This is a genomic window from Streptomyces sp. NPDC052107 (assembly GCF_040680215.1).
Classification (GTDB): Bacteria; Actinomycetota; Actinomycetes; order Streptomycetales; family Streptomycetaceae; genus Streptomyces.
Map to the genome: position 1 here is coordinate 1 of NZ_JBFAWG010000016.1, position 57,671 is coordinate 57,671.

General features: G+C 70.9%; 45 protein-coding genes, 2 tRNA genes, 1 pseudogene and 1 riboswitch (1 of these 49 running past the window's edge). Of the genes and pseudogenes, 29 read left to right on the forward strand and 19 right to left on the reverse strand.

The genetic code is table 11. The annotated features are described in order from the left end of the window. Nucleotides 1-91: 91 nt before the first annotated feature. The 8 genes from AB0M27_RS19530 to AB0M27_RS19565 form a co-directional block, all read right to left on the reverse strand. Entirely contained in the window at nt 92-781 is a 690-nt protein-coding gene (locus AB0M27_RS19530; RefSeq protein WP_365723104.1) for an LPXTG cell wall anchor domain-containing protein, read from the reverse strand. A gap of 126 nt (nt 782-907) precedes the next feature. Further along, entirely contained in the window at nt 908-1,423 is a 516-nt protein-coding gene (locus AB0M27_RS19535; RefSeq protein ID WP_365723105.1) for a hypothetical protein, read from the reverse strand. 93 nt (nt 1,424-1,516) lie between these two features. Further along, nucleotides 1,517-2,119: an aminoacyl-tRNA hydrolase gene (pth, locus tag AB0M27_RS19540; RefSeq protein ID WP_365723106.1), complete on the reverse strand. Its 603-nt coding sequence runs from the start codon at nt 2,117-2,119 to the stop codon at nt 1,517-1,519. 92 nt (nt 2,120-2,211) lie between these two features. Continuing rightward, complete coding sequence (locus tag AB0M27_RS19545) at nt 2,212-2,808, reverse strand: 50S ribosomal protein L25/general stress protein Ctc (RefSeq protein ID WP_365723107.1); 597 nt, start codon at nt 2,806-2,808, stop codon at nt 2,212-2,214. Nucleotides 2,809-3,018: 210 nt separating this feature from the next. Beyond that, the gene (locus tag AB0M27_RS19550; RefSeq protein ID WP_365723108.1) at nt 3,019-3,999 is read right to left on the reverse strand and encodes a ribose-phosphate diphosphokinase; all 981 of its coding nucleotides are present in this window, start codon (nt 3,997-3,999) and stop codon (nt 3,019-3,021) included. Nucleotides 4,000-4,152: 153 nt separating this feature from the next. Next, nucleotides 4,153-5,601 carry a bifunctional UDP-N-acetylglucosamine diphosphorylase/glucosamine-1-phosphate N-acetyltransferase GlmU gene (glmU, locus tag AB0M27_RS19555; protein ID WP_365723109.1) on the reverse strand — a complete coding sequence of 483 codons (1,449 nt, stop codon included), beginning with the start codon at nt 5,599-5,601 and terminating at the stop codon, nt 4,153-4,155. Nucleotides 5,602-5,732: 131 nt separating this feature from the next. Continuing rightward, nucleotides 5,733-5,808: transfer RNA gene (locus AB0M27_RS19560), tRNA-Gln, on the reverse strand. A gap of 15 nt (nt 5,809-5,823) precedes the next feature. Then, entirely contained in the window at nt 5,824-6,684 is an 861-nt protein-coding gene (locus AB0M27_RS19565; RefSeq protein WP_365723110.1) for a hypothetical protein, read from the reverse strand. A 166-nt stretch (nt 6,685-6,850) separates the two neighbouring features. Between AB0M27_RS19565 and AB0M27_RS19570 the strand changes: the two genes are divergently transcribed. Beyond that, complete coding sequence (locus tag AB0M27_RS19570; protein WP_365723111.1) at nt 6,851-8,164, forward strand: histidine kinase; 1,314 nt, start codon at nt 6,851-6,853, stop codon at nt 8,162-8,164. A 121-nt stretch (nt 8,165-8,285) separates the two neighbouring features. Here the strand turns inward: AB0M27_RS19570 and AB0M27_RS19575 are convergent, their stop codons facing one another. Together AB0M27_RS19575 and AB0M27_RS19580 are read right to left on the reverse strand one after the other, a co-directional pair. Continuing rightward, nucleotides 8,286-8,819, reverse strand: a complete 534-nt coding sequence (locus AB0M27_RS19575; protein ID WP_365723112.1) for an SUKH-3 domain-containing protein — start codon at nt 8,817-8,819, stop codon at nt 8,286-8,288. Nucleotides 8,820-8,898: 79 nt separating this feature from the next. Continuing rightward, entirely contained in the window at nt 8,899-9,414 is a 516-nt protein-coding gene (locus AB0M27_RS19580; RefSeq protein WP_351807343.1) for a YwqJ-related putative deaminase, read from the reverse strand. Nucleotides 9,415-9,679: 265 nt separating this feature from the next. Here AB0M27_RS19580 and AB0M27_RS19585 point away from each other — a divergent pair, with 265 nt between their 5' ends. From AB0M27_RS19585 to AB0M27_RS19610, 6 genes are all read left to right on the forward strand, one after another. After that, a complete protein-coding gene (locus AB0M27_RS19585) occupies nt 9,680-10,699 on the forward strand; it encodes an SMI1/KNR4 family protein (RefSeq protein WP_365723113.1) in 1,020 nt (339 codons plus the stop codon). 10 nt (nt 10,700-10,709) lie between these two features. Next, entirely contained in the window at nt 10,710-13,637 is a 2,928-nt protein-coding gene (locus tag AB0M27_RS19590) for an SUKH-4 family immunity protein (protein ID WP_365723114.1), read from the forward strand. 63 nt (nt 13,638-13,700) lie between these two features. Then, nucleotides 13,701-14,624 (forward strand): RNA polymerase subunit sigma-70, encoded by a 924-nt coding sequence (locus AB0M27_RS19595; RefSeq protein ID WP_365723115.1) that lies wholly within the window; start codon nt 13,701-13,703, stop codon nt 14,622-14,624. A gap of 116 nt (nt 14,625-14,740) precedes the next feature. Next, the gene (locus tag AB0M27_RS19600) at nt 14,741-15,298 is read left to right on the forward strand and encodes a dihydrofolate reductase family protein (RefSeq protein WP_365723116.1); all 558 of its coding nucleotides are present in this window, start codon (nt 14,741-14,743) and stop codon (nt 15,296-15,298) included. Further along, the gene (locus AB0M27_RS19605) at nt 15,295-15,612 is read left to right on the forward strand and encodes an EthD family reductase (protein WP_365723117.1); all 318 of its coding nucleotides are present in this window, start codon (nt 15,295-15,297) and stop codon (nt 15,610-15,612) included. The genes AB0M27_RS19600 and AB0M27_RS19605 overlap by 4 nt, the downstream gene beginning before the upstream one ends. Before the next feature lie 150 nt (nt 15,613-15,762). Further along, entirely contained in the window at nt 15,763-16,650 is an 888-nt protein-coding gene (locus tag AB0M27_RS19610; protein ID WP_365723118.1) for a cellulose-binding protein, read from the forward strand. 413 nt (nt 16,651-17,063) lie between these two features. Here AB0M27_RS19610 and AB0M27_RS19615 read toward each other — a convergent pair whose 3' ends face one another. The 3 genes from AB0M27_RS19615 to AB0M27_RS19625 form a co-directional block, all read right to left on the reverse strand. Then, entirely contained in the window at nt 17,064-18,710 is a 1,647-nt protein-coding gene (locus AB0M27_RS19615; protein WP_365723119.1) for a cation acetate symporter, read from the reverse strand. Continuing rightward, the gene (locus tag AB0M27_RS19620; RefSeq protein ID WP_365723120.1) at nt 18,707-19,186 is read right to left on the reverse strand and encodes a DUF485 domain-containing protein; all 480 of its coding nucleotides are present in this window, start codon (nt 19,184-19,186) and stop codon (nt 18,707-18,709) included. The genes AB0M27_RS19615 and AB0M27_RS19620 overlap by 4 nt, the downstream gene beginning before the upstream one ends. Before the next feature lie 193 nt (nt 19,187-19,379). Further along, entirely contained in the window at nt 19,380-20,894 is a 1,515-nt protein-coding gene (locus AB0M27_RS19625; protein WP_365723121.1) for an MFS transporter, read from the reverse strand. Between the two features lie 461 nt (nt 20,895-21,355). Between AB0M27_RS19625 and AB0M27_RS19630 the strand changes: the two genes are divergently transcribed. From AB0M27_RS19630 to AB0M27_RS19650, 5 genes are all read left to right on the forward strand, one after another. Beyond that, nucleotides 21,356-22,144 carry an ABC transporter ATP-binding protein gene (locus AB0M27_RS19630; protein ID WP_365723122.1) on the forward strand — a complete coding sequence of 263 codons (789 nt, stop codon included), beginning with the start codon at nt 21,356-21,358 and terminating at the stop codon, nt 22,142-22,144. Beyond that, complete coding sequence (locus tag AB0M27_RS19635) at nt 22,141-24,723, forward strand: FtsX-like permease family protein (RefSeq protein ID WP_365723123.1); 2,583 nt, start codon at nt 22,141-22,143, stop codon at nt 24,721-24,723. Before AB0M27_RS19630 ends, AB0M27_RS19635 begins: the two co-directional genes overlap by 4 nt. A 307-nt stretch (nt 24,724-25,030) precedes the next feature. Continuing rightward, on the forward strand, nt 25,031-28,564 hold the full coding sequence (mfd, locus tag AB0M27_RS19640) for a transcription-repair coupling factor (protein WP_365723124.1): 3,534 nt from the start codon (nt 25,031-25,033) through the stop codon (nt 28,562-28,564). A gap of 334 nt (nt 28,565-28,898) precedes the next feature. Then, nucleotides 28,899-29,612 (forward strand): HNH endonuclease family protein, encoded by a 714-nt coding sequence (locus tag AB0M27_RS19645; RefSeq protein WP_365723125.1) that lies wholly within the window; start codon nt 28,899-28,901, stop codon nt 29,610-29,612. Nucleotides 29,613-29,690: 78 nt separating this feature from the next. Then, the gene (locus tag AB0M27_RS19650) at nt 29,691-30,248 is read left to right on the forward strand and encodes a hypothetical protein (RefSeq protein ID WP_365723126.1); all 558 of its coding nucleotides are present in this window, start codon (nt 29,691-29,693) and stop codon (nt 30,246-30,248) included. Between the two features lie 25 nt (nt 30,249-30,273). On the opposite strand, the gene AB0M27_RS19655 is transcribed toward AB0M27_RS19650, so the two are convergent. Together AB0M27_RS19655 and AB0M27_RS19660 are read right to left on the reverse strand one after the other, a co-directional pair. Then, entirely contained in the window at nt 30,274-30,993 is a 720-nt protein-coding gene (locus AB0M27_RS19655; protein ID WP_365723127.1) for a hypothetical protein, read from the reverse strand. A 251-nt stretch (nt 30,994-31,244) separates the two neighbouring features. Then, on the reverse strand, nt 31,245-31,946 hold the full coding sequence (locus AB0M27_RS19660) for a hypothetical protein (protein WP_365723128.1): 702 nt from the start codon (nt 31,944-31,946) through the stop codon (nt 31,245-31,247). Between the two features lie 185 nt (nt 31,947-32,131). Here AB0M27_RS19660 and AB0M27_RS19665 point away from each other — a divergent pair, with 185 nt between their 5' ends. The 6 genes from AB0M27_RS19665 to AB0M27_RS19690 all read left to right on the forward strand — a co-directional run bounded on the left by AB0M27_RS19665 (nt 32,132) and on the right by AB0M27_RS19690 (nt 40,449). Next, nucleotides 32,132-34,516 (forward strand): N-6 DNA methylase, encoded by a 2,385-nt coding sequence (locus AB0M27_RS19665; protein ID WP_365723129.1) that lies wholly within the window; start codon nt 32,132-32,134, stop codon nt 34,514-34,516. A gap of 269 nt (nt 34,517-34,785) precedes the next feature. Then, nucleotides 34,786-35,442, forward strand: coding sequence for a hypothetical protein (locus AB0M27_RS19670; RefSeq protein WP_365723130.1), 657 nt, complete (start codon nt 34,786-34,788; stop codon nt 35,440-35,442). A 38-nt stretch (nt 35,443-35,480) separates the two neighbouring features. Further along, nucleotides 35,481-36,971, forward strand: coding sequence for a serine/threonine-protein kinase (locus AB0M27_RS19675; RefSeq protein ID WP_365723228.1), 1,491 nt, complete (start codon nt 35,481-35,483; stop codon nt 36,969-36,971). A 234-nt stretch (nt 36,972-37,205) separates the two neighbouring features. After that, a complete protein-coding gene (locus tag AB0M27_RS19680; protein WP_365723229.1) occupies nt 37,206-37,859 on the forward strand; it encodes a SurA N-terminal domain-containing protein in 654 nt (217 codons plus the stop codon). A 149-nt stretch (nt 37,860-38,008) separates the two neighbouring features. After that, nucleotides 38,009-39,142 carry a nucleoside triphosphate pyrophosphohydrolase gene (locus AB0M27_RS19685; protein WP_365723131.1) on the forward strand — a complete coding sequence of 378 codons (1,134 nt, stop codon included), beginning with the start codon at nt 38,009-38,011 and terminating at the stop codon, nt 39,140-39,142. After that, nucleotides 39,139-40,449, forward strand: a complete 1,311-nt coding sequence (locus AB0M27_RS19690) for a cytochrome P450 (protein ID WP_365723132.1) — start codon at nt 39,139-39,141, stop codon at nt 40,447-40,449. Before AB0M27_RS19685 ends, AB0M27_RS19690 begins: the two co-directional genes overlap by 4 nt. Here AB0M27_RS19690 and AB0M27_RS19695 read toward each other — a convergent pair. Next, on the reverse strand, nt 40,443-41,126 hold the full coding sequence (locus tag AB0M27_RS19695; RefSeq protein WP_365723133.1) for a DUF899 family protein: 684 nt from the start codon (nt 41,124-41,126) through the stop codon (nt 40,443-40,445). The two genes, AB0M27_RS19690 and AB0M27_RS19695, sit on opposite strands and share 7 nt — an antisense overlap. A 288-nt stretch (nt 41,127-41,414) precedes the next feature. Between AB0M27_RS19695 and AB0M27_RS19700 the strand changes: the two genes are divergently transcribed. From AB0M27_RS19700 to AB0M27_RS19730, 7 genes and pseudogenes are all read left to right on the forward strand, one after another. Further along, on the forward strand, nt 41,415-42,458 hold the full coding sequence (locus tag AB0M27_RS19700; protein ID WP_365723134.1) for a transglycosylase family protein: 1,044 nt from the start codon (nt 41,415-41,417) through the stop codon (nt 42,456-42,458). A gap of 182 nt (nt 42,459-42,640) precedes the next feature. Further along, nucleotides 42,641-42,814: riboswitch (cyclic di-AMP (ydaO/yuaA leader) on the forward strand. A gap of 4 nt (nt 42,815-42,818) precedes the next feature. Continuing rightward, nucleotides 42,819-43,505, forward strand: coding sequence for a transglycosylase family protein (locus AB0M27_RS19705; protein ID WP_365723135.1), 687 nt, complete (start codon nt 42,819-42,821; stop codon nt 43,503-43,505). 348 nt (nt 43,506-43,853) lie between these two features. Beyond that, nucleotides 43,854-45,161, forward strand: a complete 1,308-nt coding sequence (gene eno, locus AB0M27_RS19710; protein ID WP_356314036.1) for a phosphopyruvate hydratase — start codon at nt 43,854-43,856, stop codon at nt 45,159-45,161. 118 nt (nt 45,162-45,279) lie between these two features. Then, nucleotides 45,280-45,756, forward strand: a complete 477-nt coding sequence (locus AB0M27_RS19715) for a septum formation initiator family protein (protein ID WP_365723136.1) — start codon at nt 45,280-45,282, stop codon at nt 45,754-45,756. A gap of 30 nt (nt 45,757-45,786) precedes the next feature. Beyond that, a pseudogene (locus tag AB0M27_RS19720) lies at nt 45,787-46,236 on the forward strand (DUF501 domain-containing protein); the annotation flags it as partial. 156 nt (nt 46,237-46,392) lie between these two features. Further along, a complete protein-coding gene (locus AB0M27_RS19725; RefSeq protein WP_365723230.1) occupies nt 46,393-47,403 on the forward strand; it encodes a Ppx/GppA phosphatase family protein in 1,011 nt (336 codons plus the stop codon). Nucleotides 47,404-47,847: 444 nt separating this feature from the next. After that, nucleotides 47,848-49,227 carry an NAD(P)/FAD-dependent oxidoreductase gene (locus AB0M27_RS19730; RefSeq protein WP_365723137.1) on the forward strand — a complete coding sequence of 460 codons (1,380 nt, stop codon included), beginning with the start codon at nt 47,848-47,850 and terminating at the stop codon, nt 49,225-49,227. A 109-nt stretch (nt 49,228-49,336) separates the two neighbouring features. On the opposite strand, the gene AB0M27_RS19735 is transcribed toward AB0M27_RS19730, so the two are convergent. Continuing rightward, nucleotides 49,337-49,975, reverse strand: coding sequence for a hypothetical protein (locus tag AB0M27_RS19735; protein ID WP_365723138.1), 639 nt, complete (start codon nt 49,973-49,975; stop codon nt 49,337-49,339). Between the two features lie 265 nt (nt 49,976-50,240). Here AB0M27_RS19735 and AB0M27_RS19740 point away from each other — a divergent pair, with 265 nt between their 5' ends. Beyond that, nucleotides 50,241-51,542 (forward strand): class I SAM-dependent methyltransferase, encoded by a 1,302-nt coding sequence (locus AB0M27_RS19740; RefSeq protein WP_365723139.1) that lies wholly within the window; start codon nt 50,241-50,243, stop codon nt 51,540-51,542. 60 nt (nt 51,543-51,602) lie between these two features. Here AB0M27_RS19740 and AB0M27_RS19745 read toward each other — a convergent pair whose 3' ends face one another. Further along, on the reverse strand, nt 51,603-54,131 hold the full coding sequence (locus AB0M27_RS19745) for an FtsX-like permease family protein (RefSeq protein WP_365723140.1): 2,529 nt from the start codon (nt 54,129-54,131) through the stop codon (nt 51,603-51,605). Beyond that, entirely contained in the window at nt 54,131-54,901 is a 771-nt protein-coding gene (locus AB0M27_RS19750; RefSeq protein WP_365723141.1) for an ABC transporter ATP-binding protein, read from the reverse strand. Before AB0M27_RS19750 ends, AB0M27_RS19745 begins: the two co-directional genes overlap by 1 nt. A gap of 424 nt (nt 54,902-55,325) precedes the next feature. Here AB0M27_RS19750 and AB0M27_RS19755 point away from each other — a divergent pair. The 3 genes from AB0M27_RS19755 to AB0M27_RS19765 form a co-directional block, all read left to right on the forward strand. Beyond that, a tRNA-Leu gene (locus AB0M27_RS19755) sits at nt 55,326-55,412 on the forward strand. Between the two features lie 1,284 nt (nt 55,413-56,696). Next, entirely contained in the window at nt 56,697-57,548 is an 852-nt protein-coding gene (locus AB0M27_RS19760; RefSeq protein ID WP_365723142.1) for an alpha/beta fold hydrolase, read from the forward strand. 59 nt (nt 57,549-57,607) lie between these two features. Next, nucleotides 57,608-57,671: the 5' portion of an FUSC family protein gene (locus AB0M27_RS19765; protein WP_365723143.1), read on the forward strand. It continues 512 nt past the right edge of the window; the window shows 64 of its 576 coding nt (coding positions 1-64); its start codon is at nt 57,608-57,610; its stop codon lies beyond the right edge, outside the window.

Genomic DNA, 57,671 nt, shown 5'->3' on the forward strand with positions numbered 1-57,671 from the left:
GACGACGGCCATGACCGAGCCGATGCCGGCGTGGTTCTGCAGCCCCCGAGGTCGTACGACCCCGGGGGCACCCTTTTGTTTCGGCAGTGGGTCAGCCGCGCGCCTTCCGGCGCCGCACCACCAGGTAGCCGCCCGCACCGACCAGCACGGCCGCGGCACCCGACAGCGCCGCCACCGGAACGCCGTTACCCGTCTCGGCGAGACCACCGCCACCGCCCTGCACGGACGGCGAGGAGGACGGAGCGGGGGACGACGAGGACGCCGAACCGGAGGCCGACGAGGACGGCGCCGACGACGCGGACGCCGACGAGGACGGCGCCGGGGACGCGCTCGACGTCGCACCGGCCGACGGCGTACCGCCACCGCCGCCGGAGCCCTGGCAGTTCGTCCAGAACACCTTGTGCTTGGCCGCGCCCTTCTCGCCGTCGAAGTTCCAGAACAGCTTGTAGTGCCCGTCGGGCAGCGTCATGTCCGACGTGCGGCCGTGGCCGTCGGCGTCCAGGGACAGGGCACCCGACTTCACCGTCGTGCCCTTCGTCCCGCCGGTCGGGGCCCACACCTCGATGTGCCAGTCGACCTGCTGGCCGCCGTCGAAGTGGAAGGCATCCAGGTAGAACGAGCACACGTGCGGCTCATTGCGCTGGTCGTACTCGTCGGTCGTGGACTTGTGGATCTTCACATCGCCGTTGTCACCGGGCGGAGTGGCGTGCGCCGCGGGCGCGAGGAACAGCGCCGCCGACAGACCGGCGGACACCGCGCCGGCACGGATGAGGGTACGCATGGGACTAGTCCATCTTCGAGTGGCCTACGGGGAAGATGTGGAGGGGGCGACCCAGCTTCCAACTCCCGCTGACCCAGGGTCAATCACGAAGACACAACACCTGCACGGCACCACCGGCGCACGGAGTCACGAACCGGCGGACACCGCCAGGAAAGCCCCCGTCAGCAAAGCCACCCCACACCCCGCCAGCACCCACGCCACCCGCGTCAGCCGCATCCCGCCGGCCACCACCACCGACGCCAGCAGCAACGCCCCGCCCAACGGCACCCACGCATAGAGGATCCCCGCCGGACCCGAACGCACCGCGTCCCCCGTACCCGGCTTCAGCACGACGTCGTACGTCCGCCCCTTGCGCACCGCGACCGACTCCGCGATCTCCACACGCGCGCGTGCCCGCGCCCCCGCCGACGTCGGAGTGAAGGGACCACTGCAGGTGTCGTGCGCACACGCGGTCACCCGCACCGTGCCCTGCTCACGCCCCTTGGCCAGCATCACGTGCTGCGCGGTCCCCCAGGAACCCCACACCCCGGCGAACAGAATCAACGCGGCGAGGGCACCCATCGCCGCGACCCGCCCCAACCGCAACGCGGTCACGGAGGCCTGGCGAGCAGAGCTGGCTGTGGCAGGCATGGCCGGGATCATTGGCCATACCGCCGCGACCGGTCAACTCACCCAGGAACCAAAGCCGTACAAGTCACCAGTTGTACGGCGCTCCGCACACCCCCCCTCGCACGCTCACGAGTTGTACGCGCTCTGCGCCCGCTCCAGCCCCTCGATCACCAGACACTCCACCGCGTCCGCCGCACGGTCCACGAAGTAGTCCAGCTCCTTGCGCTCCGCCGACGAGAAGTCCTTCAGCACGAAGTCCGCCACCTGCATACGACCCGGAGGCCGGCCGATCCCGAACCGCACCCGGTGATAGTCCGAACCCATCGCCTTCGTCATCGACTTCAGACCGTTGTGGCCGTTGTCACCACCGCCCAGCTTCAGCCGCAGCGTGCCGTAGTCGATGTCCAGCTCGTCGTGCACGGCCACGATGTTCGCCACCGGCACCTTGTAGAAGTCCTTCAGCGCGTTCACCGGACCACCGGACAGATTCATGTACGACATCGGCTTCGCCAGGATCACCCGCCGGTTCGCCGGCCCCGCCGGACCGATCCGCCCCTCCAGCACCTGCGCCTGCGCCTTGCCCGCCCGCTTGAACTTCCCCCCGATCCGCTCCGCGAGCAGCTCCACCACCATGAAACCGACGTTGTGCCGGTTCATGGCGTACTCCGGCCCGGGATTCCCGAGCCCGACGATCAGCCAGGGGGCACCTGCGGGGGTGGTCACGTCCATGTCTCCTTGATGCGCGCCAGCCGCCGCTCCCCGCGAGGGAGAGCGGCGGCTGAACGAATGATGACGACGTCAGAGGACGACGCCGGAGAGGATCAGGCCTCGGCCTGCTCCTCGCCCTCCTCGGCGGCCTCGCCCTCGGTCTCCTCGGCCTGGGCCTGCAGCACCTGCAGAACGACAGCGTCCTCCTCGACGGCCAGGGTCACACCGCTCGGCAGGGTGATGTCCTTGGCGTGCACGGAGGCACCGGCCTCCAGACCCTCGACGGAGACGGTGACGGCCTCGGGGATGTGGGTCGCCTCGGCCTCGACCGGCAGCGCGGACAGGACGTGCTCCAGCAGGTTGCCACCCGGGGCCAGCTCGCCCTCGGCGTGCACCGGAACCTCGACCGTGACCTTCTCGCCACGCTTGACCAGCAGCAGGTCCACGTGCTCCAGGAAGCCCTTCACCGGGTCACGCTGCACGGACTTCGGGATCGCCAGCTCGTTGGTCTTGCCGTCGATGTCCAGGGAGATCAGGACGTTCGGCGTACGCAGGGCCAGCAGCAGGTCGTGACCCGGCAGGGTCAGGTGCACCGGCTCGGTGCCGTGGCCGTAGAGAACAACCGGAACCTTGCTGTCACGGCGGATGCGACGGGCCGCACCCTTGCCGAACTCGGTACGGGTCTCGGCGGCGAGCTTCACCTCGGACATGTTGATCACTCCTCGTAGGAACTCGGAACGGACGTGGTCACCCGGCCACGAACGGCCTGCTACGAAGAGCGCGTCGATAACGGACCGCCGTACCCCCGTCAGAAACGGAGTACGGCCTCCCTCGCCGAGCAACTGCAGCAGTTTACTCGGACCGGGAGGCCGCACCCAAATGGATCTTCGGCTACCTCACACAGTGGGGCCGCAGAAACCTCACTGCTCGTCGAACAGGCTCGTCACCGAACCGTCCTCGAACACCTCACGCACCGCACTCGCGATCGTCGGAGCGATCGACAGCACCGTGATCTTGTCCAGATCCCGGCCCAGCTCCGCCGGCGTCGGCAGCGTGTTCGTGAACACGAACTCACCCACCCGCGAGTTCTTCAGCCGGTCCGCGGCCGGACCCGACAGCACACCGTGCGTCGCGGTGACGATCACGTCCTCCGCACCGTGCGCGAACAACGCGTCGGCCGCGGCACAGATCGTCCCACCAGTGTCGATCATGTCGTCGACCAGGACACAGACACGCCCCTTGACCTCACCCACGACCTCGTGGACGGTCACCTGGTTCGCCACATCCTTGTCACGCCGCTTGTGCACGATGGCGAGAGGCGCACCCAGCCGGTCACACCAACGGTCCGCCACCCGCACACGCCCGGCGTCCGGCGACACGACCGTCAGCTTGTCCCGGTCCACCTTCTCGCCCACATAGTCGGCGAGCAGCGGCAGCGCGAACAGATGATCCACCGGCCCGTCGAAGAAACCCTGAATCTGATCCGTGTGCAGATCCACGGTCAGAATCCGGTCCGCCCCCGCCGTCTTCATCAGATCGGCGATCAGACGCGCCGAAATAGGTTCACGACCCCGGTGCTTCTTGTCCTGCCGTGCGTAACCGTAGAACGGCACGATCACCGTGATCGAGCGAGCCGACGCGCGCTTCAGCGCGTCGATCATGATCAGCTGTTCCATGATCCACTGGTTGATCGGAGCCGTGTGGCTCTGGATCACAAAGCAGTCCGCACCACGCGCCGACTCCTGATAACGGACGTAGATCTCACCGTTCGCGAAGTCGAAGGCCTTCGTCGGGACGACCCCGACACCCAGCTCGTGGGCGACCTCCTCGGCAAGCTCGGGGTGGGCGCGGCCGGAGAAGAACATCAACTTCTTCTCGCCGGTCGTCTTGAACCCGGTCACAGCACTGTCTCCTCAGAGGTTGTCTCAGCCAGCCGACTGCTCACACGACCCCCCGTCAGGGCGTGAAGGGCCGTATCCGCTGGTAAGGGTGCGGGTGCACGCGTGCGATGTGCACTTATCACGGTACGCCGTGTTTGACGTACCCGTTTCCGGTCAGGCCTCTTTCTCACCCCTCCGGGACGCCGCCTCGGCCGCCTTCGCGGCCGCGCTCCCCGGACGCTTCCGAGCCACCCAACCCTCGATATTCCGCTGCTGACCACGGGCCACGGCCAGCGAACCGGGCGGCACATCCTTCGTGATCACAGACCCCGCGGCGGTGTAAGCACCGTCCCCGACCGTGACAGGAGCCACAAACATGTTGTCCGACCCCGTCTTGCAATGCGATCCGACGGTCGTGTGGTGCTTGCTCTCACCGTCGTAGTTCACGAACACACTCGCCGCACCGATGTTCGTGTACTCACCGATCGTCGCGTCACCGACATAGGAGAGATGCGGCACCTTGGTGCCCTCACCGATCGAGGCGTTCTTCGTCTCGACGTAGGTCCCGATCTTGCCCTTGGTGCCGAGACGCGTCCCGGGCCGCAGATACGCGTACGGCCCCACACTCGCCTCCGCCCCCACAACCGCCCCGTCGGACACGGTGTTGTCCACCCGTGCCCCAGCACCCACCTGCGTGTCCTTCAGCCGGCTGTTCGGACCGACCTCGGCACCCTCACCGAGATGGGTGGAGCCGGTCAGCTGCGTGTTCGGATGAACGACGACATCCCGCTCGAAAGAGACGGTCACATCGACCCAGGTGGAGGCAGGGTCGACGACGGTGACGCCGTCGAGCATCGCGGCGGTCAGCAGCCGGTCGTTGAGGACCCGGCGCGCCTCGGCCAGCTGCACCCGGTTGTTGATCCCGGCGATCTCCCGGTGATCGCCGGCCATGGAAGCGCCGACACGGTGACCGGCCTCGCGCAGGATCCCGAGCACATCCGTGAGGTACTCCTCACCCTGGCTGTTGTCCGTCCGCACCTTCTTCAGCGCGTCCGCCAGCAACTGCCCGTCGAACGCGAACACCCCGCTGTTGATCTCCCGGATCGACCGCTGGGCGTCGGTCGCGTCCTTGTGCTCCACGATCGCGGTGACCGCACCCGTCACCTCGTCCCGCACGATCCGGCCGTACCCGGTCGCGTCCGGCACCTCGGCCGTCAGCACGGTCACGGCGTTGCCGTCGGTGGCGTGGGTCTCCGCGAGCTGCTTCAGGGTGCCGGCGGTGAGGAGCGGCGTGTCCCCGCAGACGACCACGACGGTCCCGTCCACGGCCCCGCCGAGCTCCTCCAGACCCATGCGCACGGCGTGCCCGGTGCCGTTCTGCTCCGCCTGTACGGCCGTCCTGGTGCCCGGGTCGATCTCCGTGAGGTGGGCGGCGACCTGCTCACGGGCGTGGCCCACGACCACGACCAGGTTCTCCGGATCCAATTCACGGGCGGCGGCCAGCACATGGCCCACGAGGGAACGGCCACAGATCTCGTGCAGGACCTTCGGTGTGGCCGACTTCATACGGGTGCCCTCACCCGCTGCGAGAACGACGACGGCTGCCGGGCGGATGGCGCTCACGGGATTGCCCTTCGGCTGTGGGTGAGTGGGGGTGACAGCCGCAGGATACCGGGGTGCTGCTTGGGGGAGGTGAGAGTGGGCCCTGACGGGGCTTTCGCCGGTCAGGGCCCGAACCTGGGTTTTGTGTGCTGTGGCTCCCCCGCAAGGATTCGAACCTTGTCCTGCTAGATCCAAAATCTAGTGTGCTGCCTGTTACACCACGGGGGAACAGCGCTTCAGACCTTACCCGAGACGTGCCTCGGCCTGGGCCACGATTCCGTTCCACCAGCCTTCGATGCGGTTGTACAAGTGGGCGCTCCTGGCCACGACGATGACCAGACAACCGTGGTAGTCGTCTCCCGTGTTCTTGCGGACCGTCTTCGGGTTGTGCTTCTTCAGCGTCGGCTTGGCGAAGATCGAGGTGTCGACGTCGGCCACGGCCGCCCAGAAGCGGTGAGCCGCCTCGACGTCTGCCGACTCGTGGATGAGCAGCCGGAAAGTCAGGCGCTCGCGGCCCACCTCGAGCAGGTCCAGCCAAGCCAGATAGGTCTTGATCACGCCGGGGTCGCTGTTGACGAAGACCGCGCGCTCGCGGCGGTCGTACGGTTTGCTCTTCGACCCTTCGGCCCAGTAGAGCGCGATACCCGCCACGAAAAGGTCGCGATCGGTGAGTTCTTCGATCTCTCGCAGCGCGGCTACCTTGGTCTCCTCGCGCTTCTCCCTCTCTGTGGCCCTGCGCCGTGCCAGGCCCTCTTGCATGAGCGCGCGTTGTTCTTCCGGTGTGTACCGGGGCTCAGGCCTCGGCAGATCCCGCACCCACAGCGATGCCGAACTCCGTGAGCATCCCAGTTCCGCCTCGATCTGGTCGTACGTCCAGCCCTGGAGCCGTAGCTCCCGAGCCTTGGCCCGCAGGTCGTCCTTCGCGTTCGGCCGCTTCGTCCACTCCGGCGGCGGTTCGCCCTTCACCAGCTGGTTGAGGATGTCGTTGTTGAAGATCTTCAGCTCGTCGCGGATCTGCCGGAGGCTGTAGCCGGCCCGCCGCAGCACGACCGCCCGCTCCCGCAAGCTCTCGAAGTCGGCGTACCTGCCAGGTGAATGTGCCATGGACACACCGTTCGGCCGGAATGATCGGTTCCGAGGTCGAACAGGAGGAGTTCACCAGTTCGAGTGATTCCGGCGGGTTCCGAGGTCGCTCGGTTACCGAGCGTGGTGTGTGGAGGTCGGTGAAAGTCACCGGAAAAGCCGCAGCCCTCGCCCGTAGGCTGGAGGCATGACCACGACGGGGGAAGAGCACACCACGGCCCTGACCGGGCCGTGGTGGTGGGCCAGGTGGCGCAGTGCGGTGCTCGACGGGAGTCTCGCGCTGGTGTCCGCCGTGGAGTGCGGCGCGGAGGGTGTTCCGTTCGCCCGGGATGCCGGCATTCCGCTGGCGGTGGGGATCGTTTTCGGGGTGATCGCAGGGTCCGTGTTGCTCGTACGGCGGAAGTGGCCGATCGCCGTCGTGCTCGTGGCCATCGCGATCACGCCCGCGCAGATGGGGTTCCTGCTCGGGATCGTCGGCCTGTACACGCTCGCCGCGTGTGAACTGCCGCGCCGGGTCATCGGGGCGCTGTCGGGGATGTCGCTGGTGGGGACGGCGGTCGTGACGTTCGTGCGGGTGCGGCAGGACATGGCGCGGGGCGATCTGACGCTGGGTGACTGGTTCGTGCCGTTCGCGGCGGTGACGACGGCGTTGGGGCTGACGGCTCCGCCGGTGCTGCTGGGTTTGTATGTGGGGGCGCGGCGGCGGTTGATGGAGAGCCTCAGGGAGCGGGCGGACAGTCTGGAGCGGGAGCTTCAGTTGCTGGCCGAGCGGGCGGAGGAGCGGGCCGAGTGGGCGCGCAACGAGGAGCGGACGCGGATCGCCCGGGAGATGCATGACGTGGTCGCGCATCGGGTGAGTCTGATGGTGGTGCATGCGGCCGCGCTTCAGGCGGTTGCGCGGAAGGACCCCGAGAAGGCGGTGCGGAACGCGGCGCTGGTGGGGGACATGGGTCGGCAGGCGTTGACCGAGTTGCGGCAGATGCTGGGGGTGCTGCGGGCGGGGGAGGATCCGGTGCGGCGTGCTCCGGGGGTGCCGTTGGCGGCGGTGGGGGAGGCGGCTGCGGCTGCGGCTTCCCGGGTGGCCGAGGCGGACGGTGCGGTGGAGGGGCCGTGTCTGTCGGAGCTGGAGGAGTTGGTCGGGCAGTCGGCGGCCGCGGGGATGGTCGTGAATCTGTCGGTGGAGGGGGAGGTGCGGTCGTATGCGGCTCGGATCGAGCAGACGGCGTACCGGGTGGTGCAGGAGGCGTTGACGAACGTCCACAAGCATGCGGCGGGTGCGAAGACGCATGTGCGGTTGGCGCATCGGGTGTCGGAGATCGCGATGCAGGTGGAGAACGAGCCGCCGCCGGAGCCGGGGTCGGCGTCGGCGGCGGGGCTGCCGTCGGGTGGGAACGGTCTGGTGGGGATGCGGGAGCGGGTCGTGGCGCTGGGTGGTGTGTTCGTGTCGGGGCCGACGGAAGCGGGGGGTTTCCGGGTGTCGGCGGTGATTCCGGCGGCGTGAGGCGCGCTTGTCCAGGGGTCCGCTTGTCCAGGGGTCCGCTTGTCCAGGGGCCCTGGTCGGCGGCGTAGGACCTCGTGCTCCCGGAGTCCCGGCTGGCGGGGGCCTGCCTGTTCGGGTGGTGTCAGCCCGTCGTGAGGCGTACCGGCTCGATGCCGGTGATGAGGGTGGTGAGGGCGTGGTCGATGTGGGGGCCGACGTACCAGTCGCCGGTGTGGTCGAGGGTGTAGACGCGGCCTTCGGTGTCGATGGCGAGGACGGCGGCGGTGTCGGTCTCTTCGCCGAGAGGGCAGAGTTCGGTGCCGAGGGCGCGGCCGAGGTCGCCGAGGGTGCGGGCGTGGTGGCGGCCGTGGAGGGGGTCGAGGTGGAGGGTGGCGGGGGCGATCTGGCGGCCGGGGCCGGTGGGGGTGATGGTCAGGGCGCCGAATTCGGCCCATGCTTCGACGGCGGCGGGGAAGACGGTGTGCCGGTGTCCGGCGGGTGAGGTGTGTTCGCGCAGGGCGTCGGCCCAGATTTCTGCCTGCTTTATGTCCCAGCGTCCCGGTTGCCAGCCGGCGGCGCGCAGGGCGGCGTCGACGAGTACGGGGAAGCGGGGTGGGTTGGCCCCGTGCTCGTGGCGGGTGGCCGGCTTGGGAGTGGTGGCGTTGTCGGGGTGCATCTGCCCTTCGTTCGTCGTGCCTGCGGGGTGGTGCTTCGGTCGTCGTGTCTGCGGGTCGTACTTCGGTTGACGGTGGTTTTCAGCCGTCGGTTGCCGTGGGGTCGACGATGCGGACGCCGAAGTGGGCGCTGAGGGCGGTGCAGGCGCGGCAGGGGGTGGCGAAGCTGCCGTGGAGGGGGTCGCCGTCCTCGCGTATGCGGCGGGCGGTGAGTTTGGCTTGTTTGAGGGCTTTGCGGGCTTCGCCGTTGGTCATGGGTTTGCGGGCGGCGCGTTTGCTGCGTGCGGCGTCGGCGGCGGTGAGGTGCCGGGAGATGAGGATGGTTTCGGCGCAGCGGCCGGTGAAGCGGTCGCGTTCGCCGCTGGTGAGGGTGTCGAGGAAGTCCTGGACGAGGGGGTGGAGGGCGGGGGGTTGGTCGCCTCGGGCGGCGGTGCCGGTGAGGGTGGCGCCGCGGACGGAGAGGGCGGCGGCGACGGTGGGCAGGATGCCGTCGCGGCGGTGGCGGAGGGTGGGGGCGGGGGGTGTGTCGGTGCCGCTCCAGCCGATGCGTGGGTCGCCGGACCGCACGTCCGTACCTCCGGTTCGCAAGGCGTTCATGATCGTTTTCCCCTCCCCGGGCATCCCCCCGAAGGACACAGGGTGCCAAATGCCGTGGGTGGTGGGGAAGCTGGGGCGGTGCGACACGCCCGGGTCGGGGCTGGTCGTCACGGTGGGGTGACGGCTGGTCACGGAAGCGGAGGGGTGGTTTCCCCGTGCGTGCGGTGGGCCGGTGACCGGGGTTCGCGTACCGCATAGGCTGTCGGCATCCGCGATCGACACCGCCGTTTTAAGGCCAGAGAGAACGCCGCAGGGGGCTACCGCCATGACGACAGGTCGGCTCGGGCAGCAAGCCGCGCCGCCGAACGCGGCCTACGCCGGGCAGGTCGTGCATTTTCCGGATCCGGTCCGGGCGGCGCGTCACCCGAGAGGGGTACGGGTCGATGAGCGTGGTTACCCGGATTTCTCTCCGTACGCGCGCGTGGCGGTGGAGATCGCCGAGCCGCCGGAGGGTTTCGGTGTCGACGAGTTGCGGCTGACGGACTATGTGTCGGCGAACGCGGCGTTGGCCGCGGAGCGGCACGAGTTGTGGGACACGGTGCCGGATGTGGCGACGCCGCACGGCTGGACGTGGCATCACGTGGCCGGGACGCGGCGGCTGGAGCTGATTCCGGTCGAGGTGAAGGCGTTGCTGCGGCATCACGGTGGGGTGGCGACGGCGGCGGTGGACCACGGCAAGCGGGGGACGCGGCCGTTGCAGGAGACGAGGCCGGCGCATTTCGGGCTGCCGAAGTCGGGTGTGGCGGTGACGGAGGCACAGGTTCAGGGTGTCGAGGAGGATCTCGGCTACCGGCTTCCGGGCGCGTATCGCTCGTTCCTGAAGGCGGCGGGCGGGTGTGCGCCGGTGGGTACGGCGTTGGACGCGGAGTTGGGTCTGCTGCTGGACCAGCCGTTCTTCACGGTGCGTGAGGAGGCGGCGGTCAATGACCTGGTGTATGTGAACAAGTGTCTGCGCGACCATCTGACGAAGGATTACCTCGGGGTGGTGTTCGTGCAGGGCGGGTTGCTCGCGGTGAAGGTGAGGGGCGAGCGGCCGGGTTCGGTGTGGTTCTGCGCGTACGACGATGTGCGTGATGCGGATCCGTCGTGGTCGCCGGCGGAGCGGGTGGAGCGTCTGCTGCTGCCGTGCGGTGATGATTTCGACGCCTTTCTGTCGCGGCTGGCGGGCAGTCCGCCGGAGTTGGAGACGGTGGCGAATCTGATGGTGGACGGCGGCTTCGCGCGTGTCGTCCCGGTGTCTTCCGGTTCTTCCGGTGCGGCGTCTTCCGGCTCGGTGGGGGAGTGAGCTTCAGGCGATGGTGACCTACGCGCAGGCGCAGGAGCGCGCCGAGGAGTGGATCAACGGTGACGTGCCCGCGTACCAGCATCGTGAGGTGCGGGTGCGGGAGTTCGAGCTGGGTTTCGTGGTGTGGGGCGAGGACCGGGCGGAGGGTCCGCGTTCGGACGCCGGTGCGCAGCGGCTCGTGATCGCCCGGGACAGCGGGGAGGCGACGCTGTGGCCGGGGCTGCCGGTGGGTGAGGTGATCCGCCGGTACGAGGAGGAGTACGGGCGTGCGGATGAGCCGCAGGACGCGGTTCCGGCGCCGGCTGCCGCGCGGATGGATCTGAATCAGACGTCGTTCCTGCTGACTCCTCCGGAGTGGTTGCAGGAGGCGGCGGACAAGCTGGGCATCGGGGACCGGCGGTCGGCGGGCGAGGACGCTTGGGGTGCCGGGGCTGGTGCTGGTGCGTCCGGTGCCGGTGCCGGTGCCGGTGTCGGTGCCGGGTCCGGTGTCGGTCGTGGGGCTTCGTCCGGTGGGACGGGGCCGGCGGAGACGCAGGCCGGGGTGCCGCAGGGTGTGCCCGGTGTTCCCGGGGCGCAGGCTCCTGTGAACGCGCCTTCCGCGGATGTGCCGGTGGGGGCGACGCCCTGGGCCGGTACGGACACGAATGCGGACTCCGGTGAGGACGACCGTTCGGTGCCGTTGCCCGCGACGGTGTTCGCGCCGCCGCTGGGCGATGCCGACGACGAGGCTCCGTGGCCGCCGGTGAGCGCGCCGGATGCGAAGACGGCGTTGGTGTCGGGGGGCAGCCAGCTGCCGCCGACGGCGGTCGCGCCGGCCCTCGACTCTTCGAACGCGCCGGGCGCGCAGGGCTTCCCGCCGGGCGCGCCGGGTGCCCCGTCCGCCCCTGGGGCGCCCGCTGCCCCTGGGGCGCCCGCTGCCCCTGGTGCGCCTGGCGTTCCGCAGGGCGGTACGCCCCCGCCCGGTACGCCTCCGTACGGCTATCCGCAGCCGCCGGCGGCTCCCGGCACGCCTCCGCCGGGCGTAACCGCGTACCCGCCGGCGCCCGGCACTCCGCTTGCGCCCCCCGCGGCTCCCGGTGCGCCGGGTGCTCCGCAGGGCAGCACGCCCCTGCCGCCCCCGGGCGCGCCGACCTACGGCTATCCGCAGGGCCCCGGCGCTCCGCAGGGTGCTCCCGGTTACGGCTATCCGCAGGCGCCGGCGCCGGGTGGTGCGGCGGGTGCGCCGCAGCCTCCGGCCGACACGGGTGCCTCGGCGCGGCGGCTCGCGCCGAACGCCGGGGACATCGCCGATGCCGCGACGAGCAAGGCCGCGCCGCCGCCGAAGAAGGCGCGCGGTGGTGTGGGTGCGCCGCCTCCGCCGCCGGGTGCCCCCGGTACGCCGGGCGCACGCCCGGGGAGCGCCCCGACGCCTCCCGCGCCGGGCGCGCCCGCCGGTGGGTACGTGCCGACACAGCTGGTGTCGGCGCTCGGGCCGGAGGGGCCCGAGGGTCCCGGTGGTGTGGGTGCTCCGAATGCTCCGGGCGCCCCCAATCCTCCTGCCGCGCCTCTGGGCAACGTGCACCACGCGGCCACGGTGCTGGCCGACCCCAGCCAGCTGGGCGGGGGCGCGCCGCAGCCTCCGGTCGCCCCGGGTGCGCCGAACCCGCCCGGTGCTCCGGGCGCTCCCGGCATGCCTCCCGCGCCCGGCGCCCCGCAGCCGCCGAGCGCCCCTGTCGGTCCCGGTACGCCCGGCGCCCCGGGCGGTGGCCGCGGCGCCGTGCACCACGCGGAGACCGTGCTGGCCGCACCCCCGGTGACCGGTCCGGGCGCGCCCCCGCCGCCGCCCGCCCCCGGCACGCTCGGTGTGCCGGGCGCCCCCGGTATGCCGCCGGGCGTTCCGGGTGCGCCGCAGCCGATGCCGCCGGGTGCGGTGCCGCCGGGCGCGCCCGGGCAGCCGCCGGCGTACGGGTATCCGCAGCAGGGGCAGCCGACGGTGGGTCCGGGCTATCAGGCCGTGCTGCGCTATCGCGCGCGGGACGGCTCGGAACAGCAGCTGATCCGGCGTTCGGCGCCGGGTACGCCGCATCCGGAGTGGCAGATCTTCCACGAGCTGCGGGCGATGAACGTGCCGCCGGACCAGGTGCTGGAGCTGCACACGGAGCTGGAGTCGTGCGAGCTGCCCGGCGCCTACTGTGCGCGGATGATCCGGGAGCAGTGGCCGCAGGCGCGGATCACGAGCATCGCGCCGTACGGCACGGACCATGCGAGCCGGCAGCAGGGCATGCAGCAGCTGCTGGCGCACCAGGGCGAGTTGCACCAGGTGGCGGACGGTCCGGCGCGGCCCGCGCCGGTGCGGGCGCCGTTGCCGCCGGTGCAGGTCGCGCCGCCCGTCCCGCCGGAGGGCATCGCGCAGGAGCTGGCGGCGGCGTTCGGGCCGGGGATCTTCCGGTTCGAGCAGCAGGCGGTGTCGCGGCAGGGTGTGCCGCCGATCGTGGCACACACGCTGGTCGTGGCCGGTCTGCCGGTGGACATGGGCCCGTTCTTCTGGGCGCAGGCCCAGCCGGGCAGGCCCGTGCCGACGCTGGCGGAGCTGGCGGCCGAGCGCGGGGTGCAGCCGGCCTCGGACGCCGGCTCGTACCTCGTCATGGGCACCGACTTCGGCAAGGCGATCTGTGTGCAGTACGGCACGGCGAACATCGTGGCCGTACCCGTCGAGGCAGGGCCGGGCGGGGCTCCGGTGCCGCCGCAGTTCGTGAACACCGGTCTGCCGGAGTTCGCGCGCTGCCTGGCGCTGCTGGGCCGGATGTGGCGCCTGCGGTTCGGGCTGAACCAGGAGCAGGCGGGCCGCTGGACCGTCGACTTCCAGGCGCAGCTGGCCTCCCTGGACCCGGCGGCGCTCGGTTCGCCGGAGAGCTGGTGGTCGGTGCTGCTGGAGCAGATGTGGGACGGCCTGCTGTAGGCGCGTCGTCCGGACGTTGGCGGATCATGCCCTTCACGCGCGCGTGAAGGGCATGATGGGCCGGTGGACTTCGAGCCGTACCGGGGTGAGCTGGTGGCGTACTGCTACCGCATGCTGGGCTCGTTCCACGAGGCCGAGGATCTGACGCAGGAGACGATGCTGCGGGCCTGGAAGGCGCGGGACCGCTACGACGCCACGCGCGCGTCCGTGCGGACCTGGCTGTACCGGATCGCGACCAACGCCTGTCTGAGCGCGCTGGAGAGCCGTTCGCGCCGCCCCCTGCCGTCCGGGCTGGGAGCGCCCTCGGACGATCCCGGTGCGCCGCTGACACCGGCGCCTCAGGTGCCGTGGCTGGAGCCGTTCCCCGAGGCGCGGTTCGACGTGGAGGCGCGCGCGGACCTGCGGCTGGCACTGGTGGCGGCGCTGCAGCTGCTGCCGGCGCGGCAGCGGGCCGTGCTGGTGCTGCTCGAGGTGCTGGAGTTCTCCGCCGCCGAGGTCGCCGAGCAGCTGGACACGTCGGTGGCCGCGGTCAACAGCGCGTTGCAGCGGGCGCGCGCCGCCCTCGCGCGCGGGGACGCGATCGGCGAGGTCGGCGAGCCGGAGGATCCTGAGGTGCGGGCGGTGGTGCGGCGCTACATGCGCGCCTTCGAGGCGGCCGACGTGCCGGCGCTGGTGCGGCTGCTCACCGAGGACGCGGTCCTGGAGATGCCGCCGGTGCCGCTGTGGTATCGGGGCAGGAGGGACTACGGCCTGTTCATGGAACGGGTGTTCGCGATGCGCGGCACCGCCTGGCGAGTGGAGCGCGTGGCGGCCAACGGGCAGCCGGCGCTTGCGGCGTACGCGCCGGAGCCCGGCGGCGGGCACGCCCTCCACACCGTGCAGGTCCTGACGGTCACCGGCGGCCGGGTCGCCCGCAACGTGGTGTTTGTGTTCGCCGACCCGCGCGTCCTGACCGCGTTCGCGCCCCCTGCGCCCGCCGCCCCCTGAGACGACACGGCACCCGACGGCAACCGTCACGCGATTTCTCCGGTGGAGCGATGAGTCCGGCCGGTGTCGCCGGTAGGTACCGGTGAGCAACCGAGCCGAGCGAAGGGACCGTCGTCGTGAGTGTCGTCGTCATCGAGTTCATCAGCCTGGACGGGATCGTGTCCGACCCGGACGGGTCCGCGGGCACGCCGTACGGCGGCTGGGCCTTCCGGCACGGCCCGGAGGCGGTCGCCGGGGACAAGTTCCGGCTCGGCCGTGTGCTGGACGAAGGGGTCCTGCTGCTGGGCCGTACCACCTGGGAGCTGTTCGCCCGGCTGTGGCCGGGGCGGGACGATCCGTTCGCCGCGCGGCTGACCGCCGTACCGAAACTGGTCGCCTCCCGCGGCACCCCGGACGTGTCCGCATGGAGCAACTCCCGCCTGCTGAAAGGGGATCTGGCGGACGCCGTACGCGCCGAGCGGCGGGACGTGGTCGTCACCGGCAGCCTCGGTGTCGTGGCCGCGTTGCGGGAGGAGGGCCTGGTCGACGAGTACCGGCTGCTCACCTTCCCGGTCGTGCTGGGGCAGGGCCGACGGCTGTTCCCGGCCGGGAGCGAGCCGGCCGAGCTGGAGTGCCTGTCGGCCGAACGGGTGGGCGCCGCCGTCCTCACACGCCACGGGAGGGCCGCACGATGACGGCCCGTTTCCTAGCCCTGTACGAGACGCCCGCCGACCCCGGGGCATTCGACCGGCACTACCGCGAGGTGCACATCCCGCTGGGCCGACGGCTGCCCGGTCTGCGCCGCTACACCGTCGGCCGGGAGACGGCGCCGGTGCGCGGGGGCGCGCCGTACTACCTGGTCGCGACGCTGGAGTGGGACTCGGTGGAAGAGCTGCGCGCGGCGTTCGCCTCGGCCGAGGGGCGCGCGACGGCGGCGGACGCGGCGAGGCTGGCGGAGCTGGCGCCCGTGCGCAGCATGATCGTCACGCTTGAGGAGGACGTGCTGTAGCCGGTCCCGCCCGCCACGCCGATCGCAAAGTGCGGGATTTCGGGTGTGACGTGACTGCGGAGTGTCGCGTTATGAACACTTACATCCGGTGCATCAAGATATGCGCAAAATCATCCTGTCGTGTACGTCCGGTGGAGAGGGGTCCCCAGGGTGAGCAGCGCATCGATGTCGCCGCACGGCTTCGTGACCGTCCGGGGGCGCGGCTACCGCCCCGAGCAGGTCGACGCCTACCTGGAGAAACTGTCGTACGACCGCGACGCCGCGTGGGAACGGGCCGCGCGGCTGACCGTGCTCGCCAAGGACATGGAGGCGGAGGCCGCGCGGCTGCGCGAGGCCGTCGCCCGGCTCGCACCGCACGCGTACGAGTCGCTCGGAGAGGGCGCACGGCGGGTGTTCCAGCTCGCGCAGGAGGAGGCGGCGGACCTGCGCGAGCGCACGCGCCGTGCAGCGGACCAACTGCTCGCGCAGGCCCAAGCGCACGCCGAGGGCGTACGACGGCAGGCGCGGGAAGCGGCGAACGCGCTCCGCGCGGAAGCCGACGAACGCGTCCGCCAGCTGCTCCTCGCCGCGCGCGCCGAGGCCGACGACATCCGCGTCGGCACGCGGCACGAAGTGAAGGAAGGGCGCTCGGAGGCGCTTTCCGCGTTGCGCGAGGTACGGCAGCGCACCACCGGCATGCTCGCCGAGCAGTCCCGGGAACACGCCGAGCGGTGGGCCGAGGCCGAGCGCGAGGAGGCCGAACACCTCACCGCGCTGGACGCCCGGCACGTCGAGCGGGTGAGCCGGGCCGAGACCGCGCTCTCCGACGCCAAGCGGGCCCTCGGGGAGGCCGAGGAGTACGCGCGCCGCAGCCAGGAGGAGGCACACGCGCGTGCCGCCGAGATCATCGCCGACGCGCGCGTGCACGAGGAACGCGTTGCCCTGGAGACGGAACAGGTGCTGCGCGAGCACGGCGAGACCTGGGACGTCGTACGGGAACACATGGACCACGTGCGCAGCAGCCTGATCTCCCTGACCGGCAGAGCGACCCTGGACTGACGCCCGGTCACCCCTGGCTCAGGTGCCCGACCCGGCCGGTCGGCGTCGAGTTTGCCGGCCGTGGGTCCGGGGGCTCGCGTCGAGATTGCCGGGTGCTGGGTCGGGGGCTCGCGTCGAGCCTCAGGCCGCTGTCCCTGGCTGCCTCAGATCGAGTTGGCCGGCAGTGGGCCCAGCTGTCTCGCGTCGAACTTGCCGACCGCTGGACCGGGCTGTCTCGCGTCGAACTTGCCGACCGCTGGACCGGGCTGTCCGCGTCGAGCCTGTCGGTTGCTGCGCCCGGCCCTCCCGCGCCGAGATGCCCCGGCCCCCGCACCCGGCCCCCGCCCGGCTGCCTCAGCCGCAGCCCCCCACACGCACCTACACGCCCCAGGCCCCCATGCCCCCATGCCCCCACGCGCGCCCACGGACCCCGCTCAACTCGACTTCCGCACCGCCCCCGCCAGAATCCACCCCTCCACCGCCTCGTACTGGTGCCGCTGTTGCTCCGCCTTGGCCCGGCCCGAGGTGATCGTGCCGAGCCAGCCGAAGAGGAAGCCGGCCGGGATGGAGACGATGCCGGTCGTGGTGAACGGGAACCAGTTGAAGTCGGCGTGCGGGAAGGCCGATATGGGTGAGCCGGAGACCAGGTTGGTGCCCGGCATGAGCAGAAGCACGGTCAGCGTGCCCCCGATCAGTGTCGCCAGCAGCCCGCTGCGGGTGTAGCGGCGCCAGAACAGCCCGTACACCAGGGCCGGCGCTATGGCCGAGGCGCCGAGGCAGAAGGAGAGCGTCACCAGGGGCTGCAGGCTGTGGTGCTGCACCAGCGTGGCGAGCAGGATCGTCGGCACGCCTATGGCGAACGCCGCGACGCGGGCGAGGGCCATCTCGCGCCGGGCCGGCATCTCCTGCACACGGGCCGCGAACACGTCGTGGGCAAGGGAGTTGGCGCAGGCGAGGATCATCCCGGCGACCGAGGCGAGCAGGGTCAGGAAGATCGCCGTCGTCACCATGGTGAACAGGAAGGTCTCCGCCGTGGACACGTCCGCGCCGAAGACCGCCCGCGAGCCCAGCAGATACGCGGTGTTGCCCTGCGGATCGGCCCGGGCGATCACGGCACGGCCGACCAGCGCCGTGGCGCCGAACCCGACCACCGTGACGACCAGCACGAACAGCGCGACGATCGACACCGCCCAGGACATCGAGCGGCGCACCTGGCGGGCGCTGGAGGCGGTGTACATGCGCATGGTGATGTGCGGCAGACAGGCGCCGCCGAGCACCACCGTCAGCTCCGAGGCGACCATGTCCAGGCGGGATTTGCCCGACGTGCCGAACTCCAGCCCTGAGCGTAGGAAGGCAGGCCCGGCGCCGCTCTGCCGCGAGGCCGCGGTGAACAGCGCGCCCGGATCCCAGTCGAAGCGGCGCAGGATCAGCACGGCGACCACGGCGCCCGAACCGACCAGCATCACGATCTTCAGGATCTGGATGAGCGCGGTGCCCTTCATGCCGCCGATCGCCGCGTAGGCGATCATCAGAGCGCCCAGCGCGACGACGCACGCGGTCTTCAGCGACTCGTCGGTGAAGCCCAGGATGAACGTCATAAGCTGCCCGGTTGCGGCGAGTTGGACCAGCATCAGCGGCAGCAGCGCGGCGATCGTCACCGCGCAGGCCGTGATGCGCACGCAGCGGCCCGGCAGCCGGCGGGCGAGCGCGTCGCCCATGGTGAACCGGCCCGCGTTGCGCAGCGGTTCGGCCAGCAGGAACATCAGCAGCATCAGCGACAGCGCGGTGCTCAGGGCGAGGACGACTCCGTCGTAGCCGCACAGGGCGATGATTCCGCCGGTGCCGAGGACGGTGGCCGCGGAGATGTAGTCCCCGGCGATGGCGAGGCCGTTGCGCAGCGGGGACAGGGAGCCGTAGCCGGTGTAGAACTCGTCGAGGTCGTCGCGGTCGGGGCCGGTTATCACGCACAGCAGCAGGGTCACCGTGGCGGCGGTGGAGAAAGCGACCAGGGACATGGACTCGGCCGAGCCGCTGAAACCGGCGAAGCCTCCTACCGCCGGAGTGCCGGCGGCGGCGGTCATCGGGCCGCTCCCCGGCGTGCGGCCAGTTCGGCCTGCTTGCGGATGCGGTCCGCGAGCGGATCGACGTGCCGGCGCGCCGTGTGCTCGTACAGGGCGATCGCGAGCCAGGTGACCGGGAGTTGGATCAGGGCGAGCAGCAGACCGGCGGGGATGCCGTCGGCGACCGTGCGCGTCATCACGCCGGGCGCGGTCGCGGACAGCACCAGGAACAGCGTGAAGTAGCCCAGCGCGGTGAGTGTGGCCGTACGCCGCTGCCAGCGGTAGGCGCTGCGCAGCACCCGCAGGTCGCTGTGGTGGCCCACGGGTTCACGGGGCGGCCGGCGGTCCGGGCCGGGCGGCGGCGGGGGAGCGGGCTGCCAGGGGTAGGTGAGGTGGGGCCGGTCGTACGGGGGGCGGGGCCGGTCGTACGACGGTGGGGAGGTGTCGTAGAACGGCCGGGGCGAGTGGTACGAGGGGTGTGGCGGGTCATAGGACATCCCGGGGCTCCTTGCGTGGCTCGGGTCCGTGGCGGCGGACCGCAGGGAGGTGGGGGGAGCGGAGCCACGCACGCTACTCGCGGAGTCCGGGGCGCGCGGCGTTTTCACCAAACTGGCCAGTCGGTATGCGCTTACTACGGGAAGAGGCGTGCCGACCTTGGGTGTTACCCGCGTTAACCGACCCCTCGCGCGCTCACTCGTCGCGCACCGGGAACCGCCGCGGAGCCACCAGCAGCAGCACCAGGAAGGCCAGGGCCGCCGCGGCCGCCGCGCCGAGGTACACCGCGTGCACCGCGTCGGCGATCGCGTGCCGGGTCGCCTCCGGGGCCGTACCGGCGTCCAACGCGCGCGTGACGGAGTCCAGATCGCCCTGCCCGCCCAGCCGCGCGGCGAGCACCCCGTTGGCGACGGCGCCGAACAGCGAGGCGCCCAGGGTCTGTCCGGTCTGCCGGCAGAACAGCACGGACGCGGTCGTGGTCCCCCGCTCCGACCAGCCCACCGTCGACTGCACCCCGACGATCAGCGGCAGCTGGAACAGCCCGAGCGCCGCGCCCAGCAGGAGCATCAGCAGCGTCGGCTGCCACCACGAGCCGGGGTAGGGCAGGAACGGGAAGGCGCACAGGGTCAGCGCGGCCAGTCCGATGCCGAGCAGCGCGGTGTCCCGGAAGCCGATGCGCCGGTAGACGTGCTGGCTGAGCGCCGCCGACACCGGCCAGCTGAGCGTCCACACCGACAGCACGAAACCGGCGGCCACGGGTGCGAGTCCGAGCACCGACTGCGCGTACGTCGGCAGGAACACGCTCGGCGCCACCATCAGCAGGCCCAGCGCGCCGAGCGCCAGATTGACCGCCGCGATCGTCCGGCGCCGCCACACCCACCCGGGGATGATCGGCTGCGCCGCCCGCCGCTCCACCACGACCACCACACCGGCCAGCGCCAGGCCGGTGCCGAAGAGCGTGAGCGAGGGCGCCGACAGCCACGGCCAGGCGACCCCGCCCTGCACCAGCGCGGTCAGCAGCACCCCGCCGCACGCGAACACCGCGAGCGCGCCGGCCCAGTCCACGCGCGCGTGGACTGCGTTCTCCGGGATCTCCGGCTTCTCCCGTTCGGGCTCGTGCAGATGACGGCCGATCAGCCACAGCGCGGCGGCGCCGATCGGCAGGTTGATCAGGAAGATCCAGCGCCAGTCGGCGTAGGCGGCGAGCACCCCGCCGAGCCCCGGCCCGGCCACCGCCGACACCGCCCACACCGTGGACAGCTTGGACTGGATCTTCGGGCGCTCCGCCAGCGGATACAGATCGGCGGCGAGCGTCTGCACGGTGCCCTGCAACGCCCCGCCGCCCAGCCCCTGCACGATCCGGAAGGCGATCAGCGCCGCCATGTTCCAGGCGCCCGCGCACAGCAGCGAGCCCAGCAGGAACACGGCCGCGCCCGTCACCAGCACCGGCTTGCGGCCGAAGGTGTCGGACAACTTGCCGTAGACGGGGAGCGTGACCGTCACGGCGAGCAGATAGCCGGAGAAGAGCCAGGAGAAGACGGAGAACCCGCCGAGGTCGCCGACGATCTGCGGTACGGCCGTGGAGACGATGGTGGCGTCGAGCGCGGCCAGCGCCATCGCCAGCATCAGCGCGGCGACGACGGCGCCTCGGCGCCGGGTGCCCTGCTCGTTGACGGCGCCGTCGCGTATCGCGGGTGTCGTACTTCCCACCGGACCCCTCCCGTGCTCCCACCGGGACACTCCCGTGCCCCTTGCAACCATCTCCGGTACGACAGCTTCCCACGCGCCGCACGCCTTGCCCCGGACGCGACGGCTTGACCCTGACGCGACGGCAGGGTGGAGGCTTTCCGCACCGAAGGGTGGAGACGGCACCGAGGAGAACTCCGCCCGCGGGTGGAGCACCCCTAGGGGTACCTCCTTACTTCGGCCCGGGAAGGGTTCGTCCCGGCGGAGGACGAGAGCGGCAGGGCCCGTTCCTTAACCTGGCTTTACGCCGCTGAGGGGCGGCTGACCGCACCGGCGGGGTGGGGTTTTCCCCCGGGAAAGAGGGGGCTTCGCACCAGCGCGCGAGGGCCCCGCCGGCCGCGAGACTCGACGACGTACCCAAGAACGAGGCCCTGGCGGGCCAGGGCACAACTCACCGACACGACGACCGACATAGGAGACATACCGTGACATCGGCTGTGACCATTCCCAGGCACGGGGGCACTGGAGGGCGTACGGCCGTTGCCGCGCGGGCGCGGCAGGTCGTGAAGGCGTACGGGTCCGGCGAGACCCGCGTCGTCGCCCTCGATCACGTCGACGTGGACATCGCGCGGGGCCAGTTCACCGCCATCATGGGCCCCTCGGGGTCCGGCAAGTCCACGCTCATGCACTGCCTCGCCGGGCTCGACACCGTCACCAGCGGCCAGATCTACCTGGACGAGACCGAGATCACCGGCCTGAAGGACAAGAAGCTCACCCAGCTGCGCCGGGACCGTATCGGCTTCATCTTCCAGGCGTTCAACCTGCTGCCGACCCTGAACGCCCTGGAGAACATCACCCTGCCCATGGACATCGCCGGGCGCAAGCCGGACAAGGCCTGGCTGGACCGCGTGGTGGAGACCGTCGGGCTCGCCGGACGGCTCAAGCACCGGCCGACCCAGCTCTCCGGCGGCCAGCAGCAGCGCGTCGCCGTGGCCCGCGCCCTCGCCGCCCGCCCGGAGATCATCTTCGGGGACGAGCCGACCGGAAACCTCGACTCGCGCGCGGGTGCCGAAGTCCTCGGCTTCCTGCGGCGGTCGGTGGACGAGCTGGGCCAGACCATCGTGATGGTCACCCACGACCCCGTCGCCGCCTCCTACGCCGACCGCGTGCTCTACCTCGCCGACGGCCGGATCGTCGACGAGATGTACAACCCGACGGCCGATCAGGTCCTGGACCGCATGAAGGACTTCGACGCCCGGGGGCGTACGTCATGACCGTCCTGAAGACCTCACTGCGCAACTTCTTCGCGCACAAGGGCCGCATGGCGCTCTCCGCGATCGCGGTCCTGCTGTCGGTGGCGTTCGTGTGCGGCACCCTGGTGTTCACCGACACGATGAACACCACCTTCGACAAGCTGTTCCAGGCCACGTCCTCGGACGTGACGGTCAGCGCGAAGGGCTCCTCCGACACCGGTGAGACCACCTCCCGCACCGGAAAGCCGCCGGTCATGCCGGCCTCCGTGGTCGGCAGGGTCCGAGGCGCCCAGGGCGTCGAGAAGGCCGAGGGCACGGTGGGCTCCACCTCGGTGACCGTCATCGACGCCCACCGCGACAAGCTGTCGCCGAGCAGCGGCGCGCCGACCATCGTCGGCAGCTGGAACAGCAACGACGCCCGCACCATGAAGATCACCAAGGGTGCGGCGCCCAAGGGCCCGGACCAGGTCATGGTCGACGAGGACACCGCTTCCAAGCACCACCTGAAGCTCGGTGACGACATCGGCATGATCTCGGTCGTGGGCACGCACCACGCGCGCGTGTCCGGCATCGCCGCCTTCCAGGTCACCAACCCCGGCGCGGCGATCTTCTACCTGGACACGAAGACCGCCCAGCAGACCCTGGTCGGCAAGACCGGCGTCTACACCAACGTCAACGTCACCGCCGCCCATGGCGTGACGAACGACCAGCTGAAGAAGAACGTCACCGCCGCCCTCGGCAACGGCTACAAGGTGCAGACGGCCAAGGAGGTCGCCGACGCCAACCAGAAGAGCGTCGAGAGCTTCCTGAACGTCATGAAATACGCGATGCTCGGCTTCGCCGGGATCGCCTTCCTCGTCGGCATCTTCCTGATCATCAACACCTTCTCCATGCTGGTCGCCCAGCGCACCCGCGAGATCGGCCTGATGCGCGCCATCGGCTCCTCCCGCAGGCAGGTCAACCGGTCGGTGCTGATCGAGGCGCTGCTGCTCGGCGTGATCGGCTCGGTGCTCGGCGTCGGCGCGGGCGTCGGCATCGCGGTCGGCCTGATGAAGCTCATGGGCCAGATGGGCATGCACCTGTCGACCGACGATCTGACCGTCGCCTGGACGACCCCCGCCGTCGGCCTGCTCCTCGGTGTCGTGGTCACCGTCCTGGCCGCCTATCTGCCCGCCCGGCGCGCCGGCAAGGTCTCCCCGATGGCCGCCCTGCGCGACGCCGGCGCCCCGGCCGACGCCAAGGCGGGCGCCATCCGGGCCGTGATCGGCCTGCTCCTCACCGCCGCCGGCGGCTGGAGCCTGTACGTCGCCGCGACCGCCGACAAGGCCAAGGCCGGCTCGGGCTGGCTGGGCCTGGGCGTGGTGACCACGCTGATCGGCTTCGTCGTCATCGGCCCGCTGCTGGCCGCCGGACTGGTCCGCGTCCTCGGCGCGATCATCCTGCGGATCTTCGGCCCCGTCGGCCGGATGGCCGAGCGCAACGCGCTGCGCAACCCGCGCCGCACCGGTGCCACCGGCGCGGCCCTGATGATCGGCCTGGCCCTGGTGGCCTGTCTGTCGGTGGTCGGCTCCTCCATGGTGGCCTCGGCCACCGACCAGCTCGACAAGACCGTCGGCACCGACTTCATCATCCAGGGCGACCAGGAGTACACGATGGTCAACCCGCAGATGGTGCAGAAGATCAAGGCCACGCCCGGCCTGGAGCGGGTCACCGAGTACAAGCTCCTGGACGCGGACCTGGCCACGCCGGACGGCCGCGTCTCCAAGAAGGAGACCATCAACGCGGCCGACCCGACCTACGCACAGGACCTGCGCACCAAGACGGTCGCCGGCAACCTCGCCGACGCCTACAAGCCCGACTCGATGTCCGTCTTCGAGGGCTTCGCCAAGAAGCACGGCATCAAGCTCGGCTCCACCGTCTCGGTCGGCTTCAAGGACGGTACGACGGCCAAGCTGACGGTCCGCGCGATCACCAGCGACGACGTCGTGGTCGACAAGGGCGCGATGTACGCCTCCATCGCCACCGCCGCGAAGTACGTGCCGGCCGACCGGATGCCGCTGGACCAGCTGGTCTTCGCCACCGCCAAGGACGGGCAGGAGGCGGCCGCCTACAAGGCGCTGAAGTCGACGCTGCGCGACGACCCGGCTCTGACCGTGCGCGACCAGACCGACTACAAGAAGGCGCTGAAGGACCAGATCGGCCAGCTGCTGAACATGATCTACGGCCTGCTGGCCCTCGCGATCATCGTCGCGGTCCTGGGTGTGGTGAACACCCTGGCCCTGTCGGTGGTCGAGCGGACCCGGGAGATCGGCCTCATGCGGGCCATCGGACTCTCCCGCCGCCAGCTGCGCCGCATGATCCGCCTGGAGTCCGTGGTGATCGCCGTCTTCGGCGCCCTGCTCGGCCTCGGCCTGGGCATGGGCTGGGGCGCGACCGCCCAGCAGCTCCTCGCGCTGGAGGGCCTGAAGGTCCTGGACATCCCCTGGCCGACGATCATCACGGTCTTCATCGCCTCGGCCTTCGTGGGCCTGTTCGCCGCGCTCATCCCGGCGTTCCGGGCGGGCCGGATGAACGTGCTGAACGCGATCGCGACGGACTAGCCGCGCAGGCTGGGCCGAGGTTACGACCACCGCATACGGGGGTTGCGGGGGAAGACCCGGTGCCGGAGAGTCCTGGGGGACTCTCCGGCACCGGGTCCTTTGTACGGCAGACCGAGCTGGGACTCGGCCGGGCCACTTCTCAGCCGACCGGGACGGGCGGGCGCGCCGGCCGCGGCACCGGGCACGAGGAAGCCGGAGTCATCCACAGCCTCCGACGCCACCGCCGACGGAGTCGTACGCTGGACACCCCCGGCTGCCACCCGCGCCGGGCTACTTGCGTTGCCCACCCCTGGACGGAAAAAGCCCCATGAGCCTGCACGGTCTGCTCGACGCCGTCGTCAAGGACCCCGCCCTCGCGGAAGCGATCACGGCGGCCGCGGACGGCAACCGCATGCACATCGACCTCGTCGGTCCCCCGGCGGCCCGCCCCTTCACGGTCGCCGCGCTCGCCCGTGAGGCCGGCCGCCCGGTGCTCGCGGTCACGGCGACGGGCCGCGAGGCCGAGGACCTGGCGGCGGCCCTGCGGTCCCTGCTGCCCGCCGAGGGCGTCGTGGAGTACCCCTCCTGGGAGACCCTCCCGCACGAGCGCCTCAGTCCGCGCAGCGACACCGTCGGCCGGCGCCTCGCCGTCCTGCGCCGCCTGGCCCACCCCAGCCCGGACGACCCCGAGACCGGCCCCGTCTCCGTCGTCGTCGCACCCGTGCGTTCCGTGCTCCAGCCGCAGGTCAAGGGCCTCGGCGACCTGGAGCCGGTGTCCTTGAGGACCGGCCAGACCGCCGATCTGAACGACATCGTGGAAGCCCTCGCGGCCGCCGCCTACGCGCGCGTGGAGCTCGTCGAGAAGCGCGGCGAGTTCGCCGTGCGCGGCGGCATCCTGGACGTGTTCCCGCCCACCGAGGAACACCCCCTGCGCGTCGAGTTCTGGGGCGACGACGTCGAGGAGATCCGCTACTTCAAGGTCGCCGACCAGCGCTCCCTCGAAGTCGCCGAGCACGGCCTGTGGGCACCGCCGTGCCGCGAGCTGCTGCTCACCGACGACGTCCGCGCACGCGCGCGTGCCCTCGCCGAAGAGCACCCGGAGCTGGGCGATCTCCTGAACAGGATCGCCGAGGGCATCGCCGTCGAGGGCATGGAATCCCTCGCCCCCGTCCTTGTCGACGACATGGAACTGCTCCTCGACGTCCTCCCCAAGGGCGCGATGGCCGTGGTCTGCGACCCGGAGCGGGTCCGCACGCGTGCCGCCGACCTCGTGGCCACCTCCCAGGAGTTCCTGCAGGCCTCCTGGGCGGCCACCGCCGGCGGCGGCGAGGCCCCGATCGACGTCGGCGCCGCCTCCCTGTGGTCCATCGCCGACGTCCGCGACCACGCGCGCGAGCTGGACATGATGTGGTGGTCCGTCTCCCCGTTCGCCGCCGACGAAGAACTGGACACGGACACCCTCAAGCTCGGCATGCACGCGCCCGAGACCTACCGCGGCGACACCGCGCGGGCCCTCGCCGACACCAAGGGCTGGCTCGCCGACGGCTGGCGCGCGGTCTTCGTCACCGAGGGCCACGGCCCGGCCGCCCGCACCGCGGAGGTGCTCGGCAACGAGGGCATCGCCGCCCGCCTGGACGCCGACCTCGGCGAACTGAGCCCGTCGGTGGTGCACGTCTCCTGCGGATCGATCGAGTACGGCTTCGTGGACCCGGCCCTGAAGCTCGCCGTGCTCACCGAGACCGACCTGTCCGGCCAGCGCGCGACCGGCCGCGAGGGCGCCCGGATGCCGACCCGCCGCCGCAAGACCATCGACCCGCTCACCCTGGAGTCGGGCGACTACATCGTCCACGAACAGCACGGCGTCGGCCGCTACATCGAGATGGTGCAGCGCACGGTGCAGGGCGCCACCCGCGAGTACCTGGTCGTGGAGTACGCACCCGCCAAGCGCGGCCAGCCCGGCGACCGCCTCTACATCCCGACCGACCAGCTGGAGCAGATCACCAAGTACGTCGGCGGCGAGGCCCCCACCCTGCACCGGCTCGGCGGCGCCGACTGGACGAAGACCAAGGCACGCGCGAAGAAGGCCGTCAAGGAGATCGCCGCCGACCTGATCAAGCTCTACAGCGCGCGCATGGCCGCCCCCGGCCACTCCTTCGGCACCGACACGCCCTGGCAGCGCGAGCTGGAGGACGCCTTCCCCTACGCCGAGACCCCCGACCAGCTCACCACCATCGCCGAGGTCAAGGAGGACATGGAGAAGTCCGTCCCCATGGACCGCCTGATCTGCGGCGACGTCGGCTACGGCAAGACCGAGATCGCGGTGCGGGCCGCCTTCAAGGCCGTACAGGACGGAAAGCAGGTCGCGGTCCTCGTACCGACGACCCTGCTCGTGCAGCAGCACTTCGGGACGTTCTCCGACCGGTACGCGCAGTTCCCGGTGAGCGTGAAGGCGCTGTCCCGGTTCCAGACCGACACCGAGGCCAAGTCCGTCCTGGAGGGACTGAAGGACGGCGCCGTGGACGTCGTCATCGGCACCCACCGCCTGTTCTCCTCCGAGACGAAGTTCAAGGACCTGGGCCTGGTCATCGTCGACGAGGAGCAGCGCTTCGGCGTCGAGCACAAGGAGCAGCTGAAGAAGCTCCGCGCCAACGTCGACGTGCTGACCATGTCCGCCACCCCGATCCCGCGCACCCTGGAGATGGCGGTCACCGGCATCCGCGAGATGTCCACCATCACCACGCCCCCGGAGGAGCGCCACCCGGTGCTCACCTTCGTCGGGCCGTACGAGGAGAAGCAGATCGGCGCCGCCATCCGCCGCGAGCTGCTGCGCGAGGGCCAGGTCTTCTACATCCACAACCGCGTCGAGTCCATCGACCGCGCGGCGGCGAGGCTCCGCGAGATCGTCCCCGAGGCACGCATCGCCACCGCCCACGGCCAGATGTCGGAGTCGGCGCTGGAGCAGGTCGTCGTCGACTTCTGGGAGAAGAGGTTCGACGTCCTCGTCTCGACCACGATCGTCGAGTCCGGCATCGACATCTCCAACGCCAACACCCTCATCGTGGAGCGCGGCGACACCTTCGGCCTGTCCCAGCTGCACCAGCTGCGCGGCCGCGTCGGCCGCGGCAGGGAGCGCGGCTACGCGTACTTCCTGTACCCGCCGGAGAAGCCGCTGACGGAGACCGCGCACGAGCGCCTGGCCACCATCGCCCAGCACACCGAGATGGGCGCGGGCATGTACGTGGCGATGAAGGACCTGGAGATCCGCGGCGCCGGCAACCTGCTCGGCGGCGAGCAGTCCGGGCACATCGCGGGCGTCGGCTTCGACCTGTACGTCCGCATGGTCGGCGAGGCCGTCGCCGACTACCGGCGGCAGCTGGAGACCGGCGAGATCGAGGAGGAGCCGCCGCTCGAGGTCAAGATCGAGCTGCCCGTCGACGCGCACGTCCCGCACGACTACGCGCCCGGCGAGCGCCTGCGCCTCCAGGCCTACCGTGCCATCGCCTCCGCCAACTCGGAGGAGGACATCAAGGCCGTCCGCGAGGAACTCACCGACCGCTACGGCAAGCTGCCCGAACCGGTGGAGAACCTGCTGCTGGTGGCCGGGCTGCGCATGCTCGCGCGCGCGTGCGGTGTCGGCGAGATCGTGCTCCAGGGCACCAACATCCGCTTCGCGCCGGCGGAGTTGCGCGAGTCGCAGGAACTGCGGGTCAAGCGTCTCTACCCGGGCACGGTCATCAAGCCGTCCGTTCAGCAGGTGCTGGTCCCACGCCCGAAGACCGCGAAGGTCGGCGGCAAGCCGCTGGTCGGCCGCGAACTGCTGGGCTGGGTCGGCGAGTTCCTGGCCTCGATCCTGGGGTCGTAGGAGTCGTAGGGGCCGCGGGCGTCGTAGGAGCTGGGTGGCCGTCGGAGTCTTGGTCAGGGGTGCCGCACGGCGGCCGACGGCCACGACCCGGGCACGGCCCCCTCGGCGGCGAATGCCCCGGCGGCTTGTTGTGAGCGGGCTCACGCGCGTGCCGGCCGTGCTCCCCCAGTACGGCACCGTCATGCCCCAACTCGACGGCCGTCTGCCTGCCGTCTGCCCGAAAGTACCGTTTTGGTCCCCATCTGAAGTGGGCCTCGCGGCGGTTACCGTAAGGGACGGAACGATTCCGCCTGTGTCCGACGGGCGGACCCGGGCGAGTGAGGGGGGACGCACCGTGGCGCGTCTGAGGGGTGGGGCGGTCACCGCCGTGGTCGTGCTGGTCGCGGTGACCGGCTGCAAGTCCGGGCAGAGCAAGGGGTCCCCCGGGCCCCAGGGCGGCGGCAGCGGCGCGGTCCTGGCCGCCGTCGACTCACTGACCGTCAAGGGCCGGGCGCCGAAGACCGGTTACTCGCGGGCCCGGTTCGGCACCGCCTGGGCGGACACCGACTCCAACTCCTGCGACACCCGCGACGACATACTCAAGCGCGACCTGAAGGACGTGAAGTTCAGCGGCGGTTCCTGCAAGGTCTCCTACGGCCTGCTGGAGCCCGACCCCTACTCCGGCAAGGACATCACCTACCGGCGCGGCCGCAGCCAGGTCGACATCGACCACGTCGTCCCCCTCTCCGACGCCTGGCAGAAGGGCGCCAAGTACTGGGCCGCCAGCAAGCGCATAGCCCTGGCCAACGACCCCCTCAACCTCATCGCGGTCGACGCGAGCACCAACCGCGGCAAGGGCGACGGCGACGCGGCCACCTGGCTGCCGCCCAACACGAGGTACCGCTGCACCTATGTGGCAGCCCAGGTCGCGGTGAAGAAGAAGTACGGCCTGTGGGTCACCGCCGCCGAGAAGGCCGCCATGAAGAAGGTCCTCAACGGCTGCCCCGGCCAGAAGCTCCCCACGGGCGGCAACCCCACCAAGGCGCCGGACCGTTTCCGCGCCCGCTGACCCGGGGCCGCTGAGCCGTACCGAGGGGGCCTACGAAACCCGGATGCGCCGGTGCGGGCCGGCGGGCAGCATGCCGGGATGCGGGATCTGCGGTGGGAGGACGTCTCCGGCTGGTTCGACTGCGAGGAGATGGGCGCGCTGCCCGACCTGCGCGTGCCCGGCACCTCGGCCGAGGACTGGCAGGCCCTCCTCGGCCTGGTCGTGGCGAATGGCCGGCGGCACGAGTACCTGGAGGGTGCCGCCGTACGCCCCCTGCCGCGCGCCGCGCACGTGCTAGGCCGGCCCCTCGGCGCCGAGTGCCCGCAACTGCGGGTGTGGCCGGTGCCCGGGATGCTGGCCGTCTCCCGTTTCCTCGGGGCGGAGGAAGTCGACTTCGACGTCGACCTGCGGGAAATACAGGGCCAGGAGCGGCTGGACCTGTTCTGCGGATTCCTGCGGTCCGTCGGCCGGCACCTGCGCAGACCGGTGCTCATGGACCCCGAGGGTGCCTCGCTGGGGGAGTGGCGCCGCTGGACCGGGCTGCCGTTCGGCACCGCAGCCGACGCGCCCGGCGCACTGGTCCCGGTCCGCTGCGAACCGGAGCGCGGATACGCCGTCTACGTCGAGCCCGACGTGTGGATGCGGCACCCGCTGTGAGCGGGTGCCGCATCCACACCCCCGGTCAGGCGGTCTTCAGGGCCTTCAGGTTGCCCAGGATCTGCGTCGTCACCTTCTTCGCGGTGGCCGCTCCGTCGTCGGCGCCCGCCGTGGACAGCACGGTGATCACGGAGTTGCCCGAACGAGCCGCGATGAGCGTGGAGCCGTTCTCCCAGGCGCCGCTCGTCAGCGTCATCGTGTAGGCCTCGTCCCCGAGCCCGGCCGTGGAACTGCCCGTGAGCTTCACCTTGGCGTGCGCGTCGGTGTCCGTGAAGGTGGCGCACTCGGCGGCGACGGTCTGCAGCTGCTTCAGCACCGCGCTCGCGGTGGTGCCCTGGAACGCGTCGATCTCCTGGGCCACTTCCTCGGTCTTGTCGTGGTTCACGTAGTCGTTCTGCGCGAACGACACGCCCCCCTTGAACCCGGTCACCTGGATCCAGGACGTGCTCTCCAGCCTGGTGCAGTTCGGCTTCGCGGTGCTCCGGGCGGACGGGGAGAGGAACTGGCCGCCGCTGTCCGAGGCGCCGTCGGCCTCGGAGGTGAACCCGCCCGGGAAGGCCGACGCGGGCGCCAGCGCCTTCTTCAACTGCGTACCGGTGGCGAGACCGGCGTTCAGGTCCTTGGCCCTGGCCGGCTTGGAGCTACCCCCGCCGGTGTCGGAGGGCGAACCGGCGGAGCATGCGGTGAGGGCCAGCGGGAGCGCCGCGACGGCGAGCAGCGTGGCGACAGGGAGGGTGAGGCGCATGACAGTCCTTCAGAGCTGGGTGTTACGGGGAGGTGGGTACGGCATGCCGTACGGGGTCCGGAACCGGTCCGGCCGACCCGGGGCCGGGCCCGGGCAGGCGGAGCCGGTGGGACTGGTTCGGTGAGCGGTGTGCGGTGCGTGATTGTCGTACGCGGTGCCTTGTGCTTGCTACGCGGTGCGCGGTTGGCGAGCGGCGCGCGGTGCGTAGGTTGGTGCGCGGTGTTCGGTGAGCGGCGGTGGGAAGGGCCGGCTCAGGCCGCCTTCTTCCAGTCGCCGCAGCCGGTGGTCTTGAAGTAGGCGTCGCTCGGGCTGATGGTGACGACGGCCGTGCCGGTCACGTTGTTGTTGGCGATGATCGAGTTCAGCCCGTGCTCGGCGTCCTTGGTGCGCTCCCAGTAGCAGGAGTCGTCGGCGTTGCCGGTCGACTTGTAGGTGCCCGGCGCGATGTCCGTGCCGACCTTGAACATGCCGCCGTCGCCGTCCATCGAGGAGGAGGGCGTGCCCTTCGCCTTGGGGTCGACGGCCTCCCAGTCCTTGCAGCCGCTGGACTTGAAGATCTTGTCGGTGGGCTTGATGGTCACGTAACTCGTGCCGCTGACGTTGTCGTTGGCCAGCAACGAGTCCATCTCGCCCTTGGCGTCCTTGGCGCGCTCCCAGTAGCACATGCCGTCGGAGTTGCCGGTCGTGCGGTACGTGCCCGGCTTCACGTCCGAGCCGACCTGGTACTCGCCGTCTCCGGCGATGGCGGCCTTCTTCTTTTCGGCTGCCTGTCCGGCCCCCGAGCCCTTCTTGTCCTTGGTGCCGCCGGGGGTGTGCTTGGCGGAGGCGGAAGAGCCCTTGTCGCTGCCGCCGGAGCCGCCGTCCTTGCCGTTGCTGCCGGCGTTCGCCGACACGGCGGCGATGACGACGACGCCCACGACGGCGCCCAGCGAGACCTTGGCCTTCATGCCCATGGCGAATCCCTCCCAAAGCGGCGGCCTCCCCCTCCGGTGGCCGCTCGTTCGCTGGGTCAATAAGACCAGGGACTGTGAACCGAGTCAACACGGTTCACGAGATTTAATGAGTACACGGCGTGAATGCACGGATCATGTGTACGCCGGTATGCTCGGCGCACACACGGACGAGGGGAGCGGAGCCGGTGCAGGACAACGCGACAGAGGTGACCGCGGCCGGTATCGCCCGGCTCGCCGGAGTGGGCCGGGCTGCCGTCAGCAACTGGCGCCGTCGGCACGCCGATTTCCCCAAACCGGTCGGCGGCACCGAGACCAGCCCGTCCTTCGCGCTCGCCGAGGTCGAGGCCTGGCTGCGCAAGCAGGGCAAACTCGCCGAGGTCCCGCTTCGGGAACGCGTCTGGCAGCAGCTCGCCGGACACCCCGAGGGCCCGCTGACCGCCCTGGTCCACGCGGGCTGCGCCCTGCTGCTGATCCACGAGCGCCCCACCGTCTGGCTCGACGCCAGTGCCGGCTCCGACGCGCGCCTCGCCGCGATCCTGCCTGGCGCGCTGGAGCAGGTACTGACGGCGCGTTTCGGCAGCGTGCCGGGGCGTGCTGGGCGCGGCGGGCGCGGTGTCGGGGCGGGGGCGGGTGTGAACACGTCCGGCGGCGCGGAGGGTGTGAACGGTGCCTCTGCCGGACCTGGTGTGAACGTCGGTGGCAGGGCGCCTGGTGTGAACGCAAGCCCCGGCCCGTCCGGTGTGAACGCCGGCCCCGGCGCATCTGGTGTGAACTCGGATTCGGTGGCACCCGGTGTGAACCCTGACCGGATGGCGCCGGATGTGAACCCAGCGCTCCCAACACCCGCTGTGAACTCCTCATTGACGGGCCAGCCTGTGAACACCCTACCAGCTGTTCACAACACCCCCGCCATTCACGGCACCCCCACCTCCACCCCGGCCACCCCCACCCCCCGCACCCCCACCGGCCCCCAACTCCTCCCCTCCGCCCCCCTCCTGCGCGGTGCCGCCGAGCTGGCCGCCGAGATCGGGGCGCGGCAGGCCTTCGAGTTCCTGCTGGGCCGGCACCTGGACGCCAACCCCCGCCAGTACACGCTCACCCCGGCCGAACTCGCCGGTCTCATGGCCGACCTCGCGGGCCCCGCCCGTACCGTCCTGGACCCCGCCTGCGGCACCGGCGCCCTGCTGCGGGCCGTCGACACCCGCCCCGGCCAGGAGCTGTACGCCCAGGACAGCGCGCCCGACCTGGCCGCGCTCACCGCGCTGCGGCTGGCGCTGCACTCCCGGGCCGGCGTGCGCGGCGCGGCCGGCGACACCCTGCGCGCCGACGCCTACCCGGAGCTGCGCGCCGACGCGGTGCTGTGCCATCCGCCGTTCAACGAGCGCAACTGGGGTCACGACGAGCTCGCCTACGACCCCCGCTGGGAGTACGGTTTCCCGGCCCGTTCCGAGTCCGAACTCGCCTGGGTGCAGCATGCGCTGGCCCGGCTGGCCGACGGCGGATCCGCCGTGCTGCTCATGCCGCCGGCCGCCGCCTCCCGCCGCTCCGGGCGCCGGATCCGCGCCGACCTGTTGCGCCGGGGCGCGCTCAGGGCGGTGGTCGCGCTGCCGGTGGGGGCGGCGCCGCCGTACAACATCCCGCTGCACGTGTGGGTGCTGCGCCGGCCCGACCGGACGCCGGCGTCGCCCGAGGTGCTGCTCGTGGACACCGGGAGGTTCGCCGGGGAGGGGCGCGGCGGCCCGGACTGGCCGGCGGTGCGCGAGGCGGTACTGGACGCCTGGCGTGCCTTCGAACGCGAGGGGCGGCCGGCGGAGCGGCCGGGGCTCGCCCGTTCCGTGCCGGTCATCGAACTCCTCGACGACGACGTCGACCTCGCGCCCGCCCGCCATCTGCCGCCGGCGGCCGTGGCCGACGGCGCGGAGCAGCTCACGGTGGTGCGCGAGCGCCTCGGCACGACCCTGCGTCTGACCGGCGAGCTCACTCCGCCGCCCGCCGCCCCCGCGCCGGGCGCGCGCTGGCCGCTCACCACCATCGGTGAACTCGCGCGCGGGGGCGCGCTGGTGATGCGCACCGGCGGAAACGGCGGCCACGCGCGCGTGCCCGTGCTCACCGACCACGACGTCCTCGCCGGCACGGCGCCCTCCGGGACGCTTCCGGAGAGCGAGGAGGAGGCGGTGCTGACCGAGCCGGGTGACGTCGTCGTACCGGTGTTGGGCGGCGGCTCGGTGGCGCGCGTGATCGACGAGGCGACGGGGGGCGCCGCCCTGGGGCGCAACCTCGTGCTGCTGCGCCCCGATCGCACGGCGCTCGACCCCTGGTTCCTCGCCGGGTTCCTGCGTGGCACCGCGAACAACCGGCAGGCCAGCAGCTACGCCTCCACCGCGACCCGGCTGGACGTGCGCCGTCTGCAGCTGCCCAGGCTCTCGCTGGACGAACAGCGGCGCTACGGCGCACGCTTCCGCGCGCTCGACGAGTTCGAGCGGGCGCTGCGCCACGCGAGCCGGCTCGGGGAACAACTCGTGCGAGGGATGTACGACGGGCTCACCGACGGCACGGTGGCGCCCGACTGACCGCGGGCCGCGGGCCGCGGGCCGTTCGCGCCCCGTTCCTGCCGCCGGCCGATGGCGTCATGCGGACCGTGGATCGCCGGCCGGCGGCCGTGCCGGTCGGGGTTCGCGGGTGTACGGCGGACAACGGTTCGGTACAACAGGGACGCTTGTCCGTGTCCTTGTCGGTGTCGGGTCATATGCTCGAAGCGACAATCGGACGACCGGCGTTCTCCGCCCGACGGAGCACGCCGGTCGGACACGCACGCCCACATCAGGCATCAGGAGCAGTCATGCAAGGCCTCGGCTACGGACAGCCGGTGAAGCAGCCGCCGCACACCGCGTGGCTGGTTCTGCTGCGTGTGCTGTTCGTGGCGATCGGGTTTTTCAGCATCGGCCTCCTGGCCTGGGTGATGCTGCTGCGGCTGGCGATCGTCACACGACGGTCGCTGGACTGGGTCCTGTTCGTCGCCGCGATGGTCGCCGACGTCCTCAGCCTGGTGCTGATAGGCACCGAGCCCGGTGACGAGATCCACACCGCGGCCGGCTACTTCGGCATGCTCCTGCTGCTCGGCACGCTGGTGGCCGCGATCGCGTACTACCTCGCCGCGGAGATCCGCCACTTCTCGCTGCGGCAGCGGGCATACGAGGCGCAGCGGGCCGGACAGGCCGGGTACGCCTATCCGGGCCCCGCGAACCCGTACACGGCGGCGACCGTGCCGATCGGCCGGGCGGGCCGCGACACGCCCTTCCCGCCGGCCTCGCACACCCCGCCCCCGGTGCCGCACACGCCCGTGCCCCAGCCGCCGCTGACCACCCCGCCGCCGCAGCGCCCGGCGCCCAGCCACATCGACCAGGTGCGCGCCGAACTGGACGAACTGAGCGACTACCTGCGCAAGCACGACGGGCAGCAGCACGGCCGGCCCGACGGCCATGAGGGCGGAAGGTGACCGTGGCGACAGGACGTGTCGTCTCCGGCCGGTACGAACTGTCCACGCTCATCGGACAGGGCGGCATGGGCCAGGTGTGGACGGCGTACGACCGGCGGCTGGACCGGCGTGTGGCGGTCAAGCTGCTGCGCCCCGACAAAGTGGCGGGCCAGGAGGCGGACGAACTGCGCCGCCGGTTCATGCGCGAGTGCCGGGTGACCGCGCAGGTGGACCACCCCGGTCTGGTGACCGTGCACGACGCGGGCAGCGAGGGCGAGGAGCTGTTCCTCGTCATGCAGTACGTCGACGGCGCCGACCTGTCCGACCATCTCGCCGAGCACGATCCGTACCCGTGGCAGTGGGCGGTCGCGGTGGCCGCGCAACTGTGCGCCGTACTGAGCGCCGTGCACGCCGTGCCGATCGTGCACCGCGACCTCAAGCCGCGCAACGTGATGGTGAAGCAGGACGGCACGGTCACCGTGCTCGACCTCGGCGTGGCGTCCGTCATGGACTCCGACACCACCCGCCTCACCCACACCGGCTCCCCGATCGGCTCGCCCGCCTACATGGCGCCGGAACAGGCGATGGGCGGGGCGGTCGGCCCGTACACCGACCTGTACGCGCTCGGCGTTCTGATGCACGAACTGCTCAGCGGCGACGTGCCGTTCGCGGGTTCGACGGCGCTCGGGGTGCTGCACCGGCACCTGTACGAGCCCCCGCTGCCCGTACGCCGTATCCGCCCCGAGGTCCCCGAGGCGCTGGAGACGCTCGTGCTGCGCCTGCTCGCCAAGGACCCGCAGCACCGGCCGGCGTCCGCGCAGGAGGTCTACGAGGACTTGGCGGCGCTCCTGCCGGCGCGCGGTATGCCCACCGGGGCGCCCTTGGACCCCACGCGCCCCTTTCTGCGACCGCACGCCCCCTGGCCGGACCGCGCGCGAACCCCCGCGCCCCAGCCCGCCCCCGTCGCGCCGCCGCCGGTGGCCGAGAAGCCCGACGTCGCCGCCGCCGTGGACGAGGTCAAGCGGCTGCTGGGCGAGGGGCGCATCACCCAGGCCGTGGACATCCTGGGCGCGATCCTGCCCGCCGCCGCCGAGCAGCACGGCGAGCACTCCCCGGTCGTACGCACCCTGCGCAAGCAGTACGCGGCCACCCTCATGGACGACGGCCAGTACCGGCGCGCGCTGCCCGAACTGCGCCGCCTCGCCGACGAACGCGCCGCCGAGGCCGGCCAGGCCGACCCGCAGTCCCTGCGCTACCGCTACGAGGCCGCACAGTGCCTGGAGCAGCTGGGCCAGCCGGCGGCGGCGCTCGCCGAGTACCGCGCGCTGCTGCCGTACTACGAGAACCAGTACGTCTCCGGCGACCCGCAGCTCGCCCACGACGTCCGCCGGCGCATCGGCCATCTGCTGCTCGCTCTCGGCGACCGGCCGTCCGCCCACGACACCCTCGCCCGGCTGCTGATGGACGTGGAACGTCTGCACGGCCCCGGCTATCCGATGGCCATGGAGATCCGGCGCACCCTGCAATGGCTGGGGCAGGTGCGCGGTTGACCATGCCGTTGCCCGGGAGGGTCCTGTGAACTCCCGTGGCACGGCATCGGCATCGGCATCGGACACGCACCAGGGGCGGGACTCACTTCTGCTGAGCCCATAGCGGCGGCGCGACGGTGCCCGAAGCGCGCGCGAATCGTTGGTCGAATGGGTTGGCCCAGGCCTCCCCACTGCCTAACATCGATCACCGCAAGACTTTGTGCACCGTCGCACAATCTCCCCTTGGAGGTTTCCTTGCACCGCCGCCGTCGCACCGCGCTCGTCCTCACCGCCGCGATCGCCGCCGTGGCACCCCTGCTGACCGCCTGCGGAAACAACGCCCACCCGGGCGCCGCAGCCGTCGTGGGAGGACAGCGGATCACCGTCGCACAGCTGGAGAGCCGGGTCGACGAGGTCCGCAGGGCACAGCGGGCCGCGGTGCCGGACGAGACCCAGTACCAGCAGGTCCTGGCTTCCACCAGCAGCCTCACCCGGGACACCCTGCACAACATGGTCCTCGACCGGGTGCTGCACCGCGCCGCGCAGGACGCGGGCATCGCGGTCAGCCGCGAGGAGGTCCAGCAGATGCGCGCCGGGCTGGAGCAGCAGGCCGGCGGCCTCAAGGGGCTGCAGATCGCCTGGCTGCAGAAGTACGGCATCGCCCCGGCCCGCCTCGACGACAACCTCCGGCTCCAGCTGGAGGCGCAGAAGCTGGCCGACCGGCTCGGCACCGACACCAGCCAGCCCGCCTTCTGGAAGGCACTGTCCAAGGCGTCCCAGGAACTCCACATCGACCTCAACCCGCGCTACGGCACCTGGGACGTGCAGAAGAGCAGCCGCGTGGACGCCAAGACGCCGTGGGTACGGGAGGTCACGACGGCGTCGGGCGGGCAGCCGGTGACGGCGTAGCGAGGGGCCGGGCCGGGCGCCGGAACGGTACGGCAGGGAACCGGCCGGGCTCGGGCAACCGAGCGGGTTCCGGCCCTACGATCACACGATCGTCCCCGCCCTGTGGATAACCAAATCCGCTCCTCGCCGCCGTGGGTTACGTTCGGATCGTGAACGCATCCAGCTCCGACCTCACCCCCGCCGCCGACCCCGGCCGCATCGTCCTGCTCACCACCAGCCACCGCGTCGCGCCCGGCCTGCTGTCCTGGCCCGCCTGGCAGGCCCTGCGCGCCGCCGACGCCGTGCTGTGCGCGGACGGAGCGCATCCGCAGCTGCCGTATCTGCGCGAGGCCGGCATAGCGGTGGCGGAGGCGTCCCCCACCGCGCAGGAGCTCATCGACGCCTGCGCCGGCGGGCGGACGGTGGTGGTCGTGGCCACCGGTGAGGGGGAGCCCGCGCTCACCGACGGCCTGGCCCGGCTGGCCGGCTCCGGCCGCGTCACCATGCCCGAGCTGGAACTGCTCCCGGCCTCCTACGACCTGCCCGGCGCCCGTCTGCTGGACCTCGTGCAGGTCATGGACCGCATCCGCGCCGAATGCCCCTGGTCGTCCCGGCAGACCCACGAGGGCCTCGCCAAGTACGGCATCGAGGAGGCGTACGAACTGGTCGAGGCGATCGAGGCCGGCGACCGCGAGGAGCTGCGCGAGGAGCTGGGCGACGTCCTGCTCCAGGTCGTCTTCCACTCCCGGATCGCCGAGGAGCACCCGGAGGCGCCGTTCTCCGTCGACGATGTGGCCGGCGGCATCGTCGCCAAGCTCGTCCACCGGCACCCGCATGTCTTCGGCGACGAGAAGGCCGAGACGCCGGAGGACGTCAAGGCGCACTGGCTGCGCACCAAGGCCGAGGAGAAGCACCGCGCCTCGGTCACGGAGGGCGTCCCGCTCGGCCAGCCCGGCCTGGCCCTCGCCGCCAAGCTCGCCTCCCGCGCGCGCACGGCGGGCCTCGACGTGCCGCTCCCCGAGGGAGAGGGCATCGGCTACCAGCTGCTGGCCCTGGCGGCCCGCGCCGAGACGGAGGGTGTGGATCCGGAGGCGGCCCTGCGCGCGGCGGCGCGCGCGTACCGGGACGCCATCCGGGAGGCGGAAGGAACAGCCCCCGAGGCGATAGCGGCCCCCGGCGGCCACCAGGACGCGGAGGCCCACCGGGACCTGGCGGAGGGAGACGCCCCCGAGGCGATACCCACGGCTCCCGGCGGCCACCGGGACGCGGAGGTCCACGCGGATCCGGATACGGTCGAAGAGTGACCGACCAGCCCCACCCCCAGACCGCCCCCGACCCGGCCCCGGACTCCGCTCCCACCCTGTTCACCTGGGAGTTCGCCACCGACCCCTACCCCGCCTACGCCTGGCTGCGTGAGCATGCGCCGGTGCACCGGACGCGGTTGCCCAGCGGTGTCGAGGCCTGGCTGGTCACCCGGTACGCCGATGCCAAGCAGGCCCTCGCCGACCAGCGGCTGAGCAAGAACCCGGCGCATCACGACGAGCCCGCGCACGCCAAGGGCAAGACCGGCATCCCCGGCGAGCGCAAGGCCGAGCTGATGACCCATCTGCTGAACATCGACCCGCCGGACCACACCCGGCTGCGGCGGCTGGTCAGCAAGGCGTTCACCCCGCGCCGGGTCGCCGAGTTCGCGCCCCGGGTGCAGGAGCTGACCGACCACCTCATCGACCGGTTCGCGGCGCAAGGCTCCGCCGACCTCATCCACGAGTTCGCCTTCCCGCTGCCCATCTACGCCATCTGCGACCTGCTCGGCGTCCCGCGCGAGGACCAGGACGACTTCCGGGACTGGGCGGGCATGATGATCCGGCACGGCGGAGGGCCGCGGGGCGGGGTCGCACGGTCGGTGAAGAAGATGCGCGGATACCTCGCCGAGCTGATCCACAAGAAGCGCGAGGCGCTGCCCGCCGAGCCCGCGCCCGGCGAGGACCTCATCTCCGGTCTCATCCGCGCCTCCGACCACGGCGAGCACCTCACCGTGAACGAGGCCGCGGCGATGGCCTTCATCCTGCTGTTCGCCGGCTTCGAGACCACCGTGAACCTGATCGGCAACGGCACCTACGCCCTGCTCACCCACCCCGAGCAGCGCGAGCGTCTCCAGGACTCCCTGGCCCGGCGGGAAAGAGACCTGCTGGAGACCGGAGTGGAGGAACTCCTGCGCTACGACGGCCCGGTGGAAGTGGCGACCTGGCGGTTCGCCACCGAGCCGCTCACCATCGGCGGGCAGGACATCGCGCCGGGGGATCCGGTGCTCGTCGTGCTCGCTGCGGCGGACCGGGATCCGGAGCGGTTCGCCGACCCGGACGTGCTGGACCTCGCCCGCCGCGATAACCAGCACCTCGGATACGGCCATGGCGTCCACTACTGCCTCGGCGCGCCGCTCGCCCGGCTGGAGGGCCAGACCGCGCTCGCCACCCTGCTCACCCGCCTGCCCGACCTGCGGCTCGCCGTCGATCCGGCCGACCTGCGGTGGCGCGGCGGGCTCATCATGCGGGGCCTGCGCACCCTGCCCGTGGAGTTCGCGCCGGTCCGGGCGGGCACCGGCGATCAGTAGTCCAGGCCCGCGAACCAGTCGCCACGGCCGCCCGGCGTCAGGTCGAGGAGGTGCCAGACCGGGTTGAGGAGGTCGATGCCGCGCTGGTCGATGTCCTCGGACATGCGTGGGTGGGCGGAGTAGAAGTGGCGGACCGTGCCGTCCGCGTCCCGGGTGAAGACGGAGACGGTGGAGTCCTGGACACCATCCTCGTCCTCGCTGCCCAGGTCGTACTTGAAGGTGCTGTCCCCGGCGCTCAGCAGGCGCAGCCGGGACCAGCCGCGGGCTCGGGCGTGCCGGCGCAGGGTGGGCGGGTCGGCGGCCGCGAGGACGACGAGGTCGGCGTTCCGGCCGACGTGGTGGGCGACGCCGTTGAAGCCGTCGATCCACAGGGTGCACATCGGAAACGGGTCGGTCTGCCGTTTGCCGTACATGAACTGGTAGACGATCAGCGGCCGGCCGGGGCCGGTGAACAGCTCGCTCAGCCTGACCTCGCGGACGGGCGTGTCGCCCGCGTCGAGGTCGGCGGGGCCTTCGAGAAAGACGTAGTCGTCGACGTCGGCGCCCTGCGGGAGCGCCCTGCGCAGGGCCGCGACCTTCTCGCGGTGGCGCATGAGTTCGATCTCGGCGTCGCGGAGTTCCTCGCGTGCGGCGAGGTAGTCCGCGGACTCACCGGGCAGCCGGGTGTGCCGCGCCATCGTGTCCTCCTGGACGGGAAGCCCCCCGGGGCATGTCGAGTCCATGGTTGCGGCCCCCCCCGCACGGGACGTGAGGCATCGCCGTTCCCGACGGGTGACAAAGCGGGCAGGAGGGGGCGATCGGTCACCGCACTGCAGGAGACGGCAAACATTCAACTCTGTGATCTTCACGTGATCTGCGCGGCATGAACTTGTGACAAGTGATCGTCTGCCGATACGTTCACCCATCAGCGTGGCGAGAGGCACTACTTCGCCCGCCGGTCCTGCTGTCGCACGAAAGGCTTCCGCATGCTCTCCGGGAACGGTCGTCACCGTCGCCCCCGTCAGGCTCCGGCCCTCCTCGTCGCGGCCGGCGTGACCGGCTCCGCCATCGCCATCCCGCTGCTCGGCGCCGCGAGCGCCAACGCGGCCGACGGCACCACGTGGGACAAGGTCGCCGAGTGCGAGAGCGGCGGCTCCTGGAGTGCGGACACCGGCAACGGCTACTACGGCGGTCTGCAGATCTCGCAGGACGACTGGGACAAGTACGGCGGCACGCAGTACGCCGAGAGCGCCGACCAGGCCAGCCGCTCGCAGCAGATATCCGTCGCCGAGAAGATCCTCGCCGACCAGGGCACCAAGCCGTGGACCATGTGCGCGCTGACCGCCGGGCTGACCTCCCACTCCGGTTCGGTCGACGTCGACCCCGGCGTCGGCGGCATCGGTGGTTCGGGTGACGCGTCCGGCTCGGCCGGCCACTCCGACTCGTCCGGTCTGCCGGATTCGTCCTCCCCGGACTCCGCCTCCGGCTCTTCCGGCTCGGACTCCACCGGCTCCTCCTCGGACGAGAGCGCCACACCGGGCCCGGGCGCGAGCGAGCACGCCACCGGGAGCCCGGGCGGCACCGGAGACTCCACCGGGACCAGCACCCCGAAGTCCGACAAGACTGACAAGTCCGGCTCGCTCGACGGCGGAAGTTCACAGGGAGGCGACAGCTCTCCCACGGCAACCCCGAGCGCCGACAACCCGGACAATTACCAGCAGAGTGCCGGTTCCTGGAGCCTGGTCGACACCGGTGCGCTCGGCAGTGGCGGACGTCACCGTGGCGAGAGCGCGGACGAAAGCGTGACAAGCGGTCAGAACGCCACATCTTCCGGCCGTCACGCCGGCCATGGACCGGACGCCTACACAGTCCGTGAGGGCGACTCCCTCGCCTCCATCGCCGAATCCCTTGACGTCGACGGCGGATGGCATGCGCTCTACGCCGCCAACGAGAAGGTCATCGGTGCCGACCCGGACCACATCGCCGCCGGTCAGACCCTGAAAGTCCATGCCGAAAACGGCGACGACTAGCGGGAATTGACGCCCCACTTCGCCACCGATGTCCGGTTTGGTGAAAGTGTGGGATGAGTCTCAGAAGCCCTGATCGTCTTTGAAAATCCGACGATCGCATGTCTACGGTCAGGACCGCTCGTCACCACGAGCCCCGGCAACCGCAACGCCGAATCCTGCCAGTGGATGCCCGGGAACAGTCGTCGCGTCAAGCGCCGTAGGCAGGAGCGGGGGACCCAAGGTAAGCGCCGGGCCCAGCGGTTGACGCTGGACCGGCTTGGGGTGAAGCCGCGCCCTCGGACAACCGAGTGCGCGGCCGGGCAACTCAACCGGCCCGAACCCGACAGCTCACCTCGCAGGCGTCGGTGAGGGGATCGATCCATGCTGTTCTCCGGCAAGGGCAAGCACCGTCGTCCGTCCAAGGCCGTCCGCGCCATCACGCTCGCCGGTGTCACCGGCGCCGCCGTCGCCGCCCCGCTGATGGCGGCCGGCAACGCCTCCGCCGCCACCGCCTCCGAGTGGGACAAGGTCGCCCAGTGCGAGTCGGGCGGCAACTGGTCCATCAACACCGGCAACGGCTTCTACGGTGGCCTGCAGTTCACCAACTCCACCTGGGCCGCGTACGGCGGCACCGCCTACGCCGCGCGTGCCGACCTCGCCACCAAGGCGCAGCAGATCGCCATCGCCGAGAAGGTCCTCGCGGGCCAGGGCAAGGGTGCCTGGCCGGTCTGTGGCACGGGCCTGTCGAGCACGCCGTACAACGGCTCCGCCCCGGCGGCCACCAAGAGCACCACGACCAAGAGCACTACCACCCGCTCCACCGACCAGGCCGCCTCCCGCTCCACCACGCGCACGGCCCCGTCGGCGAGCAAGACCGTCACCACCCCGGCCGGCAAGAAGGTCGAGAAGGGCGACGGCGAGTACAAGGTCGTCAAGGGCGACACCCTCAGCGCCATCGCCGAGAAGCACCACGTGGCGGGCGGCTGGCAGAAGCTGTTCAAGCTGAACAAGGACATCGTCCAGGACGCCGACCTCATCTACCCGGGCCAGCAGCTGCACCTGAAGTGACACCTGGCTCCGAACGGGCTCACAGTGCCCTCACGTCCCCGGCCCGCACACTGAGGGCCTCGTGAGGGCCACCCCGTCCCCATGGACTCCCCGCCCCGGCGCGTGTTCCCCCGTACGCGCCGGGGCGGGGTCTTTCGTTTCCGCGCGCTGTTTCCCCACTCTTCAGCAGGGCCTCACCGGCAGGCCTCTTTGTTCCGTGGATGAACAATGGGTACCGTCTGCGTGTCTCTCCCTGTCCACGGGACGGTCGGTCGGTGGCCGACGCCCCGGGGACGGTTAGGCTCTAGTCGCAAGGCACAGCCGTAAGGCACAAAGCCCCGCACTTCCAGCGTCACATCCAAGAAGGAGATGCTCGTGCCGTCCATCGACGTCGTCGTAGCCCGGGAAATCCTGGACTCCCGAGGCAACCCCACGGTCGAGGTCGAGGTCGGCCTCGACGACGGCAGCACGGGTCGTGCCGCCGTCCCGTCCGGCGCCTCCACCGGCGCCTTCGAGGCCATCGAGCTCCGCGACGGCGACCCGAACCGCTACCAGGGCAAGGGTGTCGAGAAGGCCGTCCTCGCCGTCATCGAACAGATCGGCCCGGAGCTGGTCGGCTACGACGCCACCGAGCAGCGCCTGATCGACCAGGCCATGTTCGACCTGGACGCCACCGACAACAAGGGCTCCCTCGGCGCCAACGCCATCCTCGGCGTCTCCCTCGCCGTCGCCCACGCCGCCTCCGAGGCGTCCGACCTCCCCCTCTTCCGCTACCTGGGCGGCCCCAACGCGCACCTGCTGCCGGTGCCGATGATGAACATCCTGAACGGCGGCTCGCACGCGGACTCCAACGTGGACATCCAGGAGTTCATGATCGCCCCGATCGGCGCGGAGTCCTTCTCCGAGGCCCTGCGCTGGGGCGCCGAGGTGTACCACACCCTCAAGTCCGTCCTGAAGTCCAAGGGCCTGTCCACCGGCCTCGGCGACGAGGGCGGCTTCGCCCCGAACCTGGGCTCCAACCGCGAGGCCCTCGACCTCATCCTCGAGGCCGTCAAGCAGGCCGGGTACGTCCCCGGTGACCAGATCGCCCTCGCGCTCGACGTGGCCGCCTCCGAGTTCTACAAGGACGGCAAGTACCTCTTCGAGGGCAAGGAGCGCTCCGCCGCCGAGATGACGGAGTACTACGAGGAGCTCGTCGCGGCCTACCCGCTCGTCTCCATCGAGGACCCGCTGTTCGAGGACGACTGGGCCGGCTGGAAGGTCATCACCGACCGTCTCGGCGACAAGGTCCAGCTGGTCGGCGACGACCTGTTCGTCACCAACCCCGAGCGCCTCGCCCGCGGCATCGAGGAGGGCACCGCCAACGCCCTGCTGGTCAAGGTCAACCAGATCGGCTCCCTGACCGAGACCCTGGACGCCGTCGAGCTGGCCCAGCGCAACGGCTTCAAGTGCATGATGTCCCACCGCTCCGGCGAGACCGAGGACGTCACCATCGCCGACCTCGCCGTCGCCACCAACTGCGGCCAGATCAAGACGGGCGCCCCGGCCCGCTCCGAGCGCGTCGCCAAGTACAACCAGCTGCTGCGCATCGAGGAGATCCTCGACGACGCCGCGGTGTACGCCGGCCGCAGCGCGTTCCCGCGCTTCAAGGGCAACCACGAGATCTCCAAGGGCTGAGCCAACCCGGGCCAAGTCTTAGCCAGTCGTACGTACGTCCCCGTACCCGGTCCCGTACCGTGTCCGGGGACGTACGCACGTATGAAGGACACCGGCAAGGGGAGGCGGGAGAAGCCAGATGGCCGTCAAGGACCGGGACCGTTTCTCCACCACGACCAGGCTGCGGCTGCTCGGCGAGCAGACGGCGGCTCGCGTGTACCGCTCCCAGACCAGGCGCCAGGCCCGCCGTTCCCGGCTCACCGGCCGCGCGGCGCTGCTCGCGCTGGTGCTGTGCTCGCTGATCGTCGCGCTCGCCTACCCGATGCGCCAGTACGTCTCCCAGCGCGCGCAGATCTCCGACCTCCAGCGGCAGCAGGAGCAGGCCCGCAAGCGGGTCGAGCAGCTGCGCGACCTCAAGGCGCGCTGGCAGGACGACTCCTACGCCGAGCAGCAGATCCGGCGCCGGCTGCACTATGTGATGCCCGGGGAGACCGGGTACGTGGTGATCGACCCGGGCGCGGCCAAGCAGTCCCGTGCCGACCTCGGGGCCGCCCGCCGGCCCTGGTACGCGAACGTCTGGGACGGCGTCGACAAGTCCGACGCCTCCGACCAGTGAACCGACAGAAAGCCTGACGAAAAAGCAGTCATGGAAACGCCCCCGCCGCCCACTGAGCGCACCGAGCCCACCGACGCCGACGTCGAGGCCTTCAAGCAGCAACTCGGCCGCCCGCCGCGGGGTCTGCGGGCCATCGCACACCGCTGCCCGTGCGGTCAGCCGGACGTCGTGGAGACGGCACCCCGGCTGCCCGACGGCACGCCCTTCCCGACGACGTACTACCTGACGTGCCCGCGCGCCGCCTCGGCGATCGGGACGCTGGAGGCGGACGGCGTCATGAAGGAGATGACGGAGCGGCTGCAGACCGACCCGGAACTGGCCGCCGCCTATCGGGCCGCGCACGAGGACTACATCCGGCGCCGGGACGAGATCGAGGTCCTGGAGGGCTTCCCCAGCGCGGGCGGCATGCCGGACCGCGTGAAGTGCCTGCACGTGCTGGTCGCGCACTCCCTGGCCGCCGGTCCGGGCGTGAACCCGCTCGGTGACGAGGCGATCGCGATGCTGCCGGAGTGGTGGCGCAAGGGGCCGTGTGTGCAGCCGCTCCAGGCGCCCGACCCGGCCGACGAGCACCCCGGCGAGGAGGGTGCCGTCACCGACCCGACCGAGGTCCGCAGCGGTTTCTTCGCGTACCGGCCGATGGTTCCGGAGGGCTTCTCCCGGGTCGCCGCAGTCGACTGCGGCACGAACTCCATCCGGCTGCTGGTCGCCGACGTCGACCCGGCCACCGGCGAACTGCTGGAGCTGGACCGGCGCATGACGATCGTGCGGCTCGGCCAGGACGTGGACCGCACCGGCCGGCTGGCGCCGGAGGCGCTGGAGCGGACCTTCGCCGCGTGCCGGGAGTACGCCGGGGTCATCCGTGAACTCGGCGCCGCCAAGGTGCGGTTCGTCGCCACCTCCGCCTCCCGGGACGCCGAGAACCGGGACGACTTCGTGCGCGGCGTGCTGGACATCCTCGGCGCCGAGCCGGAGGTGATCAGCGGCGACCAGGAGGCCGAGTTCTCCTTCACCGGCGCGACCAAGGAGCTGAAGGGACAAGACAAGGGGGGCACGGAGCGCCCTTCGATTGAGGGTGGTGGTGGGCGACGGGCGGGCGACCTCACCAAGCCGTACCTGGTGGTGGACATCGGCGGCGGCTCCACCGAGTTCGTCGTCGGCGAGGAGCACGTCCGGGCGGCGCGGTCCGTGGACGTCGGCTGTGTGCGGATGACCGAGCGGCACCTGGTGCACGACGGCAAGGTGAGCGACCCGCCCACCGAGGAGCAGATCGCCGCCATGAGGGCCGACATCGAGGCCGCTCTGGACCTCGCCGAGGAGACGGTCCCGCTGCGCGAGGCGCGCACCCTGGTGGGCCTCGCCGGGTCCGTCACCACTGTCTCGGCCATCGCGCAGGAACTGCCGGAGTACGACTCCGCGCGCATCCACCACTCCCGCGTCTCGCGCGACCGCGTCCGCGAGATCACCGAGTGGCTGCTGCGCTCCACGCACGCCGAGCGCGCCGCGATCCCGTCCATGCACCCCGGCCGGGTCGACGTCATCGGCGCGGGCGCCCTGGTGCTGCTCGCGATCATGGAGCGGATCGGCGCCGAGGAGGTCGTGGTGAGCGAGCACGACATCCTCGACGGCATCGCCTGGTCGGTGGCGTAGCTCTCTTTTGTTACTCGTGGGTAGCCGTCTGCTGAGCAGGTCGGATAACGTTTGAGCGGTGTCGGGGGGCCCTTCGGGGCCCCTTCGTCGCGACCGCTCCGGAAAAGTTCGTGAAGTTCTTCACAAGGAATTCGGCCCGGTCGGGCTACGAAAGGGTGCCGGTTGGCCCTTCCGGGGCCCCAAAGGTCGTTTGAACATGTTCAGATGGAGGGTGGGGGCGACCGCGGAAAGGGTTGTTCCGGTCGCGTCACGGCGCCCTCACCGCCGTCCCGCCGGCCAGGAGAGGCAGCTCACGCGGCATTGACAACGGCCTCGGCCGTACTGCGGTTCCCGTCGCCGGTCATGATCTGCGTCACGCGGGTCGCGGAGTGTAGCACAGGGTCTGTCAGACCTTGTGAAGGGGCGCACGAGCACCCCCTCGGAGGCGGGTGGATACTCGATGGCATGAGCACCACGGAGCGTCCCAGGATCCTCGTAGTAGGCGGTGGGTACGTAGGCCTGTACGCAGCTCGGCGCATTCTCAAGAAGATGCGCTACGGAGAGGCGACCGTCACGGTCGTCGACCCCCGGTCGTACATGACCTACCAGCCCTTCCTTCCCGAAGCCGCCGCCGGCAACATCTCCCCTCGCCACGTCGTCGTCCCGCTGCGACGCGTGCTGCCGAAGGCGGAGGTCCTCACCGGTCGGGTCACCACCATCGACCAGGACCGCAAGGTCGCCACGATCGCCCCGCTGGTGGGCGAGGCGTACGAGCTGCCCTTCGACTACCTCGTGATCGCGCTCGGCGCGGTCTCCCGTACCTTCCCGATCCCCGGCCTCGCCGAGCAGGGCATCGGCATGAAGGGCATCGAGGAGTCCATCGGACTGCGCAACCACGTCCTCGAGCAGCTGGACAAGGCCGACTCCACGACCGACGAGGAGATCCGCCGCAAGGCGCTCACCTTCGTCTTCATCGGCGGTGGCTTCGCGGGCGCGGAGACCATCGGCGAGGTCGAGGACCTGGCCCGGGACGCGGCCAAGTACTACAAGAGCGTGTCCCGTGAGGACATGCGCTTCATCCTCGTCGACGCCGCCGACAAGATCCTCCCCGAGGTCGGCCCCAAGCTCGGCCAGTACGGCAAGGAGCACCTGGAGAGCCGGGGTGTGGAGATCTACCTCTCCACCTCCATGGACTCCTGCGTCGACGGCCACGTGGTGCTCAAGAACGGCCTCGAGGTCGACGCCAACACGATCGTGTGGACGGCCGGCGTCAAGCCGAACCCGGCCCTGTCCCGCTTCGGCCTGCCCCTCGGCCCGCGCGGCCACGTCGACTGCGAGCCCACGCTCCAGGTCAAGGGCACGGACTACATCTGGGCCGCCGGTGACAACGCGCAGGTCCCGGACCTCGTCGGCCGCAAGGCGGGCAACGAGAACGCCTGGTGCCCGCCGAACGCCCAGCACGCGCTGCGCCAGGCCAGGGTCCTCGGCGACAACGTGGTCTCCGGTATGCGGGGCTTCCCGCAGAAGGAGTACGAGCACGCCAACAAGGGTGCGGTCGCCGGTCTCGGCCTGCACAAGGGCGTGGCGATGATCGTCATGGGCAAGATGAAGATCAAGCTCAAGGGCCGCCTCGCCTGGTACATGCACCGTGGCTACCACGGCATGGCGATGCCGACCTGGAACCGCAAGATCCGCGTCTTCGCCGACTGGACGCTCGGCATGTTCCTCAAGCGCGAGGTCGTCTCCCTGGGCGCCATGGAGAACCCGCGCGAGGAGTTCTACGAGGCGGCCAAGCCGGCGCCGGTCGCCGCCGCCAAGACCGAGGAGAAGGCCAAGGCCTCCTGACCCAAGGTCTGCTGAACACCCCGAAGGGGCCGCCTGCCATCCGTGGTGCGGGCGGCCCCTTCGGCGTGTGCGGACACCGGCTCCCGCCGGGCCGGTGTCCGCACACCGGTCAGGTGGCCACGGCGGGTTCCTGGACCTGCCGGGGGCTGTGGTCCGGGACCTTGATGCTGTCGAGCACCTGCCGGTAGTCCTGGTCGACGGTGGCCCGCTGACTGCCGGTGCCGACGGTCATGACCATGATCAACTGCTTGCCGTGGTCGGTGAGGCGGATGTGCCCCACCTCGCCGTCGGCGCCGACGAGCTTGGCCTCCAGATAGTGGTCGCCGGCATGGACATCGGTGCTGTGCAGCCGGGGGCTGGTATCGGTGCCGTTGTAACCGTCCACCGCGGCCTTGAGACCCGTCCTGAGGTCCCACGGCTTGGTCGGGGCCTTGCCAGGCCCGTCGAGGACCGAGAAGCCCAGGGCGCCGTATCCGGTCGACACCACGTAGTCACGGCTGTTGATTCCGTGATCGCTGTACTTGTGCATCACGGGTTTTCCGGGGAGCTGGACGGTGATGCCGCTCGGGCTGTCGGTGACCTCCTTCCACTGCGTGGCGGCGTCGGGCCGGCCGGCGGCGGTGACGGCGGCCGTATGCGGAGCCGCGGGGGCGGCGAACGCGCTGCCGGCGGACAGCACACCTCCGGTGATCACCGTCGTCGAGGCGGCGAGCAGGGCGAGGCGCTGGAACTTGGAAAGACGAACCATGGCAATGCACATCCGATGAGAAGAAGGGGAAGTCGGGTATGTCATCCATTACGGCCCGGCCCCCGGATGCACGTCATGCCCCTGCAAGTCGTGACTTGACCGACGGCGGGGCCTCGCGCACACTGCGCACCCCATCGGGCATGCCATCTGCATGGCCCGTACAGCTGTTTTGCCCAGTTGTAACTCCTTTGCGGGACTGCGCCGGACGGCCAACGGTGTTTACGTGGTTACCGGCATCCGGGATCTCGTCTTGGAGGTGTGCGCCATGGCCGACGCCGCGTCGCGGCTGAGGAGTCTTGCCGAGCAAGGGCTGGGAGCCCCGCTCCCGCTACGGATCCGGGCCTGGGACGGGTCGCAGGCCGGGCCGCCGGACGCGCCGGCGCTCGTCGTGCGCAATCGCCGGGCCTTGCGCCGCATGCTGTTCAAACCGGGCGAGCTGGGTCTCGTCCGCGCCTGGGTCTCCGGGGACCTGGGCATCGAGGGCGACCTGTACACCGCGCTCGACGCGCTGGCGGGACTGGTGTGGGAGCGCGGCGAGGACGCCCGCGGCCTCCTCCAGGCCCTGCGCGAGCCCGCCGTACGGGCGGCCGCCCTTGAGCTGCTGAAGCTGGCCGGGCCCCCGGTCCCGCCCGCCCCGCCGCGCGAGGAGGTCCGCAGGCCGCGCCGGCATCTGCACACCCGGCGCACCGACAAGCGGGCGATCAGCCATCACTACGACGTCGGCAACGACTTCTACGAGATCGTCCTCGGGCCGTCCATGGTGTACTCCTGCGCATACTGGGGGGCCGCCGAAAACGGTGACACCCTGGAGAGCGCCCAGCGGGACAAACTCGAACTCGTCTGCGTCAAGCTCGGTCTGAGGCCCGGTCAACGGCTGCTGGACGTCGGCTGCGGCTGGGGCTCGATGGCGATCCACGCGGCCCGCGAGCACGGCGTGAGCGTCGTCGGGATCACCCTGTCGCAGGAGCAGGCGGCGTACGCCCGTAAGCGCGTCGCCGACGAGGGGCTGACCGACCGGGTGGAGATCAGGGTCCAGGACTACCGGGACGTGGCGGACGGTCCCTTCGACGCCATCTCCTCCATCGGCATGGCCGAACACGTGGGCGCCGAGCGGTATCTGGAGTACGCCCGTCGGCTGCACGGCCTGCTCAAGCCCGGCGGGCGGCTGCTCAACCACCAGATCGCCCGCCGCCCGCAGCACGACGAGTCGGCGTACTCCGTGGACGAGTTCATCGACGCCTACGTCTTCCCGGACGGCGAACTCGCACCCGTGGGCACCACCGTCACCCAGCTGGAGCGCGCCGGGTTCGAGGTGCGGGACGTGGAGTCCATCCGCGAGCACTACGCGCGCACCCTGCGCCGCTGGGTGGCCAACCTGGAAGGGGAGTGGGACCGCGCGGTCCGCCTCACCAGCCCCGGCCGGGCCCGCGTCTGGCGGCTGTACATGGCCGCTTCCGCGCTCGCCTTCGAACGCAACCGGATCGGCGTCAACCAGGTCCTGGCGGTCCGCACCCCGGAGTCGGGCGCGTCCGGCCTGCCGCTGCGCACCCGCACCTGGAACACCTGACCGCCTACGGCAAAGGGGGGCCTCGCGGCTGCGAGGCCCCCTCCATCACGTGCCGTACGGTTACTCGGCCTTGATCGCCGCCAGCATGTTCAGCCGCGCCGCGCGCCGGGCCGGCCACAGGGCGGCGAGGACGCCGACCGTGCCCGCCAGCAGCAGGAAGACCGCCATCCGGGCCCAGGGCAGGACCAGTTCGTACGTCGGCATCTTCGTGCCCAGCAGCTGACCGGCCGCCCATCCGAAGAACACGCCCAGGCCGATGCCGAGCACGCCGCCGAACAGGGAGATCACCAGGGACTCCAGGCGGACCATCCGCTTGACCGCCTTGCGGTCCAGGCCGATCGCGCGGAGCATGCCGATCTCCTGGGCGCGTTCGAAGACGGACATGGCCAGGGTGTTGATGACCCCGAGGACCGCGACGATCACCGCCATGCCGAGCAGGCCGTAGAGCATGTTCAGCATCGTCGTGAACATCTTCGCGATGTCGTTGGAGATGTCCTGCTTGTCCTGGATCTTGATCGCCGGGTTGGTGCCGAGGGCCTTGGTCAGCCTGTCCTTCGTCGCGTCGGAGGCGCCGGATGCCGTCTTGACCATGACCTGCATGTCGGCCGGGTCCTTCACGTGCGGGGTGAGGACCTTGTCGTCGAGCATGATCCCGTTGATCAGGTCGTTGCCCTCGTAGACACCGGCGACGGTCAGCTGCCGTGCCTTGCCGTCCTCGAAGTGCGCGGTGAAGCGCGAACCGGCTGTCCAGCCGTGCTCCTTGGCCCGGTCCCTGTCCACGACGACCTGCGTGCCGCTCACCGTGAACGAGCCCTCGTCCACCTTCAGGTCGGTCAGCTTCCCGATGGACGAGCCGTCGACCCCGGTCAGGAACTCGGTCTTGCCGCCGATCCGGGACTCGGCGTTGCGCAGCGGGCTGCTGGCGGTGACGCCGTCGATGGCGGCGAGCCTGGTCGCCACGTCCGGGGAGAGCGGGGAGCGGTTGGCCATCGAGACGACGTAGTCCGAGCGGATCGCCGAGGAGGCCATCTTGTCGATCGCGGTCTGCAGGCTGCCCGCCATCACCGTCAGACCGGTGATCAGGGTCAGGCCGATCATCAGCGCGGAGGCGGTGGCCGCCGTACGCCGCGGGTTGCGCACCGAGTTCTGGCGGGCCAGCTTGCCCGAGATCCCGAAGGCGCGCAGCACCGGGGCGGCGGCCGCGATCAGCGGGCGCGACAGCAGCGGGGTCAGGATGAACACGCCGATGATGAGCAGGACCGCGCCGATGCCCATCGGGCCCTGGGCGGAGTCGGTGTCCATCGACGTGGCCGCGAGGACCACCGCGACGCCGGCCGCCGCGAACAGGGCGCCGAGCGTGTTGCGCAGCACCAGCGACTTGGTGGTGGCCTTGGCGTGCACGCTGCTCATCGCCGCCACCGGCGGGATCTTCGCGGCCCGGAGGCCGGGCAGCCAGGCGGCCAGCATGGTGATGAGGATGCCGACCGCTAGGGCGGCCACCACGGTGCCGGGGCTGATCACCAGCGGCCCGTCGGGCACGCTCGCGCCGAAGGAGCCCAGCAGCGAGCGCAGGCCCGCGCCGATGCCGACGCCGGCGGCGAGCCCCGCCACACCCGCGACCGCGCCGACCGCGAGCGCCTCGATCAGCACCGAGCGGGTCACCTGGCGGCGGGAGGCGCCGACCGCGCGCAGCAGGGCCAGTTCGCGGGTGCGCTGGGCGACCAGCATGGTGAAGGTGTTGGCGATGATGAACGTGCCGACGAACAGCGCGATGCCGGCGAACACCAGCAGCGCCTGCTTCAGGCCGCTCATCGAGTCGGCGATCTGCTTCGCCTGGTCGTCGGCGAGCTGCTTGCCGGTGGTGGTCTCCACCAGATGCGCGGGCAGGGCCTTGTCCAGCTGGGCCTTCAGCGCGGTCTGGCTGGTGCCGGCCGCGGCCTTGACGTCGATCTCGTCGTACGTGCCCTTCTTGCCGAACAGCGCTTGCGCGGTCGGCGTGTCGAACAGGGCGAGGCTGCCGCCGGCGGAGACGTTGCCGTCGTCGGTGGTGAAGATGCCGGCGAGGGTCGGGGTGAGGACCGGGCCGTTCACGGACAGGCGCACGGTGTCGCCGACCCGGTAGCCGGCCCGCTTCGCGGTCCTGGAGTCGAGCAGCACCTCGCCCGCGCCGCGCGGGGCGTGGCCGCCGACCAGCGGGTACCGGGCGTCCTTGGTGCCCCAGTAGTTGCCGCCGGCGGACTGCCAGTCGCCGCCGGCCAGTTTGCCGTCCTTGCCGGCGACGGCGGTGAAGCCGCTGACGACTCCGGTCGCGGAGGCGGCGCCGGGGACCTTGGCGGCCTTGTCGAGCGTGGCCGGGGTCAGGTCGGACAGCTGGCCGACCTTGTCGCCCTTGGAATCCTGGTACTTGGGCCGTACGGCGACGTCGACCTGGTCGAAGCCCTTGGCGGAGCTCTTCTGGTAGGCGTCGGAGACGGTGTTGGTGAAGACGAGCGTCCCGGCGACGAAGGCCACGCCGAGCATCACGGCGAGCACGGTCATCAACAGCCGGGCCTTGTGCGCGAGGACGTTGCGCAGGGCGGTGCGGAACATCAGGAGGTACGGCCCTTCGCGTCGAACTGCTTCATGAGGTCGAGGACGGAGTCGGCCGTAGGACCGTGGATCTCGTCGACGATCCGGCCGTCCGCCAGAAAGACCACGCGGTCCGCGTACGCCGCCGCCACCGGGTCGTGCGTCACCATGACGACGGTCTGGCCCAGTTCGCGCACCGAGTTGCGCAGGAAGCCGAGGACCTCGGCGCCGGAGCGCGAGTCGAGGTTTCCGGTCGGCTCGTCGCCGAAGATGATGTCGGGCTTGGAGGCAAGGGCGCGGGCGACGGCGACGCGCTGCTGCTGGCCGCCGGAGAGCTGGGAGGGCCGGTGGCTGAGCCGCCCGGACAGGCCGACCATCGCGATGACCTGATCCAGCCAGGCCTTGTCCGGCTTCCGCCCGGCGATGTCCATCGGCAGGGTGATGTTCTCCAGGGCGGTCAGCGTCGGCAGCAGGTTGAAGGCCTGGAAGATGAAGCCGATCTTGTCCCGGCGGAGCTTGGTGAGCTGCTTGTCCTTCAGGGAGCCCAGCTCGGTGTCACCGATGCGGACCGACCCGGACGAGAAGGTGTCGAGGCCGGCCACGCAGTGCATCAGCGTGGACTTGCCCGAGCCCGACGGGCCCATGATCGCGGTGAACTCGGCCTGCCGGAAGTCGACGGAGACCCGGTCCAGGGCGACCACCCGGGTCTCACCCTGCCCGTAGATCTTCGACAGCTCCGTGGCGCGTGCGGCCACGGCGGTGGTCCGGTCGGCGGTGGGTGTGGTGGTCACGGGACGGTGCTCCTGTCGGGACGACGTGTGTTCCATGGGGACCGTTCCATCGTCCCGGCGCCGAGGGCGCGTGTAGTCAGTCGCTGTTCCGGTTCCGGAGGGCGACTCGGGTCGGACGGGGAAGCGCCGTGTCATACCTGGGGAGGACGGCGGACCCTGAGGGCGGCACTCGCCGGATCGCCGTCGAACCGCTGTCGAACGATGTCGAGAACGGGTGGAACACCCTCGTTCGGACGGTGAAATTCCGTCATTCCGCGTACGGGCGTACCCCCGTCACGTCACGCTGTTGGCAAGTGCGGATGGCCCGTTCCACGGGCTGATGCACCCTCAGACGTCAATAAAATAAGACAACATCGGTCCGCCCTCCGGCTGTTCGGGGGATGCGTCCCGATAGGCTCGAACCTCGAAGCGGAGCCCATGGCCTGCCCGGATGGTGGAATGCAGACACGGCGAGCTTAAACCTCGCTGCCCCTTCGCGGGCGTGCCGGTTCAAGTCCGGCTCCGGGCACCACTTCGTCTGCGACGCAGGAGGCGGGCCGCCCTCGGGGGTGACCCGGAAGTGGCCCGCTGGTTGCAGTTCTGGTTGCAATTACGGTTCCCGCAGCGCGCCGCCGAGCCGTTTCGCGGCGTCCTTCGTCAGCTTGCGCCCTGCTGATTCGGTGACGCTTAGTGACCGACAGGGGCAGTCGCTCCTGCGGTGCCCCAAGGGCAACGCCGGGGGCGCACCGCGCAGCTACGGGGCTTGTTGACCCCCGGCCCGACGGCACAGGCCATGGTCGACTGTTGGGCGCCACATGGTGGAGCAGACTCGGACAACATCTCCAGAGACTCCCCGGCGGCCTGGCAACGCCCTGCGTTACGCGCAGGTGCGTCAGACCGGCCGGGCTCAGGGAGCATTCGTATGGCCGGACGGCGTGCTGTGCGTTGAGCAAGGGGTCGTCGCGCCCTCTTTTCGATGCTGTGCGGCCGCGCCTTACGAGGCCCGGCGGCGGTCGCCGTGGTGGCGGTCGAACACCCAGGGGTGTGCTTCGGGGGTTCGCCGCAGACGTCGCAGACGCCGGGGCGCGGGAGCACCTCAATGTAGTTGTGAGCGAAGCCGCCGGGGCCGTCGTAATCGCGTTGCGCGACTCTCAGGCAGTCCCGGCCGGGCCAGCAGCGGCCACAGCAGTCGGGACCATGATGGTCGGGTCTACCTTCTTGCTGCACCCCCTGTGACTGCACACGTAGTACCACCCCTCCCTGTGGACATGATGCGAGGTGCGGCACCTGCCAGCACTGGTGGTGTTGGGGTTCCTCGCCTTCGGCGTCCTTAGCGACAGACGTCCGGCCGCATGCTGCGGCCACCCCGCCCGCTCCTCGACACTCGTCGCGGGACTCCTCGTCGCGACAGCCGATATCCACCGTATGACCGCGCGATATAGCTCGCAATTCACCCATTCGAACCCTCGCGCGTCTCACGATGCGGCACCCCGACTACTCGCCGTCGCGCATCCAGCGCGGCGGCGAGTAGTCGGGGTCCAGCGGCGACGGCCTGTCGAGCGGCGACCACACCCGCCACCGGCCCCCCTCCACGGCAACGAATGCGCGGCAAGCAGATACACGCGAACATGGTGATCCGGGAGATGCGGCGGACGCGGAGCACGACGACTTCCGCGAAGGAGGTCCGCGCGACTCCGCGCAGCCGGCCGGACAGGGCTCTCGGGGTGGCTGCGGGCGACGCCTTCCGTACGACCCTCACTTTTCTCAGTCGCCGAACAGGCCGAGTTCACCTTGTACGCCGAGGAAGTGGAAGCACATGACCGTCTCCGGAATCCTGACATCGGGCCAGGGCAGACTGGCCCTTGGAGTGGCGGTGCTCTCCGCCCTGACAGTGATGCCGATGCCGACTCACGCCGCGGACGACATCGGTCGGGCCCCGGCGGCCCAGAAGCCAACCGTGGTGCTCGTACACGGAGCGTTCGCCGACGGGTCCAGCTGGAACGCAGTGGTCCAGCGCCTGCAGCGGGACGGCTACCAGGTCATCGCCCCGCCCAACACGCTGCGCGGCATACCCCAGGACTCGACGTACCTGAACAGCCTCCTCAAAACCATCAAGGGACCGATCGTTCTCGTCGGACACTCCTACGCCGGCGAGGTGATCTCACAGGCGGCCGCCGGCCTCGACAACGTCAAGGCACTCGTGTACGTCAACGCCATCATGCCGGACAAGGGAGAGTCCTTCGCCAGCCTCTCCGGCAAATTCGCGGCAGCCCCGCTCACCAAGGCGCTGAGGCAGGTCCCCTTCCGCAACGGCGACACCACCACGGGCACCGACGTGTACATCCGGCCCGCCGAACTCCACGCCACCTTCGCCCAGGACCTCTCCCAGCAGCAGGCGTCCGTCATGGCATCGACACAGCGGCCGATCGCACAGTCCGCCTTCACCGACAAACTCACCGAAGCGGCCTGGCGGGACAAGCCCGTCTACGTGCTCGTCGGCAGACAGGACCGGGCCATCAACCCGAGCCTCGAACGGTACGAGGCCGAACGCGCGCACGCGCGCAGGACAGTGGAGATCGACTCCTCCCACGTGTCCCTGATCTCCCACCCCCAAGCCGTCACGGATCTCATCCTCAGCGCGGCCCACGACTCCGTCACCGGTAAGTGACGAACGGGCATGTCCTGTCACAGTCGCGCGTTGCGGTTCCACGAGACAGCGGTCGCAGCATGGCGGTGACATCGAGTTCACCGAAGGCGGGGACCGGAAGGCTGCTGAGGTACTCGGTCGAGG

What these genes read in the sequence shown, in the direction of transcription:
- AB0M27_RS19530 (WP_365723104.1), bottom strand. Translation starts at nt 781, where the DNA reads ATGCGTACCCTCATCCGTGCCGGCGCGGTGTCCGCCGGTCTGTCGGCG.
- AB0M27_RS19535 (WP_365723105.1), bottom strand. Translation starts at nt 1,423, where the DNA reads ATGATCCCGGCCATGCCTGCCACAGCCAGCTCTGCTCGCCAGGCCTCC.
- pth (WP_365723106.1), bottom strand. Translation starts at nt 2,119, where the DNA reads ATGGACGTGACCACCCCCGCAGGTGCCCCCTGGCTGATCGTCGGGCTC.
- AB0M27_RS19545 (WP_365723107.1), bottom strand. Translation starts at nt 2,808, where the DNA reads ATGTCCGAGGTGAAGCTCGCCGCCGAGACCCGTACCGAGTTCGGCAAG.
- AB0M27_RS19565 (WP_365723110.1), bottom strand. Translation starts at nt 6,684, where the DNA reads ATGGCACATTCACCTGGCAGGTACGCCGACTTCGAGAGCTTGCGGGAG.
- AB0M27_RS19570 (WP_365723111.1), top strand. Translation starts at nt 6,851, where the DNA reads ATGACCACGACGGGGGAAGAGCACACCACGGCCCTGACCGGGCCGTGG.
- AB0M27_RS19575 (WP_365723112.1), bottom strand. Translation starts at nt 8,819, where the DNA reads ATGCACCCCGACAACGCCACCACTCCCAAGCCGGCCACCCGCCACGAG.
- AB0M27_RS19580 (WP_351807343.1), bottom strand. Translation starts at nt 9,414, where the DNA reads ATGAACGCCTTGCGAACCGGAGGTACGGACGTGCGGTCCGGCGACCCA.
- AB0M27_RS19585 (WP_365723113.1), top strand. Translation starts at nt 9,680, where the DNA reads ATGACGACAGGTCGGCTCGGGCAGCAAGCCGCGCCGCCGAACGCGGCC.
- AB0M27_RS19590 (WP_365723114.1), top strand. Translation starts at nt 10,710, where the DNA reads ATGGTGACCTACGCGCAGGCGCAGGAGCGCGCCGAGGAGTGGATCAAC.
- AB0M27_RS19605 (WP_365723117.1), top strand. Translation starts at nt 15,295, where the DNA reads ATGACGGCCCGTTTCCTAGCCCTGTACGAGACGCCCGCCGACCCCGGG.
- AB0M27_RS19615 (WP_365723119.1), bottom strand. Translation starts at nt 18,710, where the DNA reads ATGACCGCCGCCGCCGGCACTCCGGCGGTAGGAGGCTTCGCCGGTTTC.
- AB0M27_RS19620 (WP_365723120.1), bottom strand. Translation starts at nt 19,186, where the DNA reads ATGTCCTATGACCCGCCACACCCCTCGTACCACTCGCCCCGGCCGTTC.
- AB0M27_RS19635 (WP_365723123.1), top strand. Translation starts at nt 22,141, where the DNA reads ATGACCGTCCTGAAGACCTCACTGCGCAACTTCTTCGCGCACAAGGGC.
- mfd (WP_365723124.1), top strand. Translation starts at nt 25,031, where the DNA reads ATGAGCCTGCACGGTCTGCTCGACGCCGTCGTCAAGGACCCCGCCCTC.
- AB0M27_RS19650 (WP_365723126.1), top strand. Translation starts at nt 29,691, where the DNA reads ATGCGGGATCTGCGGTGGGAGGACGTCTCCGGCTGGTTCGACTGCGAG.
- AB0M27_RS19655 (WP_365723127.1), bottom strand. Translation starts at nt 30,993, where the DNA reads ATGCGCCTCACCCTCCCTGTCGCCACGCTGCTCGCCGTCGCGGCGCTC.
- AB0M27_RS19660 (WP_365723128.1), bottom strand. Translation starts at nt 31,946, where the DNA reads ATGGGCATGAAGGCCAAGGTCTCGCTGGGCGCCGTCGTGGGCGTCGTC.
- AB0M27_RS19670 (WP_365723130.1), top strand. Translation starts at nt 34,786, where the DNA reads ATGCAAGGCCTCGGCTACGGACAGCCGGTGAAGCAGCCGCCGCACACC.
- AB0M27_RS19695 (WP_365723133.1), bottom strand. Translation starts at nt 41,126, where the DNA reads ATGGCGCGGCACACCCGGCTGCCCGGTGAGTCCGCGGACTACCTCGCC.
- AB0M27_RS19700 (WP_365723134.1), top strand. Translation starts at nt 41,415, where the DNA reads ATGCTCTCCGGGAACGGTCGTCACCGTCGCCCCCGTCAGGCTCCGGCC.
- AB0M27_RS19705 (WP_365723135.1), top strand. Translation starts at nt 42,819, where the DNA reads ATGCTGTTCTCCGGCAAGGGCAAGCACCGTCGTCCGTCCAAGGCCGTC.
- eno (WP_356314036.1), top strand. Translation starts at nt 43,854, where the DNA reads ATGCTCGTGCCGTCCATCGACGTCGTCGTAGCCCGGGAAATCCTGGAC.
- AB0M27_RS19715 (WP_365723136.1), top strand. Translation starts at nt 45,280, where the DNA reads ATGGCCGTCAAGGACCGGGACCGTTTCTCCACCACGACCAGGCTGCGG.
- AB0M27_RS19725 (WP_365723230.1), top strand. Translation starts at nt 46,393, where the DNA reads ATGGTTCCGGAGGGCTTCTCCCGGGTCGCCGCAGTCGACTGCGGCACG.
- AB0M27_RS19730 (WP_365723137.1), top strand. Translation starts at nt 47,848, where the DNA reads ATGAGCACCACGGAGCGTCCCAGGATCCTCGTAGTAGGCGGTGGGTAC.
- AB0M27_RS19735 (WP_365723138.1), bottom strand. Translation starts at nt 49,975, where the DNA reads ATGGTTCGTCTTTCCAAGTTCCAGCGCCTCGCCCTGCTCGCCGCCTCG.
- AB0M27_RS19740 (WP_365723139.1), top strand. Translation starts at nt 50,241, where the DNA reads ATGGCCGACGCCGCGTCGCGGCTGAGGAGTCTTGCCGAGCAAGGGCTG.
- AB0M27_RS19745 (WP_365723140.1), bottom strand. Translation starts at nt 54,131, where the DNA reads ATGTTCCGCACCGCCCTGCGCAACGTCCTCGCGCACAAGGCCCGGCTG.
- AB0M27_RS19760 (WP_365723142.1), top strand. Translation starts at nt 56,697, where the DNA reads ATGACCGTCTCCGGAATCCTGACATCGGGCCAGGGCAGACTGGCCCTT.